The sequence below is a fragment of the Pontibacter ummariensis genome, from assembly GCF_900188175.1.
Lineage (GTDB): Bacteria > Bacteroidota > Bacteroidia > Cytophagales > Hymenobacteraceae > Pontibacter > Pontibacter ummariensis.
Window position 1 is genome coordinate 1 of record NZ_FZOQ01000016.1, and the last position, 57,671, is coordinate 57,671.

Below are 57,671 nucleotides of genomic sequence, written 5' to 3' on the forward strand. Positions count from 1 at the left end.
ACCCCAAACTCTGATGATGCCCACATAACCCGCTTGTTTCTTCCAAAACAATGCCCCCTCAAAATCATTCTAATTTTTCCCTACAAGATGAGCCTTGGACAAGGAGGGGTAGGGGGGGACCCGGGGCTGAAGAGCAGTTGCGCAAGTAATAGGTGCGTTTTAGTTGAGAATAGCTGATACAGAAACATATAAACTCCACACAAGGGACCAAACTGCCGGCTTACACCTTGCCTAAGGAGGGGAGCCCATTTTATTGTGTTGGTAGGCGAACACTTAGGCATACCTGTTGTTTCTACCTCATAAGTTCTTAAAAACAAAAGGAGACGGGCATCGCCCATCTCCTCTCATTTATAACTAATAACTTATCATTCCACTACCCATGCCATTGCACTTTCTCTTCCAGCGGAACGGTGCGTTTTCCTGCGTCCGCAGGCTTGTCAGAGTAACCTAAATACAGAATACCAAGCACGAGATCTTCTTCACCTAGCTGGAGAAAGTCTTTCATGGCAGGATGGTAGGCCATACCGCCAGAGCCCCAGTAGCTGGCGATGCCTAAAGCCGTAGCGCCGAGCAGCAGGTTTTGGATGGCACAGGAGGTAGCTGCTATCTCCTCCAGGGCAGGTATCTTCGGAAGATCTCCGCGCCGCATATAGCCAACAATTACGTGTGAGGCCTGGTCGCCCATGTGTAGCAGCTTCTCATAATTCATTTCCAGGAACTTGTCCGGTGCTATGTGCTTCTTGTAGAGTTCTGCGTGTGTCAGGCAAAAAGCCTGCACCTGGTCGTTTGCATACACTCTAAAGCGCCATGGCTCTGTACGCCCATGGGTCGGAGCCCAGTCAGCTAGTTTCAAAAGCTCTTTTACCTGCTCGTCCGGAATGCGCTGGCCATTCATCATAGGGGGCTTGGTGGTGCGCCTGGTCTTTATGATGTGTTTTATATGTTCAAACAGTTCATTCATTTTGATGTGGTATTGATTCGTCTCTGAAGTGCAAAGGTACAAAAGAGTAAAGCAAGTACAGCCTGAGAGGAGGTACCTGCTTGCTAGCTGCTAGTGGATATCTTGCCGTCAGACTTTAGAACCTCAAGACAAGTTTTAAGCGAAAGCGAAGAACAGCAAAAGCTGTGAATAAAGAATGGCTAAACCACCAGCGGGTTAAGCCGGCGGTTTAGCCATTAGATCCCTTGCAGGTACGCTTACTTGAGCTTAAGATCAGTTAAAATCTGCTCGACCTTCTGCTTTAGCTTTTGTTCGGTTGCGTCGTAGTCCTCTTTCGAAGCCAAAGGCTCGTTTACACTAATGTAGAACTTTATCTTTGGCTCGGTGCCGGAAGGGCGGGCAGAGATTTTGCTGCCATCCTCGGTCAGGTACTGTAACACGTTTGAGCTTTCCAGTTTGAGCTTGTGCTCTTGGCCTGTCATCACCAGCTTACGGGTACTCATCTTGTAGTCACTTACTTCTACTACTCGGGAGCCGGTAATGCTTTGCGGCGGATTGCTGCGCATGTCGGCCATCATTTGCTGGATCTCCTCGGCACCACGCATTCCTTTCTTCGTGATCGATATCAGCTCTTCTTTGTAGAAGCCGTACTTGGCGTACATCTCTACCATCATGTCGAACAGGCTTTGCCCCTGGTCTTTGGCCACAGCTGCCATTTCGGCAATCAGGGCGCAGGAAGAGATGGCATCCTTGTCGCGCACGAAGTCTCCGGCCAGGTAGCCATAGCTTTCCTCACCGCCCGCAATGTAGGTTTCCTTGCCCTCCAGCTCCCGGATCACTTCGGCAATGTACTTGAAGCCTGTTAGCGTCTCGTACATTTTTACGTTGTAGCTGTCGGCGATCTTCTGGATCAGGTCAGTGGTGACGATGGTTTTTACCACGAACTCCTTGCCTTGCAACTTGTCTGCCTTCTGCCAGGCCTGCAGCAGGTAGTTAATCAGCAGGGCACCTGTCTGGTTGCCGTTCAGTAATACAAACTCGCCTTTCAGGTTTTTCACGCCGATACCTACGCGGTCAGAGTCAGGATCAGTAGCCAGTACTAAGTCCGCATCTAGTTCGGCGGCTTTCTTCAGCGCCAGTGTCATGGCTTCTTTCTCTTCCGGGTTCGGGTACACCACCGTCGGGAAGTTACCGTTCGGCTCAGACTGTTCCTCTACCACGTGCACATTGGTAAAGCCATAGCGCTTCAGAATCTCCGGTACCAGCGTAATGCCCGTTCCATGGATCGGGGTGAATACGATCTTGAGGTCGTGCTGGCGTTTGATGGCCTCCTGCGAGATGGAAAGGCCTAGCACTTTCTTGATATAGGCCTCGTCCACGTCCTTGCCGATCAGCTGGATATTCTCCGACTTAGGCTCAAACTTCACCTCGTCGATAGATGTGATCTTGTTTACCTCGCCAATGATGTTTTTGTCGTGCGGTGCTGTTACCTGGGCGCCATCGTTCCAGTAAGCTTTGTAGCCGTTATACTCCTTCGGGTTGTGCGAGGCAGTAATCACCACGCCGCTCTGGCAGCCGAGGTGACGGATAGCAAAGGACAGTTCCGGGGTAGGACGAAGTTCCTCGAAAAGATATACCTTAATATCGTTGGCCGAAAAGATCTCTGCGGTGATGCGGGCGAACTCCTTGGAGTTGTTGCGGCTATCGTGGGCCACGGCTACTTTTATCTGCTGATCCGGGAAGTTCTGCTTCAGGTAGTTGCAGAGCCCTTGAGTCGCCATACCCAGCGTGTAGCGGTTCATGCGGTTACTGCCGGCTCCCATTACACCCCGCAGGCCCCCTGTGCCAAACTCCAGGTCTTTGTAGAAGGCATCAGACAGCGCCTCGTGCTCGTTGCGCTCCAGCATATCGTTTATCTCTGATTTTGTGGCGGCATCGTAATTGCCCGCCAGCCACTGGTCGATCTTTTCTCTTATAGCGGTATCGATCATAGTCTTTTTAGTTGAAACAAGTTATGTCTTAAAACAGGGAGAGTGCACAAAAAATCACACCAGCCCTTTCTGCACCCGAAGTACCTTCAAGAACTGGTGTGATATATTGTAATATCAAAATAAATAAATCTGCTTCACTTTTACACGGGCCTTTACTCAAAATTTAGGCTAAAGGTTGCCCCGCAGCTCCTGTTCGCGTTCAATAGCCTCAAACAAGGCCTTAAAATTCCCCTTTCCGAAAGAGCGGGCTCCTTTACGCTGTATGATCTCGAAGAAGACGGTAGGTCTGTCTTCCACCGGCTTCGTGAAGATCTGCAACAGGTAGCCTTCCTCATCCCGGTCAACGAGCAGGTTCAGCTTTTTCAGATCTTTCATGTCCTCGTCTATCTTGCCGACCCGGTCGAACAGGTCATCATAATAAGTTCCCGGCACGTAGAGGAACTCCACCCCACGGCGGCGCAGTTCAGAGACAGTATGCAGAATATCATCTGTGGCAATGGCGATATGCTGCACGCCGGCTCCACGGTAAAAATCAAGGTACTCGTCTATCTGTGATTTCTTCTTGCCCTGGGCCGGCTCATTGATCGGAAACTTCACATAACCGTTGCCATTCGATACGACCTTCGACATGAGGGCGGTGTACTCGGTGCTGATGTCCTTGTCGTCGAAGGTGATTAGGAGGTTAAAGCCCATCACTTTCTGGTAAAACTCCACCCACTCGTTCATATGGCCCAGTTCTACGTTGCCCACGCAGTGGTCCACGTATTTCAGGCCAACCGGTTCTACTTCCAGAGGTGACCTGCGGGCCACGTAGCCTGGCATAAAAGGTCCCTTGTACTTGTTGCGCTCTACAAAGGTGTGTATCGTATCGCCATAGGTGTGAATAGAGGCCACTTTTACCTCCCCGTGCTCATCCGTTAGCGTTTTAGGCTCCTGTGCGGGCTTAGCCCCGCGCGAAACGGTTTCGTAAAAGGACTTTTCGGCGTCATCCACCCACAGGGCCAGTACCTTTACCCCGTCTCCGTGCCGGTGCACATGCTGCGATATCTCAGAATCGGGACGAAGGGAGGTGGTCAGCACAAAGCGTATTTTATCCTGCACCAACACATAGGAGGCCCGGTCGCGGACGCCTGTTTCAGGACCTGCATAAGCCACTAATTTAAAGCCGAAGGCGGTCTGGTAGAAGTGAGCCGCCTGCTTGGCGTTACCCACGTAGAATTCGATGTGATCGGTGCCGTTAAGGGGAAGAATATCAGTTGCCATAGTTTTATATTTTGTTGTCAGGTGGTTTAAAGTAAAAATACACTTTTTGGGCTTATATCAAAGTGAATCAGGGATAGGGGAAATTATCATTAGGAATACTTGCAATTGCTGGGGCATGTTGTCAACTTTGTAAAAAAACATGACCGCATGAATGTAAATGCCCTAAACAGCTCGATCGTTGCGATCCTGGAGAAGAAGCAAGAACTGAACGCCCTGGACTACAACGACGCGCGTTACGACGATATTGAAGAGGAGCTGCACGACCTGGAGGATGACTTTAACGAGGAGTATGGCGACTACCTGGAGGATGTGCTCGAAGACGTACACGCCAAGCTGAAGTCTGATGCCGATATCCTGCTGCCAACTGCCTACCTGGCCAGCACGCTGGATCCTGAGGCAGCCCTGGAAGATGATGAACAGGAGGGGGTGTGGGTAGAGTCGGACTCTTTCCCGGGTGTGGAGATGCGCCTGGTGATTGTAGCTAACCCGCCGCGAGTGTTGCTGATTTTGGCGGACCAGGAGCGCGTGCTCTGGACTGCTGAGTAATAAACCTGAAAGCAGCTGATGTATTGCCGCGCCTGCCAAGCTTATGCAAAGGCAGGCGCGGCAATTTTTATTAGAGCAAACATACGCCTGTTCAACATTTTACCTGGCAGCGCTTAACTTCAGCTCAATTATGCTAACTTAGCTGATGCTTCTAAACAGGGAACTCCTTTAGACTAAAGAGAACTATAAGAACAGATCATGAAAACAATTGCCTTAGTTGCACATAACAACCAAAAGACAAACCTCCTGAACTGGGTTAAAGAGAACCAGAAAGCCCTGGAGGGCTATAACCTGATCGGGACTACCAATACCTCGCAGCTCATCAACGACCTGCTGGACCTGAAAGTGCAGCCTTTCGGGCACGGCCCGAGTGGGGGCGACATTTTGTTGGCCGCGCGAATCTTACAGGGAGAGGTAGACAAGATTATTTTCTTTATTGATGCCGAGACGCCGCACGGCCATGAGCACGACATACAGACACTTATTCGTACCGCTGTGCTGAACAATATCCCGATTGCACTGAATCGTGCCTCTGCCAACCTGATTGTTCTGGAACGCCCCTAAGCGATGGATGCCCCTACAGATAGGGCTCCTTTAAATCTTTTTCCTGCACTTGCCATGTTGTAAAGGTAAGTGCTTTTTTTATGCCTGTATGGTTTCATCTGTTAATGAGCAGAGAGTAGGATGGTGTTGTTTTATTTACTGTAAATTGTATTAAATATATGTGGAATCCTGTTTTTGCATTTAAAACGAAGTGTCTTCTTGTAGATTTATGTACAAATCTGGATTGTTCACTATAAGGATACCCTGTTACACTAAGGCTTAACAGGCCTTTACTTGTCTTTGCCAATACCCCTAACCTCATCAAGGGGAGGGCTCGTAATTTGGTGTATACGACGGCACTGTAACCAAGACACCTTGGCGTATAGTGTATATGAAACCAAAACGAGGATAACTATGAAAACCAATGAAATAAAAATTATCAAGCTATTGAAAACAAGCGCTTTCTTTATGTTAACCTTAGGCTTTGTAGCCTGCGGACAAGAAGGCTATGAGGAAGGAGGAGATGAGTTAGGCGAAGTTGAGGCACAGACAGAAGACCTGGGGGTAGTAGGAGCAGAAGCGGGAGTAGCTGATGGATACGATACGGAGCGATTTAATGCCACTTTTGCCAATGAAACCAATTATGAGGGCTGGGATGCAAACCAAAATAGCGTGTTAGAAGAGAACGAGTTTTATGGCGGTTTCTATGATACCTGGGATACGAACAACGATGAAAGAGTGGACGAAGAAGAATGGAACACCGGCACACGCGATTATCGCGTAGCGAACCAAAACTATGGGGAGTGGGACGCCAATGGGGATGGTGTTCTGGATGAAAATGAGTTCGGGGCAGGTTTTGCTAATAACAACTACTTCCATGACTGGGATACAGACCAGGACAACGCGGTAAATGAGCGTGAGTTTACAGATGGTGTTTTTGGCCTTTGGGATGATAACGACGATGGTATACTAGACAGTAATGAGTACACCCCGAATTCAGAGGCCAGGCAGTAGATTTAATGCCGGCAACAACCAGCTATAGATAAGCTAGCATACCAAAAAGGCCCGGGAGCATTTACTCCCGGGCCTTTTTGGTATGCTAATAGAAGTATGAAAGCCAGGGGATGTTAATACCCGAGCTTTTGTCGTACACGCTCCAATACAGGCGTAGCAATGGCCCTGGCTTTTTCAGCGCCTTCCAGTAGCTTTTTATCTACTTCCTGCAGGTTGTTCATGTAATAGTTGAACAACTCCCGCTCTTTCGCATATTTTCGAACAATAAGTTCGTAGAGCGCCTGCTTGGCATGCCCATAGCCATAGCCGCCTGCCAGGTAGTTCTGGCGCATCGTTTCAATTTCTTCAGGCGTGGCCAGTAAGCTATAAAGCTTATACACAGTATCAGTATCCGGGTCTTTAGGTTCTTCTAAAGCCGTGCTGTCCGTTATGATGCTCATGATCGTCTTACGAAGAGGCTTGTCCGCCTCAAAAATATCAATGATATTCCCATAAGACTTGCTCATTTTTTCCCCGTCAAGGCCGGGCACCGTCATCACGCTCTCGTCTATCTTCGCTTCCGGCAGCACAAAGGTGTCGCCATAGATGTGATTAAAGCTGCTGGCAATGTCACGGGTGATCTCCAGGTGCTGTATCTGGTCCTTACCTACCGGTACTATGTTCGCATCGTAAAGGAGGATGTCTGCCGCCATCAGCACAGGGTACGTAAAAAGGCCGGCATTCACTTCAGACAAACCCCTGCGGTTCGACTTGTCCTTGAAAGAATGGGCATTGGCAAGCATCGGGAACGGTGCAAAGCAGTTCAGGTACCAGGTTAGTTCCGTTACCATCGGTACATCCGACTGGCGATAGAACACGTGCTTGTCTGTATCGAAACCAAAGGCAAGCCAGGCAGCAGCAACAGAGTAGGTGTTATGCCGCAGTACCTCCGCGTCGCGTATGGTGGTAAGCGAGTGCATATCAGCAATAAAGTATAGCGACTCCTGCTCAGAAGTTCTGGATAATTCCACAGCAGGAATGATAGCGCCTAATAAGTTACCCAGGTGTGGGCGACCAGTGCTTTGAATTCCTGTAAGATATCGTGCCATAGGTTCGGATAATGTTGTTTTGGGTGCAAATTAACTGAAAATGCCGAAAGTTGCCCAGCAGCCTCTTCATATGTTGCCCCCCGCGCTGACTTTGCGAGCCTAAATTTTTTGGCCTGCTGTTTAATCTGCCTGTATCAGAGGATGCTCCCGTATCTCCTTTGGGAGGTACAGTTGCTCTGAGTCAGTCTGGAATTGTCTTCGTTTGCCATCCTGTATGAGAGACACGTGCAGTCGGTCACGGGCAGGGTCCACCAGTAGAAAAGCAAAAGGTCCTGTTGCCGGGTCAGGAAGGCTGCTTGTGGTGTAAAGGACACGTTCCCGCTTTAAAGGCTGGGCCGTTTGCATTATGCTTACAAAGGTGGGGTACTCATCTTTCAGCAGCAACTTTAACCGACTTTGCAGTGGCTCCGTGTCCCACAGGCCCACGTCTGCCGGGGACTCTCCCAGGTATTCTGATATATAGTACAGGCTGTCCATTTCAATAACAGGAGAAGCTGGTATGCCCAGGGTCTTGTACTTGATATCCAGGGGAGTCTCTTTCTTCTCTTCTGAACAGGAGACTAACAGGGGGATAAGGCAGGGGATCAGAAAGCGCACTGTCATTTGTATCGAACTGTTTATAGGCTTTACGCTACTCCTGGAAGGCTGTTTTGAGAGGCATCAAATACGGTCAGAGGGGAGGAGTGGCGATGATACGTGACGTGCAGCCATACAGCAGCTTTTCCTGCTGTATAAAAGTAATGGTTAGGCCTGTTACCCGAAGGGACCTGCCTAACCATTTACAATCAACCAACTTTACTTTAAAACTTTCTTTTTATACTGTAGGCCCATTTCAAGCCTACGCCTGGTTAAACTGCTACTGCCTGGGCAGCTTTCCTGCTGCGGAGCGAGCTGAGGTTAGAGAGGGCAATAGCCACCAGGATGAGTATAACCCCGAACCACTGCACTGGCCATACTTCCTCCTGGAGCACCAGACTCGACATCATGACGGCTACCGGAAGTTCTGCTGCACTCAGAATAGCGCTTAAACCTAACCCTGTACGTGGAATGCCATAGGCATAAAACAGAGGTGGTATTACGGTGCCGAAAACAGCCAGCAAGAGCCCCCATTTAAATAAACCGTGGAACAAGGACCCGTTCACCAGAAACACAGGCGGGAACACGGTCAGGATTAACAGGCAGGCCCCAGTCAGGATCAGGGCGCTTTTTGTAGTCGGGTGTAAGCTGTTTCCTACAGCGCCGTTGATCATCAGGAAAATGGCATAGCAAAAAGCAGCCAGCAGTCCGAAAGCCACTCCCCTCATTTCAAAGTCAGGCAAGCTGCCAGAGAATAACCGGCCTGCCAGGGCAGTGCCTAAAAGAACCAGCACCGCAGTACCGACTTGTACCAGGCTCGGAAGCCTCCGTTTCAGGATTGCCTCCAGTACAAGGCTCATCCAGGTGAACTGCATTAAAAGCAGAATAGCAATGGAGGCCGGCACAGCTTGCACACACTTGTAGTAAAAGATACTCACAAGCCCTGTGCTGGTGCCCATAACGACAAGCTTGAGCTTTTCCTTGAACAAAGTGCTGTTGCTCTTGCCGCCAAGCAGCCGTCGCAACAACACAATAGTCCAAAGAACAATCAACCCAAAAAATACCTGAGTGCCCGTTACATCACCCAGTGTAAAGCCTTCTTTATATGCTAATTTTACGAACGTAGATAATATGCCAAAGCTACACGCCCCAAGAAAAACCAAAATGATTCCTCTGAACATGGTTGTCCCTTTAAAAAATGAAAACCCGAAAAAAAAGAGATAACGAAGAGGCTGAGCAGCCCCAGAATCCAGAAAGGGGTACTCTTACAGGTCGTGTAGTACGTAGCCTGTAATAAAGATTTGTGTATGTGCTAAGTGAGCTGGCATTTTCTTTTGCAAGGCTGCAAATGTAAGCACAAGCTAAACTAGGAACCAAACAATTTCTGTTTTTTTGCGCAACTTTCTGTTTTTCCCCTATCACAGAAGAGTTGAGCCAACATAGGGAGGGGAAGCCGTGCCTAAGTTAGCCAACTAGCGGTAGTACTTCTTTGCCATGCTAAAGGTAGGGAAAGATATGCAAAGTGAAGTAGCAGGAGATGCATTAAGCAGATGCAGGACCTACCTGCATGGCTTCAGCTTCTGTGGTTGTTTGATGCCATATTCGTTCCATGCCTAGTATGGAGAGGACATTTTTAATTTTAGGCTGCATACCAAATAAGACCATTCTAATGCCTTTGCTCTGGCAAAAGTGGAAGGTAGACAGGAGTACGCCCAGCCCGGTAGAGGATACGTAGTGAAGTTGGGTGCAGTCTATCAGGAGTTGCTTTGAGGCTGATTCCGCTGCTTGGGTTAAGGAGTCATCAGCCGTAACAGCTGTGTGTGCGTCCAGTTCCCCTTCCAGCCGGATTACCACTACTTCTTCTGTTACCTCAATCGCTGCGTTAAACTCCTGCGCTCTCATTTTTTCTCCTTAAGTTTGTCTGTCTATACTGTTACAGCTCTTGCTATAGGGAATGCCCGCTAAACGCTAAAGCAAAACAGTCCAAAGTGCTTCGTGTAAGTCCGGAAAAACTGTCCTATTGGTATCAAACTTCTTTTGTTCTCAGCTTCCGGCTAAATTTCTATTTCTCTAAAAGTTGTCCGAAACGAAGATATTCATTCTAGTTGTCTTAAAATGCCTGGTTAAATACGTAATTATCATGTAATAAATACGTATTTAATCAGGGCGACGGCGCTTATATATTAGTATATTAATATATTGCTAACGCTATGCAAATGATGTTCCTGTTGTATTCTAAGGGAAGGTCTTGTACTGCGAGGCGTGTTTAGACAGCATTATAAGTCATTTAATCCTGTTAGTTAACAAAGTACTTTTAGACAAAAGGCAAACAAAGCAGGTTTTCATACAGAAATCAGTACAACTGGCGCAGCGCTGAGAAAACGATACCCTTGAGGAGTAAAATGAAAGATTTAAAAGCCTTACATGATTAAGCTAATTCTTGCAGATAGTTGCCCATTACTCAGGGATGGAATCAGTGCGCTTTTAAAGGAAGATAACAACATAAAGGTAACGGGAGAGGCCTGTAACGCGGACGAGTTACACGTTGTTTTGGCAACGACGCCAGCGGATGTCGTTTTGCTGGATCTTGAAATACCGGACCTGCAGAGGGTAGGAGCCCTGGAGCGCTTATGCAGGCGTTTCTCCCAAGTCAAAATACTTGCTTTTTCAGTGTTAGAGAGCGAACGGCAGGTACACCAGACATTAAAGTCTGGCGTGGCAGGATACATACTCCGGAATGCTGGCCTTGAAGAGTTGCGATCGGCTGTGCAGTTGGTGGCTGCCGGCACCCTTTATATCAGTTCCAATGTTTCGCTGGGGCTCCTGCAGAAAGCTACCGGTACAACAACTTCTCTTTCCTTGCTCCAAAGAGCAAGGGAAGCACCCCTAAAAGAACTCTCCAGAAGAGAACTGGAAGTCCTCCACTTGATCTCTGAGGGATTTACCAATGCGCAGATAGCAGAAAAGCTGTTTGCTAGTAAGCGAACAATCGAAACACACCGGCAAAACCTGCTGGAGAAAACAAAAACGAAGAACACGGCTGCTTTGGTGAAACATGCCGTACTATACGGGCTGGTCAACTAGGCTTATTTTTGATAAGAAGCAGTACCTGGATGTAAGCTTCGTTCGGGATGCTTATCATGTCTACTCCGGCCTTTCTACATTAAAATGGAGCAACTGGCGCCTTGCGAATGTAATTCCTACTCGTGGAGTAAAAGCCAGTCTGTAGCGGCTCCTTCGGATGTGAACTGTCCTAGCTCAGCGATGACGGAATGTTCTTCTTTAATGCGCTGTACCATGTTTTCAAAAGAAATGTAGTTAAAAACATCAGCGGTTACTATCCGGGCAAACTTTTGGAGGTTTGTGTTTGCAATAAGGGGGGCAATTTCGCGCACTACCCACTGCTGGTCCACGAAAGTAATGGTATTTAGCAGGCGTGCATCCGAGAGCCAGTAAGCGCTATCCTCACTTACGATACACTGCCCTACTACGCCTATTCCCTCTTTTAACTCCTCGCTGCTTACGGGGCGGAGCCACTTGGAGCGGAGCAGTTTCTTTTTCCCGTCTACTTGGAGCAAAAGAAAGTCTGATACAGCAGGCATAACCAGAGCGCTTGGTGAACAACAAAGATAGCAAAAGGGACCTATTTGTTGTATGGGCTCTGTTATAGGCTGAGTGCTGCTTTTTATGTTGTCACTTCTAAAGAGTGTAGTAAATTGAGGTCCCATTGTTTAAATTAGAAATATGGCTACAACAAAACTCTATATCAAAAACATGGTCTGTGACCGATGTAAGCGGGTCGTGGCAGAGGACCTGAGCAAGCTTGGCTACAAAGTGTTGCAGGTTGGCCTGGGTGAAGCTGAAATAGCAACCGATGAAACGAGTGAGGTGGACATGGAGCAGATACGGCAGGTAATGAGCGAGGATGGCTTCGAACTGCTGGATGACCGCAAAACCCAGCTGATTGAAAAAGTAAAGCTGGCGATCATAGCGTTGGTGCATGCCAATCATGAAGCTGAGTTGCATGTAAACACCTCTGACTATATTGCCGAGAAGGTAGGGCTGGATTATAATTACCTCAGCACGCTTTTCTCATCTTATGAAGGCGTAACCATCGAAAAGTACCTGATCCTGCAGCGGATAGAGCGGGTGAAGGAGTTGCTGGTGTATAACGAGTTGAGCCTGAAAGAGATCGCCTATCAGCTAGGATATAGCAGTGTGGCCCATCTCTCCAGCCAGTTTAAAAAGATAACAGGCCTCACCCCAAGCCATTTTAAGCAAGTAAAGGAAGAGAAGCGCAAGACACTGGACAAGGTAAAGGATTAAGCTTGTTCTTGCTGCCATGGCGATAGAAGCGTGCCAGTGGCTTTACTAGAGTCAGAAAAGAGCAGGGCTACGATGATCAGGAGCCCTGCTCTTTTGGTCAGCGGCTAAGCTCCTGCCTGAGTCGTCGAGGTGCTGGGGCAGCTAAAGGTTGTACGCGGCATGTCCGTCCGCGCGAGGGCAGCATAGCCTCCCTGTACATCCACCAGGTTCTCAAAACCACGGGCTTTGAGAATAGAGGCTGCGATCATGGAGCGGTATCCTCCTGCACAGTGAATATAGAGAATACTTTCCTTTGGTAGTTCTGCCAAGTGCTCGTTTATATAGTCTAAGGGAACGCTTTGTGCTGCCTCTAAGTGTTCTGCCTGGTACTCCCCGGGCTTACGCACGTCTATAATACAGAGCTTTGGGTCTTTTGTGAAACGGGCTGCCAGTTCTGCTGCCGGAATGGAGCTTATGCTGTCTGTTTCCCTGCCAGCAGCTTCCCATGCCTCCAATCCCCCGTCCAGGTAGCCAATGGTGTTATCGAAACCGACACGGGCCAGGCGCGTGATTACCTCTTCCTCCCGACCTTTGTCGGCGATGATCAAAATCGGCTGCTGGATGTCCGGAATCAAGGTGCCCACCCAAGGGGCAAAGCCTCCGTCTATACCGATATTGATAGCATTTGGAATAAAGCCTTGGGCGAATTCTTGTGGTTGGCGTGTGTCCAGCACAACAGCCCCTGTCTCATTGGCCGCCACCTCAAAGGCAATGGGAGTCAAGGCCTGAAGTCCCTTGTGCAGGATACTATCAAAGCTACTATAACCCTCTTTGTTTATTTTGACATTGAAGGGGAAGTAGCTAGGGGGAGGTAGCAGACCCGCCGTTACCTCTTGAATAAACTCCTCTTTGGTCATCCCTGCGCGTAGCGCATAATTGGTTTGCTTCTGATGCCCCAACGTGTCGCTTGTTTCCTTGCTCATGTGCTTACCACAGGCAGAACCTGCCCCATGCGCCGGATACACGATCACTTCATCTGCCAGGGGCATGATTTTGTTTCGCAGCGAGTCGTACAGCAGGCCCGCTAACTGCTCCTGCGTAAAATCAGACTTGGCTGCCAGATCCGGGCGGCCCACATCGCCGATAAACAGGGTATCACCCGTAAAAATCGCGCAATCCTTGCCCTGCTCGTCGCGCAACAAATAAGTAGTAGACTCCAGCGTGTGGCCGGGGGTATGCAGTACATTAATGGTTACCTCGCCTAGCTGTAGCTCTTCCCCGTCTGTGGCAAGGTGCGCCGCATAAGCCGGTTGGGCATGGGGGCCGAAAACAAGCGTTGCTCCTGTTGCCTTTGTTAAATCCAGGTGGCCCGACACAAAATCCGCATGGAAGTGTGTTTCCAGCACGTACTTGATCCTGGCTCCGTTGTGGGAGGCCTTCTCCAGGTAGGGCTTTATCTCACGCAGGGGGTCTATGATGGCAGCCTCTCCTTTGCTTTCTATGTAATAGGCGCCCTGTGCCAGGCAGCCGGTGTAAATCTGCTCTACTTTCATGAATAAAAGTTTTGAAGGTACGGGACAAATATCGGCATAAAAGTATCTCATAAAAGTGACTTTTGTTACTTAGGGCCTGCACAAGGAGAATTTCGTATTGCCTGTCTCGTTTAACATGATGTTAAAAAAAAACAGGAACGCCTGTTTCTCTAAGTGCTAAACCTGATAAAAAGACAGGAGCAGCGAGAAAGTGGAGTACCTTCTCCGAGACTTTAATATTCGCTCGGTTACAAGTAGGCAGACAAGAGTCATGAAAAGAAAACCCCCACCTGCAGGCAGGTGAGGGTCGTCTAACTAAACTATAAACCTAGGAGAATTTAGATCAGTGATCAGGAAGAAACGAGTTCCTTGTGAAGCTCTTCGCTGGAAGCGGTGGGTTCCGTTTCGTACTGCGTTTCGCCGTGCTGGCTTAGGTCCAGGCCAATTATCTCTTCTTCTTGCGACACACGAAGTGGTGTGATCATGTCCGTTACTTTAAGCAGTACCCAGGCACCACCAAAGGCAAATACAGATACGCCAACAAGAGCACCAACGTGAATCAGGAACAAAGCCGTTTCACCATAGATTAGGCCGTTGCCCACTTCTATGGCCGGGTTTACTGCCTGGCTGGCAAAAACGCCTGTTAGCAGCATGCCCACCATGCCGCCTACACCATGGCAAGGAAACACGTCCAGTGTATCATCTAGTGTGGTGCGGGTGCGCCACTCTACGACCAGGTTACTAATGATCGCCGCAATAACGCCAATGGCCAGGGAGTGGGGAATGGTCACAAAGCCAGCTGCCGGTGTTATTGCCACCAAACCTACTACAGCACCGATACAGGTACCCATGGCCGAGGGCTTGCGACCACGCAGGGCATCAAAGAATACCCAAGCAAGAGCGGCGGCGGCAGAAGCTGTGGTGGTGGTAGCCAGGGCGACTACCGCCAGGGAGCTAGCGCCCATGGCCGAGCCCGCGTTAAACCCGAACCAGCCAAACCACAGCAGACCAGTACCCAGCAAGACATAAGATATATGAGCAGGCTTGTGGGTGTTATCGTAGCGACGCTTTAAGAACAGAGCAGAGGCCAAAGCAGCCCACCCAGCCGACATGTGCACCACAGTTCCCCCGGCAAAGTCCAGCACCCCCAGGTTAAAAAGTAGCCCGTCCGGATGCCAGGTCATATGAGCCAGGGGAGCATAAATAAAGGGCACAAAGAGGCAGATGAAAAGATTATAAGAGATAAAGCGGATACGCTCCGCAAAAGCACCTGTGATCAGTGCGGGGGTAATGATGGCAAACTTTAACTGGAACATGGCGAACAGGAGCAAAGGAACAGTAGGAGCTGCCGGCCAAGGGGCGCCATCAATCACGCCGTCCATCATAAAGAATGTAAGGGGGTTCCCGATAATGCCTCCGATAGACTCGCCAAAGGCAAGGCTAAAACCAAAAACTACCCACATGACCGTTACGATAGCCATGCATATAAAGCTTTGCAACATGGTAGAGAGTACATTCTTTTTACTGACCATGCCCCCATAGAAAAAGGCCAGGCCAGGTGTCATGATCAAAACAAGGGCAGTTGCAGTGAGCATCCAGGCAGTATCCGCAGCACTTATTTCTGCGGTATCGCCTGCTACAGGCACAGAAGGGAACACCATGGTGGCGACTACAACAAGTAAGAGAAGTACAATTGGGATACGAGATAAAGCTTTAGTCATCCTGGTTAAATAAAGTTTTTAAAATGCTAATACCCAAGGGTTGTTATGGGTTGTATGGAATATTAGTACGTAATTTATTAAAGTATTATATAAAATAATGCCTTATTAGTGAAAAATTATTAAAAAATAGCTATTTTGGGGTTATTGGAGCCTGTTTGTGGGGGTTTTAGCTTTAAGGGTGTTGTTGTATGAGGGGTGTGATGCTGGAAGATAGCTATTTATATGATATTGCCTTTATGATGTAAGGGGGTAGGTTTTGTAAATATAGGTAATGAGTGAAAATGGGGTTATTCTGAAAGGTGTAGTAGAAAGCTTCGGAACTCCTGTGTGTCGTAGTCGGCCATACCTTCCTTATGTACTATTAACTTTCCTTCCGGTGAGAGCACGATAGTGGTAGGGATAGACTGCGTGATAAACTCTTTCGGTAAGGGGCTGGCAGGTCTGAAAACTGGCAAGGTATAGCCTTTCTTTTCTATAAACCGGAGGGCCTTTGCTGGGTCTTCGTCAAGCGACACCATCAAAAAAGTAATCTTGTCAGATCTAACCTGCTCGTAGAGGCTTTGGATATTGGGCATCTCGGCGATGCAGGGAGGGCACCAGGTAGCCCAGAAGTTAATGAAAACAACCTTGCCTTGCAGGCTTTCTAGTCTGAAGGACTCTTGCCCGTCTAAGGACTGCAGCAGGAAGTCCTGACCAACCATAGTGGTGTTGTCTGTTGGAACTTCTGGGTTTTCTTCTGGTAGTTCCGGGCGAAAAAGGCTGGTAGCCAGCAGGAGGCGCTGCACCTGACCAATCACCTCCGTGTGCAAGCCGGTCAGGTAGAGCAGGCCAAAGACTGCTATCATAACCAGCCAGCCATAAACGTCTTTCATGCTAAAGTTCTTATTGCTCATGTGTGTTTCGCTTTGCGAGGTGACCTGAATCCGAAATGGATAAATCTTCCCCTCCGGTTCTGGGTATAGGGTTTCTCTTCTTATAAGGTAAGCACCTTGGCCTGGTACTTAAAGTACCAGGTCCTCTTAATACCATAAAGATAGTGTAGAAGGGCTTAATTAAAGCCGTGGACAGTGGGCACTATGCCAGCTTAGGCAAATAACTGTAGCACGCAAACTCTAAAAAAGAAAGCCTGCCCGGGTAACCGGGCAGGCTTTCTTTTTATACTTAAGTCAGGCTACTCACCTACTTTTTTTACTTTAGAACCAATAAAGCCATAGTAGACAATGTACAGGTAACAAGCCATCGGCACCAGGAAGGATAGTTGCAGGTTACCTGTAAGGTCCGCAACGAGCCCCTGAACGGGCGGGATGATAGCACCACCTACAATGGCCATCACGAGCAGGGAAGAACCCTGGCTGGTGTGTACGCCCAGGCCTTTGATGGCAAGCGTGAAGATTGTCGGGAACATGATCGAGTTAAACAGGCCGATGGCGATAACAGACCACATGGCTACCTGCCCTGTGCCAAAGCAGGTAAACAGCAGGAGACCAATAACTGTGGCTGCAAAGAAACCAAGCGTTCTGCTCGGGATAAAACCGCCGAGCAGCAACACCACAAAGTTCAGGGCAATCAGTCCCAGACCAATGGTGGCTTCCTCTAAGCCGTAAATGCTATAAAGTAGGGCAAAGGCAACTGCACTGATCACAGCAATGATCACGTATTTCATGCTGTTATTCCTGAATTGGGCCAGGGCCACAGCTCCGAAGAACCGGCCGATCATGGCGCCCCCCCAATAGAAGGCCAGGTAATGGCCGGCCTCAGCCTCTTCCAGGCCTGCGATTTCCGGCAAACGGAAGAAGTTGATCAGGGTGCTACCAATGGCTACCTCCCCGCCCACATAGGCAAAGATACAGCCGATACCCAGCACCAGGTGGCGGTACTTCAGGGCGTCGGCGTTAGGCGTTAACTGCTCATCACCCTCTACGCGGGGCAGCTTCGCCACTTTGATCATGATAGCAATTAGCAACAGCGTACCGGCAAGGCCCAGGTAAGGCAGTTTTACCGAGTCTGCTCCTACCTGTTGGGCGGCATTTACGCCTTCAAAGATCAGGTAGCCTCCAATGATAGGAGCCACGGTAGTCCCCAGGGAGTTGAGGGCCTGCGTCAGGTTCAGACGGCTAGCTGCTCCATCCGGAGGGCCGAGAATGGTTACATAAGGGTTGGCGGCAATTTGCAGGATGGTAATACCCGAGGCCAGGATAAACAGCGCGAGCAGGAAAAAGCCATAGCTCAGAAGACTGGCGGCCGGGAAAAACAGGGCGCAACCGATAGCCGACACAATCAGGCCTACGATGATGCCGTTCTTATAGCCGATCTTCTGGATAGGGTCGCCCTTGGTAACCGAGAAAATAAAGTACAGGAGCGAGACAATAAAATAAGCCCCGAAAAAAGCTGTCTGGATGAGCATGGCCTGCCAGAGCTGCAGGGTAAACACCTGCTGTAGTTTCGGGATGAGGATGTCGTTCATGCAGGTGATAAAACCCCACATAAAGAACAGGAGGGTCACAACCACCAGCGGACCCTGGTAGTTTTCGGTAAGCGATGCCTCAGAGGACCGCTCCTTGGTTTGTTGAGAAATTCCGGCCATAAATTTAGATATTCAGTATTAGGTAATAGGTATTAGCGTTTGAAGTAAAAAATAAAGCAGAAGCGATGCCCTACGGGGAGACCTGGTCTCCTGAGCCAAAGTTGCTCCTGCTGTGTTGTTGTGGTTTATTTATTGTCCTCTTTAGTAGAGAATTTATAGATCGTGCTTTGCTTGTAGGTTTCTCCCGGCCGCAGGATAACAGAGGGGAACTGTTCCTGATTCGGAGAGTCAGGGAAGTGCTGTGTCTCCAGGGCCAGGCCATAATGTTTGGTGTACTTCTCGCCATTCTTGCCTGTCAGGGTACCATCCAGGAAATTACCAGTGTAGAACTGTATGCCCGGCTGAGTGGTGTACACCTCCATAAAGCGGCCGGTCTTCGGGTCGTAAACGGTTGCCGCCAGGGTCATGTCCTCCTGCCCGCCGTTCAGTACGTAGTTGTGGTCATAGCCCCCCGGTACCTGCCCGATGTCCTGGCCTACTGGCTGTGGCTCTCTCAGGTCCATAGGTGTACCTTCTACGGCAGCTAACTCTCCGGTAGGGATCAGTTCTTCGCTTACCGGGGTGTACTTGTCAGCGTTAATCTGTACCAGGTGGCTCAGGATGTCCTTCGACTCCCCGGCAGAGAGGTTAAAGTAACTGTGGTTTGTCAGGTTAACAGGGGTAGCTTTGTCCGTCGTCGCTTCGTAATCGATCTTCAGTTCGTTATCCTCGGTTAGGGTATAGATCACGGTAGAGGTGAGGTTCCCTGGATAGCCTTCTTCCCCATCCTTGCTCACATAAGTCAGCTTCAGGGCATTCTGCCCCGGCAGTTCTTCTACCTGCCACACTTTTTTATCGAAGCCGATGTTGCCACCGTGCAGGTGATTTGGTCCATTGTTGGTTGCCAGGGTATACTCCTGGCCATCCAGTGTAAACTTGCCTTTGGCGATGCGGTTAGCGAAACGGCCTACGATGCCTCCAAAGTAAGGGTCGTTTGGATAGTAATCCTTTAAGGTATCAAAGCCCAGCACCACATCCCCCATGTCACCTTCGCGATCGGGAGTAACAAGGGAGGTGACAATACCGCCATAGTCTGTGATCTTAGCAGTTACACCGTGCTTGTTGGTTAGTGTGTACAGGCTTACTTCCTGGCCGTCTGGGGTAGTTCCAAAGGGTTCTTTCGTAATGTTCATGGAGTTTGTGGTGGTCGCCGTTGCTACTGTCTCCTGTTCAGTTTCCTGGCTGGCACAGCTCGTTAAGCTACCTGCGCTGAAACTGCCCAAAAGGGCCATCAGGAGGAATTTTTGGCTTGCTTTAAATCGTTTCATAACAGTGGGTGAAGTACGGGTATAGGTACTACAAGTTTTCAAGGTAGAATGTTTAAGTCAAAAATGCTAACACCTGGTAGCCTCTTGCACAAATATATTTACCGGTAGGAGGGAGGGCATAAGTAGTCAATCAGTTACTCTCCATCGCCTCTCCTGAAAACTCTTCAGCCCCCGGCCTTCGTAAGCAAGGACAAACAACAAGCGTGCACATGCGGAAAGTAGCATACTGGCTAGAGGGAGCAACCGGACTGACAGTTGGTTTCTATGAAAACCTGCTCTATTCTATAATAGTAGTGGCGGTGCTGTGGGGCTTGAGCCGGGTGGCGCTACATTTGATCTACAAACGGGAAAAGGACTACAGGCAGCAGTACAAGTGGCGCAAGTTCACCAACTATGTTGTCAGTGTGCTGAACATACTCCTGCTGGCCAACATCTGGCTGAGTGACTTTGCCTCGATCGCCACCTTTCTGGGGCTGTTCTCAGCAGGACTTGTGGTCGCGCTACGGGAGCCTTTGCTGAACCTGGCCGGCTGGTTGTTTATTATCTGGAAGCGCCCTTTTCACTTCGGGGACCGGGTACAGATAGGAGAGCACATAGGGGATGTGATCGATATCCGCCTTTTCCAGTTCACCATTAACGAGATCAGGGGCTGGGTAGAGGCGGACCAAGCCACCGGACGCATTGTGAACATCCCCAACGGAAGGCTCTTTACAACGCCTCAGGCCAACTATAACTATGGCTTCCCCTTTGTGTGGCAGGAGATACCGGTGCGCGTCACGTTTGAGAGTAACTGGCAAAAGGCTAAAAGTATTTTGCTGGAAGTAGCCTCGCGGCATGCCGAGCAGCTCAGCGACGCTGCCAAGGCACAGGTACGGCGGGAGTCGCAGCGGCACCTGATCTTTTACGACGACCTGCAACCCGATATTTATACAAGCGTGCAGGATAACGGGATACAACTCACTGTTCGCTACATGTGCAGCCTGATGCGCCGCAGGAAGAGTTCGCACCTGATCTGGGAGGAAGTGCTAGCTGCTTTTCTGGCCGCGCCGGATATACAGTTTGCTTACCCTACCACCCGCTTCTATCAAGGGTACGAGGGGCAGTCGCCTGAATCCCCTCCTGCACCCTAAGGCTTTACTTTTTATAGATCGTCCCGTCTTTCATCACCAGGGCTATTTGCCGGATGTTGGCCATGTTGCTCAGCGGATTGCCGTCTACAGCAATGATGTCTGCCAGCAGTCCTGGCTTCAACCGGCCGATCCTGTCGCTTACCTGAAAGACGTCGGCATTCACAGAAGTTGCGGAGCGTAGCACTTGCAGGGGCTCCATTCCGTAAGCTACCATCATTTCCATTTCGCGGGCATTGTCGCCGTGAGAGAACACACCCACGTCTCCCCCCATGCAAATCGTAACACCCGCTTTCATTGCCTCCTGAAAGGTTCTGCGTTTTTGCAGGATGCGGTCGGGGGCCAACTGCTTGCCTTTTTGCCAGCCACGGTACTGCATGATGGCATCGCCGGCAGCAAGGGTAGGGCACAGGGCAACATTGTGCTTCTTCATCAGTTTGTATATCTCCGGGGTAGCGTCATCGCCATGCTCGATGGTGGCAACACCGGCAAGAATTGCCCGGCGCATGCCTTCAGGGGTAGAGGCGTGTGCTACCACAGGCCGGCCGCTGGCACTGGCCACCTCCACAATCTTTTTTAACTCCTCAAGGGTAAAAGTAGGTGCTGCTTCTCCATGAAGGCCCCAGCGGTAATCGGCGTAGACTTTTATCAGGTCGGCGCCCTTGCCGATCTGTGTCCGTACCTCTTTTATCAGTCCGTCCATGCCGTCGGCTACGGCAGCCCCAATCGGGGTTTCTATTTCGTAGCTCAGTTCTTTGGGACCATAACTGCCGGAGGCCACAATGGCCCGGGTAGCAATGAGCATACGCGGGCCGGGTATTACGCCTTTTTCGATGGCCTGTTTCAGGCCTACGTCGTCATAACCTGCACCTTCAGTACCAAGGTCGCGCACGGTGGTAAAGCCAGCCAGCAGGGTGTTGTTCGCATGCACTGTTGCCCTGGCAACACGCTCCGGCCTGGACTCTTTCAGCACCTGGTCGTTCCAGGATGTTTCGTTATAAGGATGCAGAAACAAATGGCTGTGCCCTTCAATGAGGCCTGGCAGCACCGTTTTTCCCTGCAGGTCAATTACCTGTGCGTTGGGTGGAGTATTGCTCAATTGGCCAACGGCTTCAATCTTATTGTTTTTTACCAGCACCTGCCAGTCGTCGTGCATTTCCACGCCGTCAAACACACGATCGGGTTTCAGGAGGTAATAGGTGTCCTGGGCAGACAGAAGGTTAGCGGAAAGCAGTACAAGCAATATCGTGAGGGCGAGAATTCTTTTCATCTGAAAACAGCGGATGTAATGGGGTGCCCAAAATACAAAATATATAGTAGTGGCAGAAGTCCGATGTGCCTGCCCTATAAGCAAAGCGCACCGGCTGGGTACCCAGCCGGTGCGCTTTGCATGTAAAAAAATTAGAAGGCCTTAGGCGGAGGTAACCTTGCCGGAGGTCACGTAAAAGTTGCGGTCTACCGTCAGCTTCGTGTTTTTCTTTACATTTTTCAGTTCCTGCCAGTTTGTGCCTGGCTCCAGCCACTGCGCTTTGTCGTTCAGGTATACTTTCACCGGTAAATCAAAGCCTGCCACGGTATTGGCCCAGCGGTACTGCAGCTTGTTGTCTACCAACCGGTACTCCAGTTTGGGGATGCGCACATCGCGCAGGTACTGGTCAAAAAAGAACTGCAGGTCCCGGCCCACGTGCTGACTCAGGTAGTCCTCGATCTGCGCTGTGGTAACCGTCTGGTGGTAGAACTCCTTGTTGAGGCCCCGCAGGATGCCGCGCCACCTCGCGTCGTCATTCACTACCTGGCGGAGGGTATGCAGCATATTAGCGCCTTTAAAGTACATGTCGCCGGAGCCCGGGTAATTCACATCGTACACGCCAATGATCGGTCTATCGTTCCGAATGTTCTTACGCAGGCCGATCACATAGTCATTTGCTGCCTCAGTACCATAGTGGTAATCCAGGAACAGGGACTCAGAGTAATCTGTAAAGCTCTCGTGGATCCACATATCGGCCGCATCCTTGTAGGTGATGTTGTTGGCAAACCACTCGTGCCCGGACTCATGGATGATGATATAGTCGAACTTATTTCCCCAGCCACTGCCGCTCAAATCGGTGCCCCGGTAGCCGTTCTGGTAGCCATTGCCATAGGTTACGGAGCTTTGGTGTTCCATGCCCAGGTAAGGTACCTCTACCAGCTTGTACCCATCCTCATAAAAAGGATAGGGGCCGAACCAATGCTCAAAGGCCTGCAGCATCTGGCTCACCTGTGCGAACTGCTTTTTGGCCTTGCCTAGGTTATCGCGCAGCACATAGTAGTCCAGGTCCAGCTCGCCTTTCTCTCCTTTATACTTGTCTGAAAAGTGCACATAGTCGCCTAGGTTCACGTTCACCCCATAATTGTTAATAGGGTTGTTTACAAACCAGTGATAGGTATTGCTGCCATCGGCATGCTTCTCCACTTTTCGCAGGCGGCCGTTCGATACATCCATTAAGCCTTTAGGCGTCTTTACGCTGATGAGCATGCTGTCCGGCTCGTCGTACATGTGGTCTTTGTTGGGCCACCACATGCTGGCGCCATCGCCCTGGCAGGAGGTCGCGACAAAAGGGTTGCCATTGGCATCATATTGCCAGGTAAGGCCGCCGCTCCAGGGTGGATTTTCGCTAACCGGTGGTTTGCCGCTATAATATACTTCCACGTGCTTTACAGCCCCGGCTTCTTGTGGCTCTGCTAGCTGTACAAACCAGGCATTGCCATCCTGCTGCACCTTCAGCTCTTTGCCGTTCTGTAGCACCTTCTCCAGGCGCATGGGGGGCTGCAGGTCTATCTGCATGCGCTGCTGCGGCTCCAATACTTTGTACTGGATCGTGTTCATTCCCCGGATGGTGCTGTCGGCAGGGTTTACGGCAATGTTGAGGTGGTAATAGGTGAGGTCCCACCAGGCGCGCTCAGGGGTAATGCTGCCCCGCAGCGTGTCCTGCCGCGTAAACTGCGGCTCCTGGGCATAAGCTTGCGTAGCACCAATGCACAGGCCAGCGGCAAAGAACAGGCGCTTCAGGTTTGTTTGGATAAGCCTTCGTTTCATACGTTTTAAGTGTCTGGGATGCTTTCTTTAAGACGAGCCCCAGGTATAAAAGGGAATTCGATCCAAGAAAGTTGCCAGCCCAAGATAAAACTTTGTGCTGGAGACACCAAAAAGCAAGATGCAGGCGCTTGCCTGCTCCGACATCCGGTAAGGTGGAGGGAAATTCGTATTGTGTTGTTGCTCAGTTCAGGCCGGAATATGCTTTACTCTGGCTGCACGATGTCCTTGTATTCTGGGTGTCGTTTGATATAAGCCGACACGACGGGACAGGAAGGCACGATCTGGTAGTTCTGGGATCGGGCGTAATCCAGGCCTGTTTTCACCAGCTCGTCGGCATAGCCCTTGTTGCGCTCTCCTTCTGGCACAAAGGTATGGTCAAAGTCCATCACGCCACTCTCCGGGTAAGTATAGGTAAGCTCTGCCTCGTCTTTCCCCAGCATGCCATAAAATCGCAGGTCCTCTTCGTCGTGAATGATCTCCATGTGTCGCTATAAATATAAATAGGTGTAAAAAGTATATACGAGGTGTTCCGCCATCTGTTTTTAACCAAATTCCTCTATGCAGTTAAGGGTAATTCTTGCACCGTCGCGCCTGTTGCTTTCTCAAATGTGTGTTCCTGCTAGGCTACAAAGGCCTTAAAAGTCAACATATAACAACAGGTGTACCAAGAGTGGTAACCAGCACATGCTTTAAAGGGGTAATGAGAAAGGCTGAGGATCTAGAACAAATGTGGCGCTACGTAGTATAGTTATGGTACGTGTTTACCCTCAGGAATCACTTTTGTGGCCAGCCGGAGCACGTTTAATATCACTGGTTTTATCGATTACAATAAGTACATAGCCTATGCTCATTTCTACCAAAAAAGTATTCTCGGTTTTCCTGCTTCTGCTTGTCGCCGTACAGGTTTCTGTGCTGGGGCAGGTTGTCACCACCTCGCCGGCCTTTCCTACCGCCGACGAACCTGTTACCTTGACCTTTGATCTGACCCAAGCCAGTGACACACGGGCCGAAGGCTTGCTTGGCAAAACAGATGACGTGTACATCTGGGCGGGGGCAGGCACAACCGTGGATGGGGATGCCTTTGAGTTTCAGCCGCCGGGGCAGACAAACTGGCAACAGCCATTTGAGCCCGGTAAACTGACTTACCTGGGCGACGACCGGTGGGAGATCACTTTAGTGCCACGGGAATATTTTGACGTGCCCGCAGACCAGCCGATCCGAAGGTTGGGGCTGGTGGTAAAAAACGGAAGCGGCACCGCGCAGACAGAGGACCTTTTCGTAAGAGTCTATCCCGACGAGCTGGAGGCAGAGTTTCGTAACCCAACGGAAGAATTGCTTTTTACAGAAGCCAATGCCGCTATACCCATCGAGGCGGCATCTTCCAAAAACGCGACCCTTAGCCTCCTGCAGGATGGAGAGGTGCTCACGAGCGTATCGGACGCTACCAGCCTGGAGTACTCCCTGACTCCCAACGGAGAGCCCGGCGTGCGTCATGAAGTGATACTTAAAGCAGAAACAGCGACAGCAACCGCTGCCGATACCTTTTACTATATCATTGAGCCGGAGCCCGCTGTGGCCGCCCTGCCGGCTGGCGTGGAAGACGGGGTGAACTATGTGGGACCGGATGAAGTCATTCTGTCTTTGTTTGCCCCGGATAAAGAGTTTGTGTATGTGATTGGCGAGTTTAATGACTGGCTGCCCTCCGAGGAGTACCTCCTGAACCGCACGCCAGATGGGGAGCGCTACTGGATACGGCTGGACGGCCTGCCGGTAGGCGAAGAGGTAGCCTACCAGTACCTGGTGGACGGAGAGATAGTGGTAGCCGACCCTTACACGGAGAAGATACTGGACCCTAACAACGACCAGTACCTGACAGCTGCGAATTATCCCGGCCTGAAGCCTTACCCGGAAGGAGCCACAGGCATCGTGTCGGTGCTGCAAACGGACCAGGAGCCGTATGGCTGGCAGGTAGACGACTTCGAACGCCCTGATGCTGATAACCTGGTGATTTACGAGTTGCTGGTGCGCGACTTTTTGGACAGCCGCAACTATGAGACGCTGGCAGATACGCTGACCTACCTGAAGCGCCTGGGAGTGAATGCCATCGAACTGATGCCTGTAACCGAGTTTTCCGGAAACGACTCCTGGGGCTATAACCCCACCTTTTTCTTTGCGCCGGACAAGGCCTATGGCGCCGAAAACCAGCTGAAGGCTTTTATCGACAAAGCCCATGAAATGGGTATTGCCGTGATACTGGACATTGTGCTGAACCAGGCTGATTATGAGAACCCTTATGTGAAGCTTTACTGGGATGGCGACAGACCTGCGGCTAACAGCCCTTTCTTTAACCAGGAGGCGACCCACCCATTCAGTGTGTTTTTCGACTTTAACCATGAGAGCCCGGCCACGCAGGCCTTTGTAGAGCGGGTGACCGAATATTGGCTGGAGGAGTATAACTTCGACGGCTTCCGTTTCGACCTTTCCAAAGGGTTTACACAGAACCAAACAAGCAGCGTAGAGGCCTGGAGTGCTTACGATCCCAGCCGTGTCAACATCCTGAAAGGGATCTATGATGACATCCGCACCTATGATCCGGACGCGTATCTGATCTTAGAGCATTTTGCCGACAACCAGGAAGAAACGGAGCTGGCAGATTACGGCTTTATGCTCTGGGGGAATGCAAACCACGACTTCCGCGCCCTGGCGCGTGGTGACGAAGCGGACCCTAGCTGGATCTCTTATCAAGAGCGCGGCTGGGATGAGCCACAGGTAATAGGTTATATCGAGAGCCATGACGAAGAGCGCCTGCTCTACGACGTGCTGGAGAATGGGGAATCGAGCGGCACTTATGATACGCAAGACCTAACTACTGCCCTAAACCGCTCCAAGCTGGCTGCCGCCTTTGCTTTACTGGTGCCGGGCCCAAAAATGCTTTGGCAGTTTGGGGAGCTGGGCTATGATGTCTCCATCGACCACAACGGCCGTACAGGGGCCAAGCCCGTGCTGTGGGAGTACCAGCAGGACCCGGAACGGCAGAAGCTTTACAACGTGTATGCCGCTCTGATCAACCTGAAGCTTTCACAGCCTGTGTTCCAGACAGACGACTTTAACCTGGATTACGACGATCCTGTGAAACGCCTGACACTGCAGGGGGAGGATAACACAGTGTTTGTAGTCGGCAACTTCGATGTGGAAACCCGCACTGTCCCTGCCAACTTTCCACGGGAAGGTACCTGGTATGACTATTTCTCAGGAGAGGAGCTGAGCGTCACAAACCCGACTGAGGACTTTGTGCTGCAGCCAGGGGAGTTCCACCTCTTCTCAACAGCGCCGCTTCCGGCTCCCCAGGAGGGTTTGGTACCCTGGAGCAACTCTGTGCTTTCAGTAGAAGAGGAAATTGCGGCAGGCAAAAGCCTTGTTGTTTACCCTAACCCGACTCCGGATGATGCAGTGGTGTCACTTACGGGCGACTATAGGGGAAGCGTGTACGTAAATGTATTGGACGCGACAGGTCGCGTGCTGCATAAACTGGAGCTACAGAAAAGTCAGCAGTCTCTGAGGCACCAGTTACTCCTGCAAGACCTGGCAGCCGGCTTGTATTACCTGCAGGTAGAAATTGGCTCGCAGCGAAGTGTGAGGAAGTTAGTGAAAGTAAGTCGGTAAGTTAGACGATACTCTGTGGCCTTCCGGACAGGTAGATATTATACTGCCTGTCCGGAAGGTTTTCTTGTCCACAGGAGGAGCAAGATTAAAAGCTGCCGACAGCATTAGGTCCTGTAACAGAGTGCGTTTATCCCTGTAACACAATTGCAATAGGGCAGAGCGTTTAACGTTGTAATAACGGTGTAACATTGAAAAACAGGCAAAAAATGGCTAATTTTATGTCCCGACGTATCCTGATTACGTACTTCGAGTACCCTTGCTGCCATCCAGCAAGTCTTTAAAGCGCATGCTGCTAAAGCAGTGTGGCAACGTTCTGTAACATTACTAAACCTAAACCAAACAAAAGGCATCCCTGCCTTTCTACTTTAAGATGAGGTTTTCTGCAAAGCTAGCATTAGCGATTCTACTTCTCTGTTCTCTTTTTGTCACTCAAACATCTCTTGCTCAAAAGAGCCCTTCCTCCAAAGACGACCCTGTTTATGTAGACCAGCAGGGCGTACTGCGGTGGAAGAAAAATAACAAAGAGGCGAATTTCTTTGGTGTCAATTATACCGTTCCCTTTGCTTACGGCTACCGCTCACACCAGGCCTTGGGGTTGGACCTGGAAAAGGCCATTGACCAGGACGTCTACCACCTGGCCCGTATGGGCATAGACGCTTTTCGGGTGCACGTGTGGGACACGGAAATCAGTGATTCGGTAGGAAACCTGCTGGAAAATGAGCACCTGCGGCTGTTCGACTACCTGCTCGCGAAACTAAAGGAGCGCAATATCAAGATACTGGTAACCCCGATTGCCTTCTGGGGACCGGGTTACCCCGAGCCGGACGAGCCGACGGCTGGCTTTTCCAGTATCTACAACAAGCAACAGGCGGTAACAAACGAGAAAGCGATACAGGCACAGGAGCGCTACCTGGAGCAGTTCTTCCGGCACGTAAACCCCTACACGGGGCTGACCTACCAGGATGATCCCGACATTATTGCCGCTGAGATCAACAACGAGCCCAAGCACAGTGGCCCTAAAAGCAGAGCCACAGAGTATGTGAACCGTACTGTGGCGGCCGTGCGGGGAACAGGCTGGACGAAACCAATTTTCTACAACATCAGCGAGTCGCCTACCTATGCCGATGCCGTGGCGAAGGCAAACATCCAGGGCGTGAGCTTTCAGTGGTATCCGACCGGGCTGGTGGCCAACCACACGCTGGAGGGGAACTACCTGCCGCACGTAGACGAGTACCGCATCCCTTTCGATACCATCCCGGCGTTTGCCGGCAAGGCCCGCATGGTCTATGAGTTCGACGCTGGCGATATTCTACAGCCTATCATGTACCCGGCGATGGCCCGTAGCTTCCGTGGCGCTGGCTTTCAGTGGGCGACCCAGTTTGCCTATGATCCTCTGGCCACAGCCTATGCTAACACCGAGTACCAGACGCATTACCTGAACCTCGCCTATACCCCGGCCAAAGCCGTCAGCCTGATGATCGCTTCCGAGGCTTTCCATCAGTTGCCGAGAGGCAAAAACTACGGCACCTATCCGCTGGACACCGTTTTCAACGTGTTCCGGGTGAGCTATGACCAGCAGCTGAGCGAGATGAATGCCCCACAGAAGTTCTACTATGCGAACAACACCACTAGCAGACCTGTTAGCCCGTCCAAACTGGAGCACATTGCTGGGGTAGGCAGCTCGCCGGTAGTGCAGTATGCGGGTACAGGCGCTTATTTTATTGATAAACTGGATAACGGCGTCTGGCGGCTGGAAGTAATGCCGGATGCGATCCACGTGCGCGACCCCTTTGGCAAGGCTTCGCCACAGCGACTGGTAACCCGCATTGCCTGGGAGGAGCACCCGATGGCCGTGCAGTTGCCGGGGCTCGGCGAGAGTTTTACCGTGAAGGGGCTGAACCAGGGTAATACGTACAGCACGAAAGCCAGGGGTGGCCGCTTTCAGATACAGCCTGGCACCTACCTCCTGAGCAAAAAGGAGAACCCAAAGATCAGAAAGGAACAGGTAGGGGCTGTTAAGCTAAGAGAGTATGTTGCGCCGGAGCCATTGACAAAGGAGCCCTATGTGTCGCATGAGTCGCGGAACGAGGTGACAGCGGGACAGCCTTTTACCGTAAATGCCAAAATTGTAGGCATAGATACAGCAGCGCAGGTAAGCCTGGTAGCGAATAACCTGTCCGGTGTCTGGAAGACAGTGCCGATGGAAAGGATAGCCCCTTTTAAATATCGCGCCACAGCTCCTGCCGATTTGGTAACGCCTGGCCTGATCAAATACCGCATCGTGGTGCAGACTTCGCAAGGGGAGTTCTTTACCTTTCCGGGAGCGCACCAGGGCAATCCCTGGGCATGGGATTACGTGCAGGGCGACGATACCTGGCAGACTTTCGTGGCTCCGGAAAACGGCGCCCTCGAGATCTTCAACGCCACCACCGATCAGGACATTTATGTGTACCCGAACTTGTGGCGCAGCGATGAGCGTCGGCTGATCACGGGGGAAAGACCGGGCCAACTAATCCTGCGCCTGGCAGCCAAGGAGTTGAACGGCTCTGATGTGATGGGCTGGCAGTACTACTTTGGCGACAAAGTGAAAGGGCGCGCGTCGGAGCTACAAGGATTTGACAAACTGGTGATCCGGGCCCGTACCACGAATGCTGAATCGGTACAGGCCAAAGTTACCCTTATTACCGATGATGCTTCCGGCTACGCGGCCAATGTAACGCTGGACAACACGTTGCGGGAGATCGAAGTCCCCTTAAGCAGCCTGAAGCCTTCCTCCTTTATGCTGCTTCCTCGTCCTTATCCGGGTTTCCACCCTTTCTGGTTTAAGCCCGGCGCTGTAGAGCCCTTCGAAGTGGGGCAGGCAGAGAAGTTTGAGATCACCGTAGGCGAGGGGGTGCCGGCGACAGAAAAAGGAAAGCCCTATACCCTGGAGGTAGAGTCGGTGTGGCTCGAGAAAAGCAAGTAGTGGCCGCTTCATGCTTTAAACCCCTGCCCCTCACAGGAGGGGCAGGGGTGGGTAACACATCAGGTACACACGTAGAGCACCGCGCTTAAGCGGCATGCAACACTTTCTGAATACCGATAACCATGAACCATATATCAAACCTAAAATATTTCGCCTTTATCCTGCTCCTGAGCAGCTTTGTTATAAGTTGCCAGACCCAGGAAAGAACTCCTGCAACTAGCGCTGCTGTGCGCCCAGCATCCGTGATTAACTTTAACGATGACTGGGAGTTTGTAAAAGATATCGACACAACGAACGCAGGCCTGCGCCTTTCTGACAAGAGCCAGGATCAGACCCAATGGGAGCAGGTAACCCTGCCCCATACTGCCCGCATCGAACCGATTGAAAAAACCGAACAGCAGTGGCAGGGAGATGCCTTTTACCGCAAAACCTTCCAGGTGCCGGCGAGCGACAAGGGACGCCACATCGCCCTCAAGTTTGAGGCAGCCATGCAGGTGGCGGACGTGTACCTGAACGGTGAGCGCGTGTTTCAGCACAAAGGAGGCTACCTGCCTTTCTATGTCGACATCTCCAACGAGGTAAACTACGGCGAGGAGAACACCCTGCTGGTAAAGCTGAATAACGAGGATAACCCGGTAGTGCCGCCCGGCAAGCCGTTGGAAGACTTGGACTTTAACTACTACAGCGGCCTGTATCGCAATGTTTACCTGCTTAACAAAGACAAACTGCACATCTCAGACCCTATCGCTGCTAACCGTGTGGCAGGCGGAGGCGTCTTTCTGCACTACGATACCGTGAGCCAGGATCGGGCTGTTTTAATGGTGCAGACGGAGGTGAAGAACGACCATCCAGAGGCAAAGGCAGCGCGTATCCGATCTGTCCTTAGAGACAAGCAGGGAAATGTGGTAGCCGAACAGCTATCAGAGCCCCTTACTGTGGAAGAAGGAGCGTTCGGTACGTTCAAACAGCGGCTTAACATCACCAATCCCAATCTCTGGTCACCGGATAGTCCTTACTTGTATGATTTAAGCGTGGAGTTGGTGCAGGACGGACAGGTACTGGATCAGACTGACCTGCGAACAGGGGTGCGCTCTTTCCGCTTTGCCGCGGATGGCTTTTACCTGAACGGCGAAAAGCTGTTCCTGCGCGGCACGAACCGCCACCAGGAGTACCCTTATGTAGGCTATGCCCTGTCCGATAATGCCCGTTACCGCGACGCTTACAAGATAAAAGAGGCAGGTTTTAACTTTGTCCGCTCCTCGCATTACCCGCAGTCACCGGCCTTTCTGGACGCTGCCGATGAGCTGGGTTTGCTGGTAATGGATGCCATACCCGGTTGGCAGTTCTTTGGGAACGAGGAGTTTCAGGAAAGAAGCCTGCAGGATACGCGGGAGATGGTGCGCCGCGACCGCAACCACCCCTCGGTGGTGGTATGGGAAGCTTCGCTGAACGAATCGGGCATGACCGAAGAATTTATGGAAGCAGCTGACAGGGCCGTGCACGAGGAATACCCCTTTGAAGACGCTTATTCCAGTGGTTGGGTCGACTATGCCTACGATGTGTTTAACCCCGCCCGCCAGCACGCTAAAGCCCCTGATTACTGGAACAAGTACGACAAGGATAAGCCCCTGTTCATTGCCGAGTATGGTGACTGGGAGTACTATGCGCAGAATGCTGGCTTTAACCAGAAGCAGTTCGAAGACCTGAAAGAGGAGGAGCGCACCTCCCGTCAGCTGCGTGGCTTTGGGCAGAAGCGCTTGCTGCAGCAGGCTTTGAACTACCAGGAAGCCCATAACAGCAACCTGCAGGGACCGGCCGTGGGCGATGCCAACTGGCTCATGTACGACTACAAGCGTGGTTATGCCCCGGATATTGAGTCTTCCGGGATCATGGATATTGTGCGCCTGCCCAAGTTTGCCTATTACTTCTATCAGAGCCAGGCAGGGCCGGAGCTGGATGAGCAGGAGGTGTTTGCCAAGCCGATGATCTTTATCGCCAACTACTGGAATGACCCGACGCTGAAGACGGTGAAGGTGTACAGTAACGTGGACGAGGTCGAGCTGCAGCTGAACGGCAAAACCATTGCCCGCCAGAAGCCCGATCAGGACCGCTACTCTACTCACCTGAATCACCCGCCGTTTACCTTTGAAGTGCCACAGTTCGAGCCAGGCACCCTGAAGGCAATCGGCTACTTGGACGGAAAACCCATCGTGGAAACGATACGACGCACGCCCGGAGCACCGGCAAAGCTAGGTTTACGCGTAGACTATAGCGGCAAAAAAGTAAAGCCAGGTACCAACGACATGGTGTTTGTGTATGCCGACATACTGGACCAGCAGGGGACTATTGCCCCGGAGGCTACCAACCCGGTTACCTTTACCGTAGCGGGAGATGCCGAGATCGTGGGCACTAATGTAGTAGATGCTGAGGCGGGCATCGCAGCAATCCTTTTAAAAGCCGGAAAAACCCCGGGGCCACTAAAGGTGACAGCAAGTGCCCCTGGACTCCAAAATGCTACCACAACCGTAGAAGTAAAGACAGAAGGCCGCTAAACTTGTACCTCCTGTCGCAGAGGTGTCAGGGAAGCTTTGGAGAACATAATACGAAATACTAAATGATTGCCGTGGGCTTTTTAGGCCACGGCAGCTAATTCAATTAAATACCTATGAATAAGAGAAGCGTACAGCATCTTCTATTAGCCCTTTCGCTGGGCTGTATGACAACCGCCTGCAGTACCACCGACAAAGCCGCCGCTGGTCAGCAGGCAGTGGCGAGTACTTCCAAAGAGAAAGTAAGTGACTGGCCCCGGGGCGTTACCTACGAGATCTTTGTGCAATCTTTCTGCGATTCAGACAACGACGGAATCGGGGACATCAAAGGAATGACCTCCAAGCTCGATTACCTGGCTGACCTGGGGGTAGAGGCCGTGTGGCTGATGCCCATCGGTCCCTCGCCTTCTTACCATAAGTATGATGTAACCGACTACTACGGGGTGCACCCGGACTACGGCACCCTGGAAGACTACAAGGAATTTATCGAAGAGGCGCATGAGCGAGGCATCAAAGTCGTAATGGACCTGGTAGTGAACCACTCCGGGGTAGACCATCCCTGGTTTCAGGAAGCCCTTCGTAACCCGAACAGCCCTTACCGCAATTACTATGTGTGGGCGCATAAGGATGACCCGGAAACGCAGAAAGAAGGAAAAATCATTTCTGGGGATTCCGGCAACGTAAACCGCTGGCATAAAGTGGCCAACAGCGACTCGCTGTACTACGGTTACTTCTATGGTGGTATGCCGGACCTGAACTTCGATAATCCGAAGCTACGCCAGGAGATCTTTAACGTGGGCAAGTTCTGGCTGGAAGAAGTAGGCGTGGACGGTTTCCGCCTGGATGCTGCCCGTCATATCTTCCCGGATGACAGGGCCGAGGACAGCCACCGGTGGTGGGAAGAGTTCCGCAGCGAAATGAGAAAGGTGAAAGACGACGTGTACCTGGTGGGCGAAGTATGGGCCAGTGCCAATGAGGTGGCGCCGTATATGCAAGGCCTTCCGGCTCTCTTTAACTTTGACATAGGAGGGGCCATCGTAAACGCGGTGCAGCAGGAGGATGCCGGTATGCTGGTAGAGAATCACAAGAAAATCCGGAACTTCTATAAAACGGTAAATCCGGATTATGTGGATGCGACGTTTATCACCAACCACGACCAAAACCGCATCATGAGCGAGGTAAACGGGGATGTGAACAAGGCCAGGATGGCGGCCGCCCTGCTGTTTACCCTACCAGGCTCTCCTTACATTTATTACGGGGAGGAGATCGGCATGCAGGGTAAGAAGCCGGACGAGCTGATCCGGGAACCCTTTATCTGGGAGGAGAAAGAAGAGGACGATTGCCGTGCCACCTGGATGGAGCCCAAGTACAACACCGATGAAACCGTTACCCCGGCAGACGAGCAGTTGGAGGATGACGATTCGCTGCTCAATCACTACCGGGACCTGATTCACCTCAGAAACAACAGCAGTGCGCTTACCTATGGAGAGTTGGAGCCAGTAAATCTGAACGTAAAAGGTGTAACAGCCTTTTTAAGAAAACACGGTGAAGACACGGTGCTGGTGCTGCACAACCTAACCGGGCAGGAGAAGACCGTAAACAGACCAGCATACCTGGAGCAGTACGATGAAGTGCTGTTTAAAACCCAAGAGGTAGAGTTGGATGAAAACGAAATAGAGCTCGAACCTTACAGCACGGTCGTCCTGCAGTTCTAGGAACTGTAGGAAAGTGAACACGCCGTAGTCAGCAGGAGGCCTTTGCTTTTATTTATTACCCTTTTCGTTTTTTTATTAGATTTATCAGATATTTAAAATTACTCCGGGCCTCTTGGAGTAAAACATACAAAAATGCTAAACGAGATTACCGATAAGTTTAAGGAGCTGTACGGAGAGGACCCGGTGGTGGTGCGCTCGCCGGGCCGCGTGAACCTGATTGGGGAGCACACGGACTACAACGAGGGTTTCGTGCTGCCGGCGGCCATCAACAAGGAGATCCTCTTCGCCCTGGCTCCCAACCATACGGACACCTTCAGGGTTTACGCTTTCGACCTAAAAGAGCAGGCCGAGTTTGCCCTGAGCGACGTCAGGCGCTCGGGTATTGGCTGGGCCAACTACCTGCTCGGCGTGATCGCCCAGTTCCAGAAAGCGAACCTGGAGGTGAGGGGCTTCGACCTGGTGTTCGGGGGCAACGTGCCCATCGGGGCGGGGCTTTCCTCTTCGGCCGCCGTGGAGTGCGGCCTGGCCTACGGGCTGAACCACCTCTTCGGGCACAACCTGGAGAGGTTCACGATGGTGAAGATGGCCCAGAAGGCCGAGCACGAGTACGCCGGCGTGATGTGCGGTATCATGGACCAGTTCGCCAGCATGTTCGGCAAGCAGGCCCACGTGGTGAAGCTGGACTGCCGCTCCCTGGACTACGCCTACTATAACTTCGACATGAGGGACTACCGCATCGTGCTGTGCGACACGCAGGTGAAGCACTCGCTGGCCTCATCCGAGTACAACACCCGCCGGCAGGAGTGCGAGGCGGGGGGGGCGATCCTACACAGGCACTACCCGCAGGTGCACAGCCTGCGCGACGTAACGGTCCAGATGCTGGAGAAGCACCAGGCAGAGTTTGACCCGGTGGTCTACAGGCGCTGCAGCTACGTGGTCAATGAGAACAACCGCGTGGAGGCCGCCTGCCAGGACTTGGAGCAGGGCGACATGAAGGCCTTCGGCGAGAAGATGTACGCCTCCCACCACGGCCTGCAGCACAACTACGAGGTAAGCTGCCCGGAGCTGGACTTCCTGGTGGAGCAGGCAAAGCGATCGGACGCCGTGCTGGGCGCCCGCATGATGGGCGGGGGCTTTGGCGGCTGCACCATCAACATCGTGCAGGTAAACGCCATAGACGCTTTCACCGTGCAAATGGAGCAGGCCTACCGGCAGCAGTTTGACGTGCAGCTGAAGACCTACATTGCCGAGATCGTGGACGGCAGCAGTTTAGTTGGTTAAGACCAGGGGTGCCATGGCCCCGGCTGTGGCATCTGTATGAAAACAGTACCTATGTCATCATTTGATTTGGCGGAGCATCCGCACCGTAGATATAACCCCCTGAGTGGCGAGTGGGTCCTGGTGTCGCCGCACCGGGCCAAGCGGCCCTGGCAGGGGCAGCAGGAGGAAGCCAGCCGGGAGCAGCGCCCGGAGTACGACCCTTCCTGTTACCTGTGCCCGACAAACGAGCGGGCCAACGGGGAGCACAACCCCGCCTACAAGTCTACCTATATATTCGAGAACGACTTCGGCGCCCTGCGGGCCGACACGCCCACCGGCTCCTTTGCAAAAGGAGGCCTGCTGCGTGCCGAGAGCGAGCGGGGCATCTGCAAGGTCATCTGCTTTTCGCCCCGCCACGACCTGACCCTGCCCGAGATGGAGGTGGGGGACATCCGCAAGGTGGTGGACCTGTGGCAGCAGGAGTACGAGGAGCTGGGCAAGCTCGACTTTATCAAACACGTGCAGATCTTTGAGAACAAGGGGTCGGTGATGGGCAGCAGCAATCCGCACCCCCACGGGCAGATCTGGGCGCAGAGCACGGTGCCGGGCGGCCCGGCCAGGGAAGCCGCGCAGCAGAGGGAGTACTACGAGCGGGAGGGACGCAGCCTGCTGCAGGATTACCTGGCCGTTGAGCAGGAGGAGAAAGAGCGCATCCTGTTCGAGAACGAGCACTTTGCGGCGCTGGTGCCTTTCTGGGCCGTGTGGCCCTTCGAGACGATGCTCATCCCCAAGCGGCACATGCAGCACATCGGGCAGATGGGCGAGGAGGAGAAGGACGCCTTCGCCGAAGCCCTGAAGCGGCTGACGGGCGCCTACGACCAGGTCTTTAACGTCTCTTTCCCTTACTCCTCGGGCATACACCAAAGCCCGACAGACGGGCAGGGGCACCCGGAGTGGCACCTGCACATGCACTTTTACCCGCCCCTGCTGCGCTCGGCCTCTGTGAAGAAGTTTATGGTGGGCTACGAGATGATGGGCGACCCGCAGCGCGACATCACCCCGGAGACAAGTGCAGCCAGGCTCCGAGACCTGATCTTATCTTAAGCAAATACCTTATCCGAAAACGAAACCCTGACCACCCTTACTAACAAAAGCAGCAAATGAATTTTTCAACGCTAGACATTGTCATTTTTATCGGTTACTGCGTGCTGATCATAGCCGTCGGCATTCTGGTATCCCGCGAGAAAAAAGGGCATGACAAAAACTCCACCGATTACTTTCTGGCCAGTAAGTCCCTCCCTTGGTGGGCTATTGGCGCCTCCCTTATCGCCTCCAACATCTCTGCCGAGCAGTTTATCGGTATGTCGGGGTCTGGCTTTGCGGTAGGTCTGGCCATTGCCAGCTATGAGTTTATGGCCGCGGCCACGCTTATTATTGTGGCCAAGTACTTCCTGCCAATCTACATCAAGGAGAATATTTACACGATGCCGCAGTTCCTGAAACTGCGCTATGATGACCGCATCCGTACGAGCCTGGCTATTTTCTGGATCATGCTCTACATCTTCGTAAACCTGACCTCTGTCCTTTACCTTTCAGCCCTGGCGCTAAGTGTGGTGCTGGGTTTCTCCACTACAGAGGCCATCATCGCGCTTGCCTTCGTGTCAGTTGCCTACTCTATCTACGGTGGTCTGAAAGCCGTTGCCTGGACAGACGTGATCCAGGTGGTTTTCCTGATCTTAGGTGGCCTGATTACAACCTATCTGGCGCTGGATGCTGTTAGTGGCGGGCTTGGTGCCTGGGAGGGCCTGGGCAGGCTGTACCGCGAAGCACCAGACAAGTTTGATATGATCCTGACAGAGGAGAACCCTTTCTATAAAGACTTGCCAGGCATTACTGTGCTGGTAGGGGGTATGTGGATCGCGAACATCAGTTACTGGGGCTTTAACCAGTACATCGTGCAGCGTGCCCTTGCTGCCAAAAGCGTGAAAGAAGTGCAGTGGGGCCTTGCCTTTGCCGCCTTCCTGAAGCTGTTGATTCCATTGGTGGTGGTGATTCCGGGGATCGCCGCTTTTGTGCTGAATGCCGAAATAAGCCGCTACGATGAGGCTTACCCTTGGCTGCTCGGGAACCTGGTGCCAACGGGTATCAAAGGCCTTGCCTTTGCCGCGCTGATTGCTGCTGCGCTTTCTTCGCTCAGCTCTATGATGAACTCGACCGCCACGATCTTTACCCTGGATATTTATAAGTCGCACCTGAAACCGGCCGCGAACGAGAAAGAACTGGTAACCGTAGGCCGTTTAGTTAGCTTAGTGTCTATTATTATTGCAGCAGTGGTGGCGCAGCCTTTACTGGCAGGGCAGGAGCAGGTGTTTCAGTTCATCCAGAAGTACACGGGCTACGTTAGCCCAGGCATTGTAGTGCTGTTTATCTTCGGCCTGTTCTGGAAGAAAACAACGTCCAATGCCGCTTTAGCAGCCGCCATTGCCTCCGTGCCGGTCAGCATTCTCATCGACCTGAGCTTCCCCCTGATGCCTTTCCTCGATCAGATGGGACTGGTGTTCCTGCTCTTGTCTGCGCTGGTGATCATTTACTCCTTGTATGAGAACAAGGCCAAGAAGAGAGTGCCGGAGAACTATGTGCGGTTGGAAAAAGGGATGTTTGCCTCGAACGGTATTTTTAATGTAGCCTCCACCGTGATCGTAATGATCATAGCCGCGATCTATATTATCTTCTGGTAAGCAAAGTCCCTTCCCTGTAGGGGGCTGAACAGTTAAACGGGCCTCTGTATTGTTTCTGCCTGAGAAGGGGGAGACAGTGCAGAGGCCCGTGCTGTTTTAGATGTTGTCCAGGCAGGGCGGCAACGGAACTGGTGGGCCTTCGGGAGAGCATGGTTTATGCGTTTTCCCGGAGGCCCGCTGCTTTTATAGCTTTTGTATGATGCTATAAATATCCCGTAAACAGCTGTAAAGTAAGGGTTAATGGCCTTTTAGGGGAAATTTCCTGTTAAATTTTTTGCCTTAGGTGTAGTAAACCCCGTAAAAGAAGATGCTGCCCTCTAAAAGGCATCCCAAAGCACGTTAGAACGTTACAAAGGGAGTAGCTAGCGGGAGGCGTAAACAATAGCTGGCGGTGCCTGTTTTTTTAAGGTGACGCCCGATTTACAGCAGGCGAAGGCTTTGGTGAAAGTAGACCAGGAGAGTCGCCTCGATACTAAAAACGATTTATTTAAAAGTGATTGATTATCCTTTATCGGCCACGAAAGCGGCAAGTACTTTCCTGAGCACCCCTAACCCGGAAAGTCCAGAAAAATGTAACAGTTGGACCTATCCCACGTCAAACACCCTACGCGCCTTCAGGCGCCCGTTACAAGAAGAGAACTTTACAGAAGTTTTACCACTAGAATTTGATCTAACATCTTACCATTAACCTAAAACCTATGCGAGAAAAGTCTACAAAACGGCTAAGTTCCTTTGGCTTAACTGTTGCTTTGTGCTGCCTTTATCTCACGGGCCATGCCCGTGAGTATGATGAGGCAAGTAGCACGATGGCTACAAGTAGTAGCAGAGTAGAAACAGAGCGAAGCCCGCTGCAAGGAAATGTAGTGCGCGGAACTGTAGTTGGAGAGAACGGAACGCCTCTGCCAGGGGTAACCGTTGTTTTAAAAGGCACTACCCGGGGCACGGCCACCGGGGTAAACGGTGATTTTACGCTTGCAGTACCAGCAGAGGGTGGCACGCTTGTGTTTAGCTATATCGGGTATGAGCCGCAGGAAGTCCCAATTGACGGGCGCGAGCAGATCGATGTCGTGCTGTCTACTGACGTGGAGGCACTCGAAGAGGTGGTTGTCGTGGGTTACGGCACCCAGAAGAAGAGTGATTTGACTGGCTCCGTAACGGCAGTGGGAGAAGAGGACTTTCAGGAGGGGAATATCACCACACCTGAGCAGTTGATTGCTGGTAAAGTGGCCGGTGTGCAAATTACCCCAAGCGGTGGTGCGCCGGGTGCTGGTAGCCAGATCCGTATCCGGGGCGGCGCTTCCCTGAATGCGAGCAACGATCCGCTGATTGTGATTGACGGAGTACCAGTAGACAACAACGGGATCTCTGGCACTGCCAACCCGCTGTCGCTGATCAACCCGAACGATATCGAGTCTTTTAACATCCTGAAGGATGCCTCGGCTACGGCCATCTATGGCTCCAGGGCGTCGAACGGGGTGATCATCATTACCACCAAAAAAGGACGTGCTGGGGATAAGTTTAAAGTAACCCTTAACTCCCTGGCTTCTATTTCACAGCTGCGGGACCAGGTGGACGTATTGCAGGGGGATGAGTTTCGGGAAGCCGTGAATCGCTATGCCACACCCGCAAACAGGGAACTGCTAGGGGAGGCAAACACCGATTGGCAGGACCTTATTTTCCGGGACGCAATCAGCCATGACCACAACCTGAGTGTGAGCGGCTCCATCAGCGAAGTGCCTTACCGGGTATCGGTAGGCCACCTGAGCCAGGAGGGTATCCTGCTGACATCTGAGTTGGAAAGAACCACAGGTTCCCTGAGCCTGAGTCCGCAGTTCTTTGATGAGAGCTTACGCGTAAACCTGAATTTGAAAGGTATTTATGCCGAAAACCGCTTTGCGAACGAAGGGGCGATCGGCGCAGCGGTTGTTTTTGACCCTACGCAGCCGGTGTACCAGGATAATGAGTTCGGGGGCTATTTCGAATGGGTGGATGAAAATGGTTTGCTGAACACACTTGCACCACGTAACCCACTTAGCATGCTGGAGCAGCGCGACGACAGGAGCGAGGTGCTCCGCAGCATCGGTAGCCTGCAACTGGATTACAGTATGCCCTTTGTCGACGGCCTTAGAGCTAATCTGAATCTTGGCTATGATGTATCGGAAAGTGAGGGACAGGTAATTCTACCCCCGACACTGGCATCAGTCTATACCCAGGGCGGTAGCATCAACGAGTATGAGCAGGAGAAAGTAAACAAGCTGTTGGACTTCTACCTGAATTATACGCAAGATTATGAGGAGATTGACAGCCGGGTGGATTTGACGGCGGGTTACTCTTACCAGAAATTTACGAACGAGATTCCTCCATTTGCTACACTGAACTTTGTGGGCGATACCATTACGCGTGCGCCGAACCCTATCGAGACAAACAACGTGTTGGTGTCTTTCTTTGGAAGGTTGAACTACGTATTCAAAGAGAAATACCTGTTAACAGCCACTGTGCGCCGGGATGGTTCGTCCCGTTTCAGCCCGGATAACCGCTGGGGAACGTTCCCAGCCCTGGCCCTTGCCTGGAGAATTATCGAAGAACCTTTCCTGGAGGCCCAAACTGTTTTCTCTGACCTGAAAATACGAGGGGGCTATGGCATTACCGGGCAGCAGGACATAGGCGGGTTCTACCCTTACCTGCCCAGGTATGTGTACAGTAACGTGGAGGGTAGCTACCTGCTAGGAGATACATATTACCGCACCTTACGCCCGCAGGGCTACGACGTCAACATTAAGTGGGAGGAGACAGAAACCTGGAACGCCGGTATCGATTTCGGCTTGTTCAACAACAAACTGACTGGTAGCTTGGAATACTACTTTAAGCAGACCGATGATCTGCTTTCACAGATTCCGGTGCCTGCTGGTTCCAACCTGACAAACCGCTTGTTTACCAACGTGGGTAGCATTGAGAACGAAGGGGTGGAAGCCGTACTGAACTACTATGCTGTCAGCAATGAGAACATTAACTGGGAGCTTGGCTTTAACGCCACCTATAACCGTAACGAGATCACAAACCTGAGCAGAGTGCAGGATGATGCTGCGGTAGGCATACAGGTAGGTGGTATTGGTGGCGGTGTTGGTAACACGATCCAAATCCACACAGTTGGCTACCCTACCTTCTCTTACTATGTGTACAAACAGGTGTATGACGATAACGGCAGGCCGATTGAGGGGCTGTACGCCGACCTGAACGACGATGGTGCTATCACCGATGAGGACCTGTACCGTTTTGAGGACCCTACTCCGGACTGGTACCTGGGCTTTACCTCCCAGTTCTCTTATAAAAAGTGGAGCCTAGGCTTTGTGCTGCGCGGGGCCTTTAACAACTATGTGTATAATAACATCAAAGCCAATGCGTTCTATAATAACCTGGACTGGAATGGCTACCTGTTAACCATCCCGACCTATGTGCGCGACTTCGGTTTCCTGGGTGTTAACGACCCGAACCGTCAGTACTCTGACTACTTCGTAGAGAACGCTTCTTTTGTGCGCATGGACAACATCAACCTGGGCTATAACTTCGACAACCTACTGGATGATAGGGTGAACGTACGGGTAACCGCCAGCGGCCAAAACGTGTTCATTATCACAGACTATGATGGCCTGGATCCGGAGGTAACAGGGGGCATCGATAACAACTTCTACCCAAGGCCCCGCATCTGGTCTTTAGGTGTTCAACTTGAGTTTCAATAATTAATCGATAAAAATGAAGACCAATTATATAAAGAGTATTCTGCTTGCAGGGCTAATGGCTTTTACGACTGTGTCGTGCGTTGACGACCTGGATCAGGAGCCGCCTTATGAGGTTACCTCGGCCTCTGTATACAGAGACTTCGTAAATTACAAGCAAGTGCTGGCCAAGATATACGCCGGCTATGCCCTAACCGGACAGCAAGGCCCTGCGGGTGACCCGGATATTTTAGGGGGCGACGAAGGTTTCTCCTCCTACCTGCGCCAGTACTGGCAGTTACAGGAACTGCCTACCGACGAAGCCGTGATTGGCTGGGGAGACGTTGGCCTTTCGGACCTGCATGAGATGGACTGGACGCCAAACAACCAGTTTATCACCGCCATGTTTGCCCGTATCTTTTACCAGGTATCCCTTACCAATGAGTTTATCCGGGAAACAACAGATGCCAAGCTCGAAGAGCGTGGCATTACGGGGGCCAACCTCGAGCTGGCCAAGGAGTACCGGGCCGAAGCACGCTTCCTGCGTGCCCTCAGCTACTGGCATGCGCTGGACCTTTTCGGAAGCGTGCCTTTCGTAACAGAGGAAGATGAGGTAGGCGCTTTCTTCCCGGAGCAGATTTCCCGTGAGGAACTGTTTAACTACATCGAGTCGGAGCTGCTGGCGATTGAGGATGAGCTTGTGCCGGCACGACAGAACGAATACGGTAGGGCAGACCAGGCCGCAGCCTGGACCTTGCTGACCAAACTGTACCTAAACGCAGAGGTGTACACTGGGGAGGAGCGTTATGCAGATGCCGTCACCTATGCCGAAAAAGTGATTGGTGCAGGTTATGAATTGGAGGAAAACTACGAGAACCTCTTCCTGGCCGATAACAACACGGCAGACGGGATTATCTTCGCCATTGCCTTCGACGGGTTAAGAACACAGACCTATGGTGGTACTACTTACCTGGTGCACGCACCTGTTGGCGGCTCTATGGATCCTGCTGAGTTCGGTATAGACGGGGGCTGGTCTGGCCTGCGCACCACCGAACAGATCGTAGACCTTTTCCCGACTACTACCGGGGTGATCGATGAGCGTGCCATGTTCTATACGGAGGGGCAGGCAGAGGTTATCAATGATATCACAGATTTCACAGATGGTTACCCCATTACCAAGTACAGAAATGTTACTTCTACAGGCGAAGTAGGGTCGCATCCGGGCAGAGTGTTCGTAGACACCGACTTCCCGATGTTCCGCCTGGCGGATGTATACCTGATGTATGCAGAAGCAGTACTGCGTGGCGGTGGCGGTGATGTTGGAATGGCGCTGGAGCTAGTGAATGCCCTGCGCGAGCGTGCATACAACGATGATGTGGCTGGCAGAATATCTGCGAACGAGTTAACCCTGGACTTTATCCTGGACGAGCGTGCGAGGGAGTTGAGCTGGGAAGCGCAGCGCCGGACAGACCTGATCCGCTTTAACAAGTTTACCACAGACAATTACCTGTGGGCCTGGAAAGGCGGCGTACCAACAGGAACAGCGGTACCAGAGTTTAGAGAAATCTATCCTATTCCTACTGCTGACATCCTCGCTAACCCGAACCTGGAGCAAAACCCAGGCTATTAACGACATATTTAGCAGTGGTGTGAGGAGCTATTCCTCTCATCGCTGCTTTATTTAACACCTAATAAAGTTACTTATATGAAAATTTGGCTACATAAATTATCCATCCTTTGCCTCTTCTCTGTGGTGCTTTTTTCCTGTGAGAAGGATGAGGACGAGTTTGTGACGGTAACAGCGGGTGATGCGCCAACACTCAATGCTTCGGAAACCACTGTCGTACTACAGGAGGACCAGGCCGAAGAGGAGGCTATTACCTTTTCCTGGACTCCGCTTGATGTCACCTGGTCTGACCCGGAGGTAAGCCACAGCAATGCTGCCACCTATTTCCTGGAGTTTGACACGGCAGAAGATAACTTCGCAAGCCCGCAGGTCGTGCGCGTAGGAAACGCAACAGAAAGAGTGTACACGGCAGCACAATTGAATGCCTTGCTCAACCAGCTGGAACTCACACCCGGTGAGGCAGGAGATGTGGTGGTACGCTTAAGGACGGTGCTGGGTGATAACCTGGACCCGTATTACTCCAACGTGATGAACATTACGGCTACTCCCTGGCTGGATAAACCTAATTTCCCTACCGTGTACATGGTAGGCGATGCCACAGAGTTTGACTGGGATGCTGCTAACGCGACTCCTGTTTTCCGCTCTACAGCCGATCCTTTTACCTTTATTTACACAGGGTACCTGCAAGAAGGCGCACTTAAGTTTCTGCAGAACAGGGGCGAGTGGGCACCACAGTGGGGTAGCGACGGTACCGCCACTGGTGTTGCCGCCAGACCTACCGAAACAGATCCTGACCCGGCAGCCTTTACTGTACCGGCTGACGGTTACTATACTGTTGTGCTGGATTTGCGGGACAACATTTTTGCCATAGAGCCTTTTGATGCTTCCGGTGCTGAAGTGTATGAGTCCATCGGTATCATTGGTGCCTTTAACGAGTGGACTGACCCTGTTGTGCCACTTACGAACAGTGAGTTTAACCCGCATTACTGGACTACGGAGTACACGTTTGCCAGTGATACAGAATTGAAGTTCCGAATTGCAGAGGGCTGGGATGTGAACTGGGGAACCGGCGCGGTCGTAAGCGAGGACCCTATCTACAGCGAAGGGGTACTGAATGGGCCGAACATTGTGGTTCCGGCGGGTACCTATCGTATCATCTTTAATGACCTGACCGGTCGCTACCTGTTTATTGAACAGGAGTAACATGATTGGCATAGAAGTGTTAGCTTTTAATAATACCAATCTGAGTTAATATTCTTTAAAAGAGCTAACCCGCCATTCAGGCAAATGGGTTAGCTCTTTTTTCGCTTTGTATACAACAAGTACTTTTGACTAAATCTTATATAATGAAAGTTTCACTTAAACCCTTAGCAACACTGCTGTTGTTGTCGGTGTTTGGCTTTACCGCTTTTGGGCAAACAAATAACCCGATCAAGATGGTAGGCAACGTCAACAAGGTCGACATCGATGAGCAGGAGGTCAACATAACAACGGATAACGCATACATTCAGCTGGGTGTCTACAGCCCATCCATCGTGCGGGTGCGCATGGACAAAGCCCCTCTGGCCGAGGATTTCTCTTATGCCGTGGTAGGGGAGCCCGTCCCGACAAAGACTAAGATTACGCAGGACGAGAACGAAATCATTATTCGTACCGACTCACTCGTTACCCGCATTGGCAAGAAGCCCTTTTCGGTGGGGTTCTATACCCCGGGCGGAAAGGTCATCAACAAGGATGAAGAAGGCCTTACCACTTCCTGGATCGAAGAGGAGGTAACCACCTACAAAGAGATGCAGGAGGGCGAGCGTTTTATCGGGCTCGGGGAGAAAACCGGTGGCCTGGACAGGGCCGGCACGGGTTACACCCACTACAATACCGATGCCTTTGGCTATACCATTGGTCAGGACCCGATCTACTCTACCATTCCGTTCTATATTGGTATCCACGACGGGCTGAACTATGGCGTTTTTCTGGACAACAGCTACCAGAGCGATTTTAACTTTGGCGCCAGTAACAACCGCTTCTCGTCCTTCGGCGCTAGGGGAGGCGAGATGGATTACTTCTTCATCTACCATACCGATGTAGAGGATATCATCACTTCTTACACCTACCTGACTGGCCGCATGCCTTTGCCTCCGCTTTGGAGCTTAGGCTACCAGCAGAACCGTTACTCTTACTACCCCGAGACAGAAGTGATGCGCATTGCGCAGACCCTGCGGGAGAAAAAGATTCCGGCGGATGGTATCACCCTCGACATTCACTACATGGACGCCTACAAGCTGTTTACCTGGGACAATGAGCGTTTCCCCAACCCGTTGCAGATGAACAGGAAATTGGAAGACATGGGCTTCAAAACTACGGTGATCGTAGACCCGGGCATTAAGGTAGAGCCAGGGTATGGGGCCTATGAGCGCGGCAAGGACGCAGACATCTTCCTGGAGTACCCGGACGGCGAGTATTACACCGGCCAGGTATGGCCGGGCTGGACGCACTTCCCGGATTTTACTGATCCGCAGGCACGTGACTGGTGGAAGAGTGAGTTGAAGGCAATTACGGGCTCGGGTGTAGACGGTATCTGGAACGACATGAACGAGATCGCTACCTGGGGGCAGAAGATGCCGAACAATATCCTGTTTAATTTTGACGGGCACCTGACCACGCACCTGGAGGGCCGCAACGTGTATGGCATGCAAATGGCCCGCGCCAGTTACGAAGGGGCCCGCGCAGCTATGGACAACAAGCGCCCCTTTATCCTGACACGGGCCGGTTTTGCCGGTTTGCAGCGCTATACGGCGCTCTGGACGGGGGATAACCGCTCAGAGGATGACCACATGCTGCTGGGTGTTCGGTTACTAAATAGCCTTGGGGTAAGTGGGGTACCGTTTACTGGGATGGATGTAGGCGGTTTTACGGGTAACCCCTCTATCGGCCTGTATTCCCGCTGGATTCAGTTTGGGGCCTTTATCCCGTACTTCCGTAACCACACAGGCGTTAACACGAAATCCTCGGAGCCCTGGGCCTATGGCGAGGAGGTAACAGAGATTGCCCGCAACTTCATCAGCCTGCGCTACAAGTTGCTGCCGTACATTTATTCTACTTTTTACGAGGCAACGCAGACGGGGCATCCGATCATGCGTACCCTGGCCATCGACTACACGCACGAAGCAGAGGTGTACGATCCGCAGTACGAGAACCAGTACCTGTTCGGGGAGGCGATCATGGTTGCACCCTTTGTGAGCACAACAGACTTTGGTAAGGTATACTTCCCGAAAGGCAAGTGGTACAACTTCTACACAGGAGAGGTACAGCGGGGAGAGAAAGAAGAGATCATAGAGCTGGCTTACCACAGGCTGCCGCTTTACGTGAAGGAAAGCAGCATTATCCCGATGCAGTCGCTGATTCAGTCTACGGCCGAGTCACCAACAGATACCCTGACGGTGCACATTTATAAAGGAGACGTGAATAACTCTTACGTGTATTATGAGGACGATGGCATTACTTACGACTACCTGGACGGACAGTACTACAAGCGCCTGATCAGCTACGATGCGAGGCGCAAGAACATCACGTTTGGCGAAGTAGAGGGAGAGTTTAAGTCGAACTTCAATAACCTGAAGATAGTACTCCATGGCTTTGATGATGTCTCCCGGGTAAGAATCAACGGTAAAAGGGCAAACCTGAATAAAGACTTTGCCTCTTTTATCGATCCAATCTCCCGTTTCGATCCACAAGGGGTTTCTAACCCGGTGGAGGGTTATGATGTGAAGAGTATTGTCGTAAAGAACGAAAGAGACAAGTTTACCCTGAGCTATTAGCAGTACCAGAAATCAGGAAAGTCAAAAGCCCCTGTGCCTAGCAAAGCACAGGGGCTTTTGCTTTTTTCTCACTAAGAATTCAGGACTATTCCACCGGGCCTATTCTATGCTTTTAGCCTGGGCTTACATCCTTTGGCTTTCTGTTGTTAGTAGTAGCGGACATGACAGGTGGGCGCACTATTTACTGAAACTTCTTGCTTATTTGTATGTATATACATAATATGTACTGACATTGGATGGTGGCGTGTCAGCGAAAGCCCCTGACCTCCGAAAAAACATTATTTAAAACACATAAAGCGAATAAGATGGCAAACACGAAATGGGTAGTAGACCCAACGCACAGCGAAGTACAGTTTAAGGTGAAGCACCTGATGATCACTACCGTTACCGGTTATTTCAGCTCTTTTAATGTAGAGGCCGAAACAGAGGGAGAAGACTTTTCTAAAGCTTCGAACATAGTTTTCACGGCTGATGTGGATTCTATTAGCACCAACAACGAGCAGCGTGACACACACCTGAAGTCTCCTGACTTTTTTGATGCAGAGAACCACAAACAAGTGCGCTTTGTAGCGAATAAGTATGAGAAAGTCAGCGACGAGGAGGCCAAACTGCACGGCGACCTGACCATCCGTGGTACTACCAAGCCTGTGACGGTAAACGTTGAGTTCGGCGGTATTGTGGTAGACCCATACGGTCAGACAAAAGCTGGTTTCACTGTGGATGGCAAGATCAACCGCAAAGACTTCGGCCTTACCTGGAGCGCCGCTACCGAGGCCGGTAACGTGGTCGTAAGCGACGACATTAAGTTACATGCTGAGATACAGTTGGTGAAGCAAGGCTAAGCCTAAGCTAAAAGTTGAAAACGCAAGGCCTGCTCTTGAAACAGAGCAGGCCTTGTTTGTTCAGGCTCTTGGCAGGTTTGTCTACTCGTAGCCGGGCCTTTTTTTCTCTCTAGGAGAGGGGCCTTCCTAATAACACAACAGTAGAAGAAGGGTAAAACTTTTGCTACCCTGCCATTTAGACCTCAAGGAGAGAGCTTTTTTGGAATCCTATTTAGATCTCTCACAAAGTTCGAGATGACAGGGTAGCTAGTGATAACAGGGAAGGACCGTTTGCTGATTGGGAAAACGGGCCCGTGCTCAAGAAGGGCTCTCCCCAAACATGGAGTGCAAAGACTCAAGCCGTAAAAAAGGACTTAAGCGATTCTGTAGGATAAGCACTCCATTACGCCGGCTTAGACAAGCTGCTGCATTTCCTTTAATCACTGATCAACTTAATCAACAGTCCTTGCTCTACTCTGTCCTCCAGGTTCATGCCGTTGAGAACCGCCAGCTCTTCAAAACGGTCGGGCTGTACGTTATAAGCGCGGAATGCCTGTGCCAGGGTTCCGGTCTGCCGTACGGGTTCTACCTGTATGCGCTCTGGCTGACGGTTAAGCAGGGCAGGGTCGGTGAGGGGCCTGAAACTGGTTGCCACATCAGCGAACAGCTGGTAGTATCGGTTAAAGGCCTGTGCACTGGTAATGCCCATCATGTTATAGTACCTGCCCTTGTACTCGATCAGGTAAATGAGCGTCTGGATAGTCGTTTGCTGCTGTTGTTGCTGCTGCTGTGCCACAATCGCAAGGGCCGGTAAACCGTTTACCGTTACATTCCGCGATTCCACGGGCTGTAGTTGGTATTTTTGCAGTACCTGTTCGGCTGCTCCCTGCAGGGTTTCGGCAGGCACCAGGGTAAAGGTCATCATAGCACCACCATCCTTGGGAGCCATGGTAACCGCCTGTGGGGTATTTTGGTGAGCCCAGCCGGTAGGGATGGGGAACTGAAACTCCAGTACCGGATGGTAGAAGGTGCTGTTTTCGACAAAGCCTTGCCGCGGGTCGTTCCCGAAAATCATCCCGTCGATCATCCGCAAGTAAGAGTTCCGACCTACCTCCGGCTCTACCAGGCTCAGTTTCTGTTTCCACTCCTCGGCCAGGGCGGTTACCCGCACCAGGCGGTCTTCCGGGGAGGGATGGGTAGAGAGGAAGGTAGGTACCGGCTCAGCACTGCTTTCCGCCTGAGTCCGCTGCAAGGTCAGGAAAAACTCGGCCATTTCCTGCGCATCGTACCCGATCTTCGTGGAGTACTCCACGCCCAGCCTGTCTGACTCCCGCTCGTCTTCCCGTCCGAACTTAAGGAAAAGTAAGCCAACGCCCTGCTGTGCGGCATCGGCAAACTGGGCAAACTCCGGCGATACCACCATGCCCATTACGAGCCCTACCTGTGCCAGCATGGATTTACTGTAACTCTTCGCCGAGTGGCGTGCTGCAATATGCCCGATCTCATGACCCAGTACCCCGGCAAATTCTGCCTCGTTGTTAAAGTAGGCCATAATACCCCGTGTGAAGTAGACGTAGCCACCAGGCACGGCAAAGGCATTGATCACAGGAGAGTCGAGCAGGCGAAAGGTATAATCAAGGTTCGTGCGATGGGAGATAGCCACCATTCTTTCACCCATCTCTGAGAAGAAGCGCTGTAACTGTTCATCTTCGTAAACGCCGAACTGTTGCACCACTTGCGGGTCATACTCCCGCCCCATGGCAATCTCCTGTTCTTCTGACAGGAGCACAAAGTCACGCTTACCGGTTACAGGGTTTCGGGCACAGGAGTTAAAAAGCATTATTACGCTGGCTGCAAAGCAGGTAAACCAATATTTTTTCATAGGTTGTTGTATTTAGTTCAGATAGCCCTTCCCCAACACACATATCCTCTTCAGGCTATGCTATTAAGCAACGATAATTGCACTGTTTGGTTTCTGGAGCAGCTTCTGCAGAAGGAAGGGCTGCTTTTTTGTCGTCGGACTGTTGGGGAGGTTGTAACAGCACCAGGGCACTTTCTTGTGTCGAAACGAGCCAACTCCTGTGCCTGGATCAAATCTCAGAAAGGAGAACTTCCAACCAGGCATGGGGACTAGGCTAAGGTCTTTAACTCCCATTGCAGGTTCTCCTGTGCCTGGGCCTCCAACTTATCCTGTAGCGGCTCGGTTTTATAAATACTTGGTTGCGCTAAGAAACGCCCGAGCACCTGCTTTCTGCCCTGTTTGTACAAAACATCCGGGTAATGGCTGTACTCTTTCCGTATCTGTTGCGTGTAAAGCTGGTATTCCACCCGGCTAGTGCCCAGGATAGAGAGGTCGAAGTCCAGGAGGTAGTTTATGTCTGTGTCGGGCTGAGCCGTATGCCCTTTGGTGGCTAGGATCATCTCCTGTACCAAGCTGCTTGCTTCTGAATTCAGGCCGAGCTCCTGTAGGCGTTTCACCGCCTTTTCTGCGCTTTTTTCTTCGTTATCGGAGCGGGTGGGCTCGTAAACCAAGTCATGATAAAAGATGGCAAAGCGCACTAAATCAGGTTGTGCTAGGTGGCTGTCGTATTGCGAAGCAAGGTGTAGGAGCTTGCTCACATGCTGCAGATTGTGGTAATGCCTGTTGTTAGCTGTATAAGCCCTCTCAATCTCCTTCCAGAACTGCAGTACCCGTTCTTCCTGGCCGGTATAGCAGGAGGCCAGGCGGGTCCACAGTGCTTGCAGGTCTTTTACCATCCTTCCATTCGCTTACTTTTTAAAACGTACTTTCACCTTTACCTCCTGGGCTACCGGCGTTCCGCCACGGGTGGCCGGTTTCCAGGCAGGGCCGTTTTGTACTAACCGGAGTGCCTCCGCATCGCAATCAGGGCAGAGCGAGCGTTTTACCTTAAAGTCTTCTAAGGTTCCTGTGGGGCTTACGGTAAACGTAAGGGTCACGCGGCCCTTTTCAGGAACTGCCCGCATGTTCTCCTGCAGGTATTTCCTGAAGGCACGCCTTCCGCTGGTGGGCTCGGCCGGGATAAAAGCAGGTGTACCGGTGCCTATACCTTTTGATTCTCCATAGCCAACCACTACCACTTCGCTAAGTGCCTGCCTGTCCTGGTTCAGGTTCACGTCTACGGCTGATGCGTTTTGGGCTAACAGGCGTTCTTCTGTTTTGTAGCCGATGAAGTTAAATACCAGTACCGCTTCTTTTCCGAAAACAGGGAGGGTGTAGTTCCCCTCTGCGTCGGTGGTCGTGCCGAGTTTGGTCCCCTTTAGCTGTACTGTCACACCCGGCAAAGGTTCTCCTGCTTCGGATAGTACTCTGCCCGAAATCATTCTGGCGGTACTACTTCCAGCGCTTTTAGCCGGGATGGTGCTGCTACCTCGTATCCTGATAGTGCTTACCCCGGCTACCTGGCCCTGCAGGGCCTTGGCGATACTGCCCGAGTCTGGTACAAGGGCAGGGGTAACGGCATAGTCCTGCATCACAGACTCTGTCACTGTCGAGGGTGCTGCAGTTGATTTTACCGGAGCTGCGGCTATCATAGGAACATTTTCTTCCGAAATTATCGTGTCGGCCAGGGGAATCTGCAGGTCTTCTATGGCCTTTTCCTCTTCAAACAGCTCATCCTGTCCTAAGTTGCTTGGCCTCTTCTTCGCAGGAGCAGCTACAATAGCAGGAGGCACTGTATCAGGGCCAAGGGCGATGGTTGGGGGAGCGGAAGCTTCCTCAGCTGGTAAGGCTACTTTTTCTTCCGCAGCAGGCCCTACGGCTTCCTGCACTCGGGCTATTTCTGGCTGTCCTGCTTGTAGCTGCACGTAATTATAATACAGCACCAGCACAGCTGTCCCCACCAACAGGAGCAGTGAGGCAGCCACACGCCAGTCGGTGAGGTAGACGGGTAGTAGAGTCTGCTGCTTTTCCTGTTCCCGCTGTACAGCCAAACGCGTCTGAATATCCTGTACGGCCGCCTTCGTTTGGCTTGGGTCCGATAGCGCCATGCCTTCCAACACGTCAGAGCACAGCTCACAGTCTAGCAGGTGCTTCTCTACCTGGTGAGCCTGGGCAGGAGACAGCTCCTCCTGCTGGTACTGCCGTAGCAGTTCCAGCGAGGGGTGCTCATCTTTGGGCCAGTGTATGTGTCGTTTATCGTGGGGCATGGTGTTTCTCCATGTAAATTTTAAGGTTTCGTTTCCCGTTCTGGATGTAGCTCTTCACCTTTTTCAGGTCGTAGCCGGTCAGTTCGGTAATTTCCTTGTAGCTTTTCTGTTGCAGGTAAAACAACTCCGGGCAAACCCGCTGTTCCGAGGCCAGCGCCTCTATTCCCTGCTCTAAAGCCTGTGCCGTTATTTCTGCTTCCTCTGCGGTTATAGGATGCTGGGACTCTCCGTTTTCCATAAGGTGGTGCGCTACGTCGTCCAGTTGAAGAACGGAGACTTTCTTTTGTGCCCGCAGCTGCATCAGGCAATGGTTTTTGGTAAGCACGTGCAGCCAGCTTTTAAAGTTTGTAACCTCATGCCGATGGAGGGACTCGGCGAGCTGCTCAAAAACCTGCATGGTGGCGTCTTTGCTTTCCTCTTCGTCTTTCAGATACTTCCGGCAAACCAGGTACACCATGTCGGTGTGTCGCTGGAAGAGCTCGCCTAGATGCCGCATCTCTCCCGTCTGCTTATACAGGCGCACCAGCTCCTGGTCATCCGGAGGAGGCTTGCCTTTTGAAAAGAGCTTGAGAAAGAGGGGGAACATAGATTTAACGCGGTGGCCTTGAAGTTTATGTGGCGGTTTTTAAACTGTCTGTCCCTTTCCTCCCTTTAAGGGAGCGGCTGCTAAAGGGACTCCCTGTTTAGGGGATAAAGGGCTGAGTTGATGCTGTTGGCTCTTTTAACCAACCTGGCTTCAATAAAAGCAAAAAGCAGGAGAAAAAATATTAAAAATATTTATGGAAAAGGGGAGGGGGCTGCATCCTGTAAGAAACCAAAGCATAAAAAGGCATGAAGAAGTACGTTTACATGCTGCTGTTCGCCCTCCTGATGGTAGGGCTGCGCGCGCAGGCACAGGAAAGAACCATTACGGGTACTGTAAGAGATGCACAGGACGGCCAGCCCATCCCGGGGGTAACTGTTCATGTGAAAGGGACCCGGCTGGGTACGACCACCAGCCAGCACGGCAAGTACAGCCTTGCAGTACCGGATGAGAATGTCATCCTTGTTTTCGCCTTTATCGGATATAAATCACAGGAAGTGAAAGTAAAACAGCAGCAGGTGGTAGATGTGCAGTTAAGGCAGGACACCCAGGCCCTGGAAGAAGTAGTAGTGACAGGCTATGGTTTACAACGCGTTCGGATAAGAGGGGTTTCTGCTCTAGGTGGCAAAGTGGCAGGCGTACAGGCCCAGGGAGCTCCCAGCTTGTACTTCGACGCAAAGCCAACGGCGCATAACACCGAGAACTATGCTTACATCAAGGAAAACACCTTTCAGGATGCCCGGAAGACACCCCTCTCCACCTTTTCGATTGATGTGGACAATGCCGCTTACAGCAACGTGCGCCGCTTTCTGAACAATGGGCAGAGGCCTCCGAAAGACGCTGTGCGCATAGAGGAGATGATCAACTATTTCAGCTACGATTACCCACAGCCTACCGGTGAAGTCCCCTTTTCGATTACCACGGAGTTATCAGGCTGCCCCTGGAACAAGGAGAGCCAGCTTTTGCACATTGGCCTGCAGGGCAGGGAAGTGCCGACGGGTAACCTGCCCGCCTCCAATCTGGTGTTCCTGATCGATGTGTCGGGCTCGATGCTGTCTGAGGACAAGCTGCCGCTTGTAAAGGCAGGTTTCAAGTTATTGGTAGACCAGCTCCGCGCCCAGGACAAAGTTGCCCTGGTGGTATATGCCGGCTCTGTAGGACTCGTGCTGCCTTCCACTGCTGGCAACCAGAAAGACAAGATCATGCAGGCCATCAATAACCTGGAGGCAGGTGGCTCCACAGCGGGAGGGGCAGGCATTAAGCTGGCTTACCAGGTAGCGCAGGACAACTTTATAGAAGGGGGCAATAACCGTGTCATACTGGCAACAGACGGCGACTTTAATGTAGGGGTGAGCAGCGACAGTGAGTTACAGCGCCTGATCGAGGAGAAGCGGGAGACAGGGGTGAACCTGACGGTGCTGGGTTTTGGTACCGGCAACCTGAAAGACTCGCGCATGGAGCAGTTGGCCGACAAGGGCAATGGCAACTATGCCTATGTGGATAACATACTGGAAGCGAAAAAGGTCTTTGTAAACGAGTTCGGCGGCACCTTGTTCACCATTGCTAAAGACGTAAAGCTGCAACTGGAGTTTAACCCGGGTAAGGTAAAAGCTTACCGCCTGATTGGCTATGAGAACCGCATCCTGGAGGACAAGGACTTCAACGACGATAAAAAAGACGCGGGCGACTTGGGTTCCGGCCACACAGTTACCGCTCTCTACGAGATCATCCCGGCCAATGAGAGAACGGCAAAAAGCTATACCGGAAAGGTAGACGACCTGAAGTACCAGCAGACAATAATAAGTTCTGCTGCCAGCTCCTCAGATGAGATCCTGACGCTGAAACTGCGCTACAAAGACCCGAACGGCAACAAGAGCAGGCTGCTTGAAAATGTTGTGACAGCCAAAGCAGTACCAACTGATGAAACCTCCGATGACTTTCGGTTCTCGGCAGCAGTAGCCGCCTGCGGCATGTTGCTCCGCGATTCTGAGCATAAAGGCACCGCCACCTACCCGACGGTGCTGGAGTTAGCCGAAGGTGCCCGGGGGCAGGACAAAGAAGGCTACCGCATCGAGTTCATTAATCTGGTTAAGTCAATGAACTTGCTAAGCGACGGGAGGTAAGCCGAGGGCCTGCAATCCAGAACCCAATAGCCCCTACCACTCCTGATTGAGGGCACCAGGCGAAGAGACTGTCTTGGCCTAGGAAGGTGTAAAATACTTATGCTTTTATTCTACGCGTAAATGCCTTCTCTTCAGGCAAGGAGAGGTAGGGGCGGTTGGTCTGTAACACTCGGAGCCCTACTGCTTACTTGCCTTTCCTCCTATCAGCGACTCAACGGCTTGCTCGATGCTGGGCCATACCGGGGACCAGGGGGCTACCAGGTCGAAGTGGGCCGCGTTGGGGAGGAGCAGGACTTGTGCCTTGTCGCCTTTGGCTTGGGCCTGCTCGGCGTAGTGCTGGGCCTGGGAAACAGGAACGATTGGGTCGAGGGCACCTTGCACCAGGTACTGTGGCAGGCGCAGGGGCAGGAGCTGAAGCGGGGAAGTCTGGGCATAGCGGCCAGGCTGCGTAGCAGGCAACCCTTCCAGCAGTTGCGCCACGGCAGCATTGCAGCTGCCTTCCTCCACGCTGTAAGTGGTTAGGTCTGTGATGCCGGCCAGCGCTACCACACCCTTGAGTTTAAGTGGGCGGGAGGTATAAAGCTCCGAGGTACGGGGCAGATTAGGACGCGCGGCTAGCCATAGGGCTAGGTGGCCACCGGCTGAGTGCCCTAGCGTAACTACCTGCTTGATATCTAAGGGGTACTTTTTAGCCAACTCTCGCAGGAAGTCGGTGGCCTTGGCTACATCCAGGAAGGTGCCGGGCCAGCCGCCCCCTTCATTGCCTACCCGGCGGAACTCTGGCATCCAGGTGGCGTAACCAGCTTTTGTCAGCGCTTCGCTTACATGGGCCATGTAGTGCAGGTCGTATTCAGAAAGCCAGCAGCCCCCATGCACCACTACCACGACAGGGAAAGGACCTTTGCCCTTCGGTAGCCGAAGCTCTCCAAACTGCAGGGAATCCAGCCCATAGGAAATGGTGAAATCCGGAGCTGGTACTGGCGTAGACGCAATGTCCTGCCAGGTAATCAGTTTCGGGGCCTGGTTTTGGGCAGAAAGGGTGGTGCAGAAGAAAATGCCGAGTAAGAGGAGAAGCGCGGTTTGTGTCATGGCTACAAATTTAAGCGGGTAGCCGACAGCTATTGCCTGCAAGCCCGGTTACAAAGGTAACCATTATTGCCAAGCCACCACAGCAGGACCAAACAGGTGGAGCAGCTGCTACTGAGGAGACAGTAGATACTTATTGCCTCATCAGGATAATGTTATAGGGGTTGAGGGCAGTAGCAGCTTTGGTCCTGCGAATACGTAATCTCTTCTTACTTTCTTTTTCATCAGGAAATTCTCCCAGGAAATATTACTGTTGAGGCTTTGTGAAAGCTGCAAACTCCCAGCCCAGGCTACCTAGGTAGTTCATGACATCGTATGGCGATGTGAATTTCCGCGGTTCTCCCGTTGCTTCATTGGTGGGGAGGGCAGCTTCTGGCTGCTTGTATAACACCTGTCATACACTAAAACATACCTTGCCTATAGATAAAAGAGCGTTAGTTCTACGCAGTAATTCAGTTGTTTATGCCCCTGTGCTATAGGTTTCGTACAGAATAGGAGTAAAACGTTTGATACTTATACAGCTGCGCCATGTTACTAAACAGCCTGGAGTTCATAAAGGTCTTTGAGACCGACTATCTGACACTGCGCTACAGTGCTAAGGAAAAGCTTATCTGGAATGAGTGGCGAGGGGATATACCCAGCCCGCAGTTACGGGAGGCCATGCTGTACGCCTCCAATTTCATTCTGGAACAAAACATAGAACTGATCCTCGCTGATTTTACCTGCATGTGTGCCCCTACCATGCAGGACCAGGTCTGGATTGCAAAGCATACGGCAGAGCTGCTGCAACACAGCCGGCTCCGGCGGGTTGCGAATCTTCTGGCACAGGACATCTTTAGACAACGGGCCATCGAGAACATATATGAAAAAGCCTCCCAAACGCCAATGCCTTGTGAGACCCGGGATTTTGTCTCGGAGGAGGATGCCTTGATTTGGCTGCTCTCCGACTAGGACAGGCTAGGGCAGGAAAGATGCTACGGAAAAACTTACTTTAGCTGCACGCAGATTGCAAAATAAGAGAAACGAAACAGAAGGGCCTTGTTCTAACTCCCATCAGAGAGGGGTGGGCCATAAACACAGAAAGGGCCCTCGCCAAAGGAGCCCTTTCTGGTATTTTGAAAAGTTTAGTTTTATGATCGTTATCTAACTTTTCAACTTTTAGCCAACTTAGTAACATGCCTGGGTTACCGAAAGTTTCTGTAAAGTGTTAAAAGTTAAGGATATAGCTGGTTG

The 57,671-nt window shown here is 51.7% G+C and carries 41 protein-coding genes; 20 read left to right on the plus strand and 21 right to left on the minus strand.

Annotation, left to right across the window (positions count from 1 at the left end):
- Positions 1-373: 373 nt before the first annotated feature.
- From CHB92_RS16575 to hppD, 3 genes are all read right to left on the minus strand, one after another.
- Entirely contained in the window at positions 374-961 is a 588-nt protein-coding gene (locus tag CHB92_RS16575) for a nitroreductase family protein (RefSeq protein ID WP_089320355.1), read from the minus strand.
- A gap of 236 nt (positions 962-1,197) precedes the next feature.
- Positions 1,198-2,931: a phospho-sugar mutase gene (locus CHB92_RS16580; RefSeq protein WP_089320356.1), complete on the minus strand. Its 1,734-nt coding sequence runs from the start codon at positions 2,929-2,931 to the stop codon at positions 1,198-1,200.
- Positions 2,932-3,099: 168 nt separating this feature from the next.
- Complete coding sequence (hppD, locus tag CHB92_RS16585; protein ID WP_089320357.1) at positions 3,100-4,194, minus strand: 4-hydroxyphenylpyruvate dioxygenase; 1,095 nt, start codon at positions 4,192-4,194, stop codon at positions 3,100-3,102.
- Between the two features lie 147 nt (positions 4,195-4,341).
- Here hppD and CHB92_RS16590 point away from each other — a divergent pair, with 147 nt between their 5' ends.
- From CHB92_RS16590 to CHB92_RS16600, 3 genes are all read left to right on the plus strand, one after another.
- Positions 4,342-4,740, plus strand: coding sequence for a hypothetical protein (locus CHB92_RS16590; RefSeq protein WP_089320358.1), 399 nt, complete (start codon positions 4,342-4,344; stop codon positions 4,738-4,740).
- Positions 4,741-4,938: 198 nt separating this feature from the next.
- Entirely contained in the window at positions 4,939-5,304 is a 366-nt protein-coding gene (locus CHB92_RS16595; RefSeq protein WP_089320359.1) for a methylglyoxal synthase, read from the plus strand.
- Positions 5,305-5,697: 393 nt separating this feature from the next.
- Positions 5,698-6,297, plus strand: coding sequence for an EF-hand domain-containing protein (locus tag CHB92_RS16600; RefSeq protein ID WP_089320360.1), 600 nt, complete (start codon positions 5,698-5,700; stop codon positions 6,295-6,297).
- A gap of 113 nt (positions 6,298-6,410) precedes the next feature.
- Here CHB92_RS16600 and trpS read toward each other — a convergent pair whose 3' ends face one another.
- The 4 genes from trpS to CHB92_RS16620 all read right to left on the minus strand — a co-directional run bounded on the left by trpS (position 6,411) and on the right by CHB92_RS16620 (position 9,863).
- A complete protein-coding gene (trpS, locus tag CHB92_RS16605; protein WP_089320361.1) occupies positions 6,411-7,385 on the minus strand; it encodes a tryptophan--tRNA ligase in 975 nt (324 codons plus the stop codon).
- Positions 7,386-7,505: 120 nt separating this feature from the next.
- Complete coding sequence (locus CHB92_RS16610) at positions 7,506-7,988, minus strand: hypothetical protein (RefSeq protein ID WP_089320362.1); 483 nt, start codon at positions 7,986-7,988, stop codon at positions 7,506-7,508.
- A 245-nt stretch (positions 7,989-8,233) separates the two neighbouring features.
- Complete coding sequence (locus tag CHB92_RS16615) at positions 8,234-9,142, minus strand: EamA family transporter (RefSeq protein ID WP_089320363.1); 909 nt, start codon at positions 9,140-9,142, stop codon at positions 8,234-8,236.
- A gap of 361 nt (positions 9,143-9,503) precedes the next feature.
- On the minus strand, positions 9,504-9,863 hold the full coding sequence (locus CHB92_RS16620; RefSeq protein WP_089320364.1) for an STAS domain-containing protein: 360 nt from the start codon (positions 9,861-9,863) through the stop codon (positions 9,504-9,506).
- A 522-nt stretch (positions 9,864-10,385) separates the two neighbouring features.
- Here CHB92_RS16620 and CHB92_RS16625 point away from each other — a divergent pair.
- Positions 10,386-11,045: a LuxR C-terminal-related transcriptional regulator gene (locus CHB92_RS16625; RefSeq protein ID WP_089320365.1), complete on the plus strand. Its 660-nt coding sequence runs from the start codon at positions 10,386-10,388 to the stop codon at positions 11,043-11,045.
- Between the two features lie 116 nt (positions 11,046-11,161).
- On the opposite strand, the gene CHB92_RS16630 is transcribed toward CHB92_RS16625, so the two are convergent.
- On the minus strand, positions 11,162-11,563 hold the full coding sequence (locus CHB92_RS16630; RefSeq protein ID WP_089320366.1) for a hypothetical protein: 402 nt from the start codon (positions 11,561-11,563) through the stop codon (positions 11,162-11,164).
- Between the two features lie 142 nt (positions 11,564-11,705).
- Between CHB92_RS16630 and CHB92_RS16635 the strand changes: the two genes are divergently transcribed.
- A complete protein-coding gene (locus CHB92_RS16635) occupies positions 11,706-12,287 on the plus strand; it encodes an AraC family transcriptional regulator (RefSeq protein ID WP_089320367.1) in 582 nt (193 codons plus the stop codon).
- Between the two features lie 104 nt (positions 12,288-12,391).
- Here CHB92_RS16635 and CHB92_RS16640 read toward each other — a convergent pair whose 3' ends face one another.
- From CHB92_RS16640 to CHB92_RS16660, 5 genes are all read right to left on the minus strand, one after another.
- Positions 12,392-13,819: an MBL fold metallo-hydrolase gene (locus CHB92_RS16640; protein ID WP_089320368.1), complete on the minus strand. Its 1,428-nt coding sequence runs from the start codon at positions 13,817-13,819 to the stop codon at positions 12,392-12,394.
- Positions 13,820-14,148: 329 nt separating this feature from the next.
- Positions 14,149-15,519 (minus strand): ammonium transporter, encoded by a 1,371-nt coding sequence (locus tag CHB92_RS16645; protein ID WP_089320369.1) that lies wholly within the window; start codon positions 15,517-15,519, stop codon positions 14,149-14,151.
- A 287-nt stretch (positions 15,520-15,806) separates the two neighbouring features.
- Positions 15,807-16,412, minus strand: a complete 606-nt coding sequence (locus CHB92_RS16650; protein WP_089320370.1) for a TlpA family protein disulfide reductase — start codon at positions 16,410-16,412, stop codon at positions 15,807-15,809.
- Between the two features lie 278 nt (positions 16,413-16,690).
- Positions 16,691-18,103, minus strand: a complete 1,413-nt coding sequence (locus CHB92_RS16655) for a sugar MFS transporter (RefSeq protein ID WP_089320371.1) — start codon at positions 18,101-18,103, stop codon at positions 16,691-16,693.
- Between the two features lie 125 nt (positions 18,104-18,228).
- Positions 18,229-19,410, minus strand: a complete 1,182-nt coding sequence (locus CHB92_RS16660) for an aldose epimerase family protein (protein WP_089320372.1) — start codon at positions 19,408-19,410, stop codon at positions 18,229-18,231.
- Positions 19,411-19,619: 209 nt separating this feature from the next.
- Between CHB92_RS16660 and CHB92_RS16665 the strand changes: the two genes are divergently transcribed.
- The gene (locus CHB92_RS16665; protein ID WP_089320373.1) at positions 19,620-20,540 is read left to right on the plus strand and encodes a mechanosensitive ion channel family protein; all 921 of its coding nucleotides are present in this window, start codon (positions 19,620-19,622) and stop codon (positions 20,538-20,540) included.
- A gap of 4 nt (positions 20,541-20,544) precedes the next feature.
- On the opposite strand, the gene CHB92_RS16670 is transcribed toward CHB92_RS16665, so the two are convergent.
- The 3 genes from CHB92_RS16670 to CHB92_RS16680 form a co-directional block, all read right to left on the minus strand.
- Complete coding sequence (locus tag CHB92_RS16670) at positions 20,545-21,807, minus strand: metal-dependent hydrolase family protein (RefSeq protein WP_089320374.1); 1,263 nt, start codon at positions 21,805-21,807, stop codon at positions 20,545-20,547.
- A gap of 141 nt (positions 21,808-21,948) precedes the next feature.
- Positions 21,949-23,613 (minus strand): M1 family metallopeptidase, encoded by a 1,665-nt coding sequence (locus CHB92_RS16675; RefSeq protein WP_089320375.1) that lies wholly within the window; start codon positions 23,611-23,613, stop codon positions 21,949-21,951.
- A 203-nt stretch (positions 23,614-23,816) separates the two neighbouring features.
- Positions 23,817-24,095 carry a GNAT family N-acetyltransferase gene (locus CHB92_RS16680; RefSeq protein ID WP_089320376.1) on the minus strand — a complete coding sequence of 93 codons (279 nt, stop codon included), beginning with the start codon at positions 24,093-24,095 and terminating at the stop codon, positions 23,817-23,819.
- A 361-nt stretch (positions 24,096-24,456) separates the two neighbouring features.
- On the opposite strand from CHB92_RS16680, the gene CHB92_RS16685 reads away from it, so the two are divergent.
- The 12 genes from CHB92_RS16685 (at position 24,457) to CHB92_RS16740 (ending at position 48,500) form a co-directional block, all read left to right on the plus strand.
- On the plus strand, positions 24,457-27,276 hold the full coding sequence (locus tag CHB92_RS16685; protein WP_089320377.1) for a DUF4961 domain-containing protein: 2,820 nt from the start codon (positions 24,457-24,459) through the stop codon (positions 27,274-27,276).
- A gap of 370 nt (positions 27,277-27,646) precedes the next feature.
- Positions 27,647-30,241, plus strand: a complete 2,595-nt coding sequence (locus CHB92_RS16690) for a glycoside hydrolase 5 family protein (protein WP_089320378.1) — start codon at positions 27,647-27,649, stop codon at positions 30,239-30,241.
- Positions 30,242-30,363: 122 nt separating this feature from the next.
- A complete protein-coding gene (locus tag CHB92_RS16695) occupies positions 30,364-32,793 on the plus strand; it encodes a glycoside hydrolase family 2 protein (RefSeq protein ID WP_089320379.1) in 2,430 nt (809 codons plus the stop codon).
- Positions 32,794-32,906: 113 nt separating this feature from the next.
- On the plus strand, positions 32,907-34,505 hold the full coding sequence (locus tag CHB92_RS16700; RefSeq protein ID WP_089320380.1) for an alpha-amylase family glycosyl hydrolase: 1,599 nt from the start codon (positions 32,907-32,909) through the stop codon (positions 34,503-34,505).
- Positions 34,506-34,637: 132 nt separating this feature from the next.
- A complete protein-coding gene (gene galK / locus CHB92_RS16705; protein ID WP_089320381.1) occupies positions 34,638-35,786 on the plus strand; it encodes a galactokinase in 1,149 nt (382 codons plus the stop codon).
- A 51-nt stretch (positions 35,787-35,837) separates the two neighbouring features.
- Positions 35,838-36,869 (plus strand): UDP-glucose--hexose-1-phosphate uridylyltransferase, encoded by a 1,032-nt coding sequence (locus CHB92_RS16710; RefSeq protein ID WP_089320382.1) that lies wholly within the window; start codon positions 35,838-35,840, stop codon positions 36,867-36,869.
- 56 nt (positions 36,870-36,925) lie between these two features.
- Positions 36,926-38,503 carry a sodium/sugar symporter gene (locus CHB92_RS16715; RefSeq protein ID WP_089320383.1) on the plus strand — a complete coding sequence of 526 codons (1,578 nt, stop codon included), beginning with the start codon at positions 36,926-36,928 and terminating at the stop codon, positions 38,501-38,503.
- Between the two features lie 698 nt (positions 38,504-39,201).
- On the plus strand, positions 39,202-42,240 hold the full coding sequence (locus CHB92_RS16720; RefSeq protein WP_089320384.1) for a SusC/RagA family TonB-linked outer membrane protein: 3,039 nt from the start codon (positions 39,202-39,204) through the stop codon (positions 42,238-42,240).
- 13 nt (positions 42,241-42,253) lie between these two features.
- The gene (locus CHB92_RS16725) at positions 42,254-43,846 is read left to right on the plus strand and encodes a RagB/SusD family nutrient uptake outer membrane protein (RefSeq protein WP_089320385.1); all 1,593 of its coding nucleotides are present in this window, start codon (positions 42,254-42,256) and stop codon (positions 43,844-43,846) included.
- A 75-nt stretch (positions 43,847-43,921) separates the two neighbouring features.
- A complete protein-coding gene (locus tag CHB92_RS16730) occupies positions 43,922-45,046 on the plus strand; it encodes a SusE domain-containing protein (RefSeq protein WP_089320386.1) in 1,125 nt (374 codons plus the stop codon).
- Positions 45,047-45,189: 143 nt separating this feature from the next.
- The gene (locus tag CHB92_RS16735) at positions 45,190-47,658 is read left to right on the plus strand and encodes a glycoside hydrolase family 31 protein (RefSeq protein WP_089320387.1); all 2,469 of its coding nucleotides are present in this window, start codon (positions 45,190-45,192) and stop codon (positions 47,656-47,658) included.
- A 305-nt stretch (positions 47,659-47,963) separates the two neighbouring features.
- Positions 47,964-48,500 carry a YceI family protein gene (locus CHB92_RS16740; RefSeq protein ID WP_089320388.1) on the plus strand — a complete coding sequence of 179 codons (537 nt, stop codon included), beginning with the start codon at positions 47,964-47,966 and terminating at the stop codon, positions 48,498-48,500.
- Between the two features lie 415 nt (positions 48,501-48,915).
- Here the strand turns inward: CHB92_RS16740 and CHB92_RS16745 are convergent, their stop codons facing one another.
- The 4 genes from CHB92_RS16745 to CHB92_RS16760 form a co-directional block, all read right to left on the minus strand.
- Positions 48,916-50,361: a M48 family metalloprotease gene (locus tag CHB92_RS16745; protein WP_089320389.1), complete on the minus strand. Its 1,446-nt coding sequence runs from the start codon at positions 50,359-50,361 to the stop codon at positions 48,916-48,918.
- A gap of 248 nt (positions 50,362-50,609) precedes the next feature.
- Positions 50,610-51,236: an HD domain-containing protein gene (locus CHB92_RS16750; protein WP_089320390.1), complete on the minus strand. Its 627-nt coding sequence runs from the start codon at positions 51,234-51,236 to the stop codon at positions 50,610-50,612.
- Between the two features lie 12 nt (positions 51,237-51,248).
- Complete coding sequence (locus CHB92_RS16755) at positions 51,249-52,646, minus strand: TonB family protein (RefSeq protein ID WP_089320391.1); 1,398 nt, start codon at positions 52,644-52,646, stop codon at positions 51,249-51,251.
- Positions 52,633-53,232: an RNA polymerase sigma factor gene (locus CHB92_RS16760; RefSeq protein ID WP_089320392.1), complete on the minus strand. Its 600-nt coding sequence runs from the start codon at positions 53,230-53,232 to the stop codon at positions 52,633-52,635. The genes CHB92_RS16755 and CHB92_RS16760 overlap by 14 nt, the downstream gene beginning before the upstream one ends.
- Positions 53,233-53,477: 245 nt before the next feature.
- Here CHB92_RS16760 and CHB92_RS16765 point away from each other — a divergent pair, with 245 nt between their 5' ends.
- Positions 53,478-55,352: a vWA domain-containing protein gene (locus CHB92_RS16765; RefSeq protein ID WP_089320393.1), complete on the plus strand. Its 1,875-nt coding sequence runs from the start codon at positions 53,478-53,480 to the stop codon at positions 55,350-55,352.
- 177 nt (positions 55,353-55,529) lie between these two features.
- On the opposite strand, the gene CHB92_RS16770 is transcribed toward CHB92_RS16765, so the two are convergent.
- Positions 55,530-56,441, minus strand: a complete 912-nt coding sequence (locus CHB92_RS16770; protein WP_089320443.1) for an alpha/beta hydrolase family protein — start codon at positions 56,439-56,441, stop codon at positions 55,530-55,532.
- A gap of 525 nt (positions 56,442-56,966) precedes the next feature.
- On the opposite strand from CHB92_RS16770, the gene CHB92_RS16775 reads away from it, so the two are divergent.
- Positions 56,967-57,389: a hypothetical protein gene (locus tag CHB92_RS16775; RefSeq protein WP_089320394.1), complete on the plus strand. Its 423-nt coding sequence runs from the start codon at positions 56,967-56,969 to the stop codon at positions 57,387-57,389.
- The last annotated feature ends 282 nt before the right edge of the window (positions 57,390-57,671 follow it).

Coding starts and splice junctions, on each gene's coding strand:
- CHB92_RS16725 (WP_089320385.1), top strand. CDS start 42,254: ATGAAGACCAATTATATAAAGAGTATTCTGCTTGCAGGGCTAATGGCT.
- CHB92_RS16655 (WP_089320371.1), bottom strand. CDS start 18,103: ATGGCCGGAATTTCTCAACAAACCAAGGAGCGGTCCTCTGAGGCATCG.
- galK (WP_089320381.1), top strand. CDS start 34,638: ATGCTAAACGAGATTACCGATAAGTTTAAGGAGCTGTACGGAGAGGAC.
- CHB92_RS16750 (WP_089320390.1), bottom strand. CDS start 51,236: ATGGTAAAAGACCTGCAAGCACTGTGGACCCGCCTGGCCTCCTGCTAT.
- CHB92_RS16695 (WP_089320379.1), top strand. CDS start 30,364: ATGAACCATATATCAAACCTAAAATATTTCGCCTTTATCCTGCTCCTG.
- CHB92_RS16645 (WP_089320369.1), bottom strand. CDS start 15,519: ATGACTAAAGCTTTATCTCGTATCCCAATTGTACTTCTCTTACTTGTT.
- CHB92_RS16620 (WP_089320364.1), bottom strand. CDS start 9,863: ATGAGAGCGCAGGAGTTTAACGCAGCGATTGAGGTAACAGAAGAAGTA.
- CHB92_RS16600 (WP_089320360.1), top strand. CDS start 5,698: ATGAAAACCAATGAAATAAAAATTATCAAGCTATTGAAAACAAGCGCT.
- CHB92_RS16590 (WP_089320358.1), top strand. CDS start 4,342: ATGAATGTAAATGCCCTAAACAGCTCGATCGTTGCGATCCTGGAGAAG.
- CHB92_RS16740 (WP_089320388.1), top strand. CDS start 47,964: ATGGCAAACACGAAATGGGTAGTAGACCCAACGCACAGCGAAGTACAG.
- CHB92_RS16690 (WP_089320378.1), top strand. CDS start 27,647: ATGAGGTTTTCTGCAAAGCTAGCATTAGCGATTCTACTTCTCTGTTCT.
- CHB92_RS16760 (WP_089320392.1), bottom strand. CDS start 53,232: ATGTTCCCCCTCTTTCTCAAGCTCTTTTCAAAAGGCAAGCCTCCTCCG.
- CHB92_RS16775 (WP_089320394.1), top strand. CDS start 56,967: ATGTTACTAAACAGCCTGGAGTTCATAAAGGTCTTTGAGACCGACTAT.
- CHB92_RS16640 (WP_089320368.1), bottom strand. CDS start 13,819: ATGAAAGTAGAGCAGATTTACACCGGCTGCCTGGCACAGGGCGCCTAT.
- CHB92_RS16610 (WP_089320362.1), bottom strand. CDS start 7,988: ATGACAGTGCGCTTTCTGATCCCCTGCCTTATCCCCCTGTTAGTCTCC.
- CHB92_RS16710 (WP_089320382.1), top strand. CDS start 35,838: ATGTCATCATTTGATTTGGCGGAGCATCCGCACCGTAGATATAACCCC.
- CHB92_RS16665 (WP_089320373.1), top strand. CDS start 19,620: ATGCGGAAAGTAGCATACTGGCTAGAGGGAGCAACCGGACTGACAGTT.
- CHB92_RS16675 (WP_089320375.1), bottom strand. CDS start 23,613: ATGAAACGAAGGCTTATCCAAACAAACCTGAAGCGCCTGTTCTTTGCC.
- CHB92_RS16770 (WP_089320443.1), bottom strand. CDS start 56,441: ATGACACAAACCGCGCTTCTCCTCTTACTCGGCATTTTCTTCTGCACC.
- CHB92_RS16615 (WP_089320363.1), bottom strand. CDS start 9,142: ATGTTCAGAGGAATCATTTTGGTTTTTCTTGGGGCGTGTAGCTTTGGC.
- CHB92_RS16765 (WP_089320393.1), top strand. CDS start 53,478: ATGAAGAAGTACGTTTACATGCTGCTGTTCGCCCTCCTGATGGTAGGG.
- CHB92_RS16630 (WP_089320366.1), bottom strand. CDS start 11,563: ATGCCTGCTGTATCAGACTTTCTTTTGCTCCAAGTAGACGGGAAAAAG.
- CHB92_RS16660 (WP_089320372.1), bottom strand. CDS start 19,410: ATGAAACGATTTAAAGCAAGCCAAAAATTCCTCCTGATGGCCCTTTTG.
- CHB92_RS16745 (WP_089320389.1), bottom strand. CDS start 50,361: ATGAAAAAATATTGGTTTACCTGCTTTGCAGCCAGCGTAATAATGCTT.
- CHB92_RS16715 (WP_089320383.1), top strand. CDS start 36,926: ATGAATTTTTCAACGCTAGACATTGTCATTTTTATCGGTTACTGCGTG.
- CHB92_RS16735 (WP_089320387.1), top strand. CDS start 45,190: ATGAAAGTTTCACTTAAACCCTTAGCAACACTGCTGTTGTTGTCGGTG.
- CHB92_RS16680 (WP_089320376.1), bottom strand. CDS start 24,095: ATGGAGATCATTCACGACGAAGAGGACCTGCGATTTTATGGCATGCTG.
- CHB92_RS16720 (WP_089320384.1), top strand. CDS start 39,202: ATGCGAGAAAAGTCTACAAAACGGCTAAGTTCCTTTGGCTTAACTGTT.
- CHB92_RS16755 (WP_089320391.1), bottom strand. CDS start 52,646: ATGCCCCACGATAAACGACACATACACTGGCCCAAAGATGAGCACCCC.
- CHB92_RS16580 (WP_089320356.1), bottom strand. CDS start 2,931: ATGATCGATACCGCTATAAGAGAAAAGATCGACCAGTGGCTGGCGGGC.
- CHB92_RS16730 (WP_089320386.1), top strand. CDS start 43,922: ATGAAAATTTGGCTACATAAATTATCCATCCTTTGCCTCTTCTCTGTG.
- CHB92_RS16700 (WP_089320380.1), top strand. CDS start 32,907: ATGAATAAGAGAAGCGTACAGCATCTTCTATTAGCCCTTTCGCTGGGC.
- CHB92_RS16685 (WP_089320377.1), top strand. CDS start 24,457: ATGCTCATTTCTACCAAAAAAGTATTCTCGGTTTTCCTGCTTCTGCTT.
- hppD (WP_089320357.1), bottom strand. CDS start 4,194: ATGGCAACTGATATTCTTCCCCTTAACGGCACCGATCACATCGAATTC.
- CHB92_RS16625 (WP_089320365.1), top strand. CDS start 10,386: ATGATTAAGCTAATTCTTGCAGATAGTTGCCCATTACTCAGGGATGGA.
- CHB92_RS16595 (WP_089320359.1), top strand. CDS start 4,939: ATGAAAACAATTGCCTTAGTTGCACATAACAACCAAAAGACAAACCTC.
- CHB92_RS16670 (WP_089320374.1), bottom strand. CDS start 21,807: ATGAAAAGAATTCTCGCCCTCACGATATTGCTTGTACTGCTTTCCGCT.
- trpS (WP_089320361.1), bottom strand. CDS start 7,385: ATGGCACGATATCTTACAGGAATTCAAAGCACTGGTCGCCCACACCTG.
- CHB92_RS16575 (WP_089320355.1), bottom strand. CDS start 961: ATGAATGAACTGTTTGAACATATAAAACACATCATAAAGACCAGGCGC.
- CHB92_RS16635 (WP_089320367.1), top strand. CDS start 11,706: ATGGCTACAACAAAACTCTATATCAAAAACATGGTCTGTGACCGATGT.
- CHB92_RS16650 (WP_089320370.1), bottom strand. CDS start 16,412: ATGAGCAATAAGAACTTTAGCATGAAAGACGTTTATGGCTGGCTGGTT.